Source organism: Azohydromonas caseinilytica (genome assembly GCF_012927045.1).
GTDB lineage: Bacteria > Pseudomonadota > Gammaproteobacteria > Burkholderiales > Burkholderiaceae_C > Azohydromonas > Azohydromonas caseinilytica.
Window position 1 is genome coordinate 218,909 of sequence record NZ_JABBFW010000001.1, and the last position, 55,602, is coordinate 274,510.

The 55,602-nt window shown below is 72.1% G+C and carries 49 protein-coding genes and 2 pseudogenes (2 of these 51 only partly in view); 17 read left to right on the top strand and 34 right to left on the bottom strand.

What is annotated here, in order from left to right; genetic code table 11:
* Positions 1–88 carry the 3' end of a DUF4126 domain-containing protein gene (locus tag HHL10_RS01075; RefSeq protein WP_169158487.1) on the top strand. 524 nt of this gene lie to the left of the window's left edge, so the window shows 88 of its 612 coding nt (coding positions 525–612); the start codon falls outside the window, past its left edge; the stop codon is at positions 86–88.
* A gap of 159 nt (positions 89–247) precedes the next feature.
* Here the strand turns inward: HHL10_RS01075 and HHL10_RS01080 are convergent, their stop codons facing one another.
* The 3 genes from HHL10_RS01080 to HHL10_RS01090 are packed head-to-tail and all read right to left on the bottom strand — an operon-like array spanning position 248 to position 1,886.
* Positions 248–964 carry an LrgB family protein gene (locus tag HHL10_RS01080; protein ID WP_169158488.1) on the bottom strand — a complete coding sequence of 239 codons (717 nt, stop codon included), beginning with the start codon at positions 962–964 and terminating at the stop codon, positions 248–250.
* Entirely contained in the window at positions 957–1,382 is a 426-nt protein-coding gene (locus HHL10_RS01085) for a CidA/LrgA family protein (RefSeq protein WP_169158489.1), read from the bottom strand. The genes HHL10_RS01080 and HHL10_RS01085 overlap by 8 nt, the downstream gene beginning before the upstream one ends.
* A gap of 6 nt (positions 1,383–1,388) precedes the next feature.
* A complete protein-coding gene (locus HHL10_RS01090) occupies positions 1,389–1,886 on the bottom strand; it encodes a glycerophosphodiester phosphodiesterase family protein (RefSeq protein ID WP_235970965.1) in 498 nt (165 codons plus the stop codon).
* A 311-nt stretch (positions 1,887–2,197) separates the two neighbouring features.
* Between HHL10_RS01090 and HHL10_RS01095 the strand changes: the two genes are divergently transcribed.
* On the top strand, positions 2,198–5,251 hold the full coding sequence (locus HHL10_RS01095; RefSeq protein WP_310734501.1) for a transglycosylase domain-containing protein: 3,054 nt from the start codon (positions 2,198–2,200) through the stop codon (positions 5,249–5,251).
* A gap of 95 nt (positions 5,252–5,346) precedes the next feature.
* Here HHL10_RS01095 and HHL10_RS01100 read toward each other — a convergent pair whose 3' ends face one another.
* Positions 5,347–6,432, bottom strand: a complete 1,086-nt coding sequence (locus HHL10_RS01100) for a PEP-CTERM sorting domain-containing protein (RefSeq protein WP_169158492.1) — start codon at positions 6,430–6,432, stop codon at positions 5,347–5,349.
* A gap of 128 nt (positions 6,433–6,560) precedes the next feature.
* Positions 6,561–7,832: an O-acetylhomoserine aminocarboxypropyltransferase/cysteine synthase family protein gene (locus HHL10_RS01105; RefSeq protein ID WP_169158493.1), complete on the bottom strand. Its 1,272-nt coding sequence runs from the start codon at positions 7,830–7,832 to the stop codon at positions 6,561–6,563.
* A gap of 172 nt (positions 7,833–8,004) precedes the next feature.
* On the opposite strand from HHL10_RS01105, the gene HHL10_RS01110 reads away from it, so the two are divergent.
* Entirely contained in the window at positions 8,005–8,157 is a 153-nt protein-coding gene (locus tag HHL10_RS01110; RefSeq protein WP_169158494.1) for a DUF3149 domain-containing protein, read from the top strand.
* Positions 8,158–8,241: 84 nt separating this feature from the next.
* Here the strand turns inward: HHL10_RS01110 and HHL10_RS01115 are convergent, their stop codons facing one another.
* Both HHL10_RS01115 and HHL10_RS01120 read right to left on the bottom strand, forming a co-directional pair.
* A complete protein-coding gene (locus HHL10_RS01115) occupies positions 8,242–9,285 on the bottom strand; it encodes a TerC family protein (RefSeq protein WP_169158495.1) in 1,044 nt (347 codons plus the stop codon).
* A gap of 93 nt (positions 9,286–9,378) precedes the next feature.
* Positions 9,379–9,807 carry a TerB family tellurite resistance protein gene (locus HHL10_RS01120; protein ID WP_169158496.1) on the bottom strand — a complete coding sequence of 143 codons (429 nt, stop codon included), beginning with the start codon at positions 9,805–9,807 and terminating at the stop codon, positions 9,379–9,381.
* A 150-nt stretch (positions 9,808–9,957) separates the two neighbouring features.
* Here HHL10_RS01120 and HHL10_RS01125 point away from each other — a divergent pair, with 150 nt between their 5' ends.
* The 3 genes from HHL10_RS01125 to HHL10_RS01135 all read left to right on the top strand — a co-directional run bounded on the left by HHL10_RS01125 (position 9,958) and on the right by HHL10_RS01135 (position 12,790).
* Positions 9,958–10,845: a LysR family transcriptional regulator gene (locus HHL10_RS01125; protein WP_169158497.1), complete on the top strand. Its 888-nt coding sequence runs from the start codon at positions 9,958–9,960 to the stop codon at positions 10,843–10,845.
* A gap of 239 nt (positions 10,846–11,084) precedes the next feature.
* Entirely contained in the window at positions 11,085–11,525 is a 441-nt protein-coding gene (locus HHL10_RS01130; protein ID WP_169158498.1) for a hypothetical protein, read from the top strand.
* Between the two features lie 143 nt (positions 11,526–11,668).
* The gene (locus HHL10_RS01135; RefSeq protein WP_169158499.1) at positions 11,669–12,790 is read left to right on the top strand and encodes a PEP-CTERM sorting domain-containing protein; all 1,122 of its coding nucleotides are present in this window, start codon (positions 11,669–11,671) and stop codon (positions 12,788–12,790) included.
* A gap of 75 nt (positions 12,791–12,865) precedes the next feature.
* Here the strand turns inward: HHL10_RS01135 and glmS are convergent, their stop codons facing one another.
* Positions 12,866–14,695 carry a glutamine--fructose-6-phosphate transaminase (isomerizing) gene (glmS, locus tag HHL10_RS01140; protein ID WP_169158500.1) on the bottom strand — a complete coding sequence of 610 codons (1,830 nt, stop codon included), beginning with the start codon at positions 14,693–14,695 and terminating at the stop codon, positions 12,866–12,868.
* A gap of 153 nt (positions 14,696–14,848) precedes the next feature.
* Here glmS and HHL10_RS01145 point away from each other — a divergent pair, with 153 nt between their 5' ends.
* Positions 14,849–15,313, top strand: coding sequence for an Lrp/AsnC family transcriptional regulator (locus HHL10_RS01145; protein WP_169158501.1), 465 nt, complete (start codon positions 14,849–14,851; stop codon positions 15,311–15,313).
* A gap of 291 nt (positions 15,314–15,604) precedes the next feature.
* Here HHL10_RS01145 and HHL10_RS01150 read toward each other — a convergent pair whose 3' ends face one another.
* Positions 15,605–16,786 (bottom strand): class I SAM-dependent rRNA methyltransferase, encoded by a 1,182-nt coding sequence (locus tag HHL10_RS01150; RefSeq protein ID WP_169158502.1) that lies wholly within the window; start codon positions 16,784–16,786, stop codon positions 15,605–15,607.
* Between the two features lie 145 nt (positions 16,787–16,931).
* Between HHL10_RS01150 and HHL10_RS01155 the strand changes: the two genes are divergently transcribed.
* On the top strand, positions 16,932–20,552 hold the full coding sequence (locus tag HHL10_RS01155) for a CHASE domain-containing protein (protein ID WP_169158503.1): 3,621 nt from the start codon (positions 16,932–16,934) through the stop codon (positions 20,550–20,552).
* Positions 20,553–20,611: 59 nt separating this feature from the next.
* Here HHL10_RS01155 and HHL10_RS01160 read toward each other — a convergent pair whose 3' ends face one another.
* The 5 genes from HHL10_RS01160 to HHL10_RS01180 all read right to left on the bottom strand — a co-directional run bounded on the left by HHL10_RS01160 (position 20,612) and on the right by HHL10_RS01180 (position 23,784).
* A complete protein-coding gene (locus HHL10_RS01160; protein ID WP_169158504.1) occupies positions 20,612–21,598 on the bottom strand; it encodes a tyrosine recombinase XerC in 987 nt (328 codons plus the stop codon).
* A 2-nt stretch (positions 21,599–21,600) separates the two neighbouring features.
* Entirely contained in the window at positions 21,601–22,284 is a 684-nt protein-coding gene (locus HHL10_RS01165; RefSeq protein ID WP_169158505.1) for a DUF484 family protein, read from the bottom strand.
* The gene (dapF, locus tag HHL10_RS01170) at positions 22,281–23,138 is read right to left on the bottom strand and encodes a diaminopimelate epimerase (RefSeq protein ID WP_169158506.1); all 858 of its coding nucleotides are present in this window, start codon (positions 23,136–23,138) and stop codon (positions 22,281–22,283) included. Before dapF ends, HHL10_RS01165 begins: the two co-directional genes overlap by 4 nt.
* 73 nt (positions 23,139–23,211) lie before the next feature.
* Positions 23,212–23,469, bottom strand: a complete 258-nt coding sequence (locus HHL10_RS01175) for a hypothetical protein (protein WP_169158507.1) — start codon at positions 23,467–23,469, stop codon at positions 23,212–23,214.
* 12 nt (positions 23,470–23,481) lie between these two features.
* On the bottom strand, positions 23,482–23,784 hold the full coding sequence (locus HHL10_RS01180) for a hypothetical protein (RefSeq protein ID WP_169158508.1): 303 nt from the start codon (positions 23,782–23,784) through the stop codon (positions 23,482–23,484).
* 231 nt (positions 23,785–24,015) lie between these two features.
* On the opposite strand from HHL10_RS01180, the gene HHL10_RS01185 reads away from it, so the two are divergent.
* Complete coding sequence (locus HHL10_RS01185; protein ID WP_169158509.1) at positions 24,016–24,582, top strand: DUF2846 domain-containing protein; 567 nt, start codon at positions 24,016–24,018, stop codon at positions 24,580–24,582.
* A 205-nt stretch (positions 24,583–24,787) separates the two neighbouring features.
* Here the strand turns inward: HHL10_RS01185 and HHL10_RS01190 are convergent, their stop codons facing one another.
* Together HHL10_RS01190 and HHL10_RS01195 are read right to left on the bottom strand one after the other, a co-directional pair.
* Complete coding sequence (locus HHL10_RS01190; protein WP_169158510.1) at positions 24,788–25,672, bottom strand: LpxL/LpxP family acyltransferase; 885 nt, start codon at positions 25,670–25,672, stop codon at positions 24,788–24,790.
* A complete protein-coding gene (locus HHL10_RS01195) occupies positions 25,669–26,565 on the bottom strand; it encodes a lysophospholipid acyltransferase family protein (protein ID WP_169158511.1) in 897 nt (298 codons plus the stop codon). Before HHL10_RS01195 ends, HHL10_RS01190 begins: the two co-directional genes overlap by 4 nt.
* 165 nt (positions 26,566–26,730) lie before the next feature.
* Here HHL10_RS01195 and metK point away from each other — a divergent pair, with 165 nt between their 5' ends.
* From metK to HHL10_RS01235, 8 genes are all read left to right on the top strand, one after another.
* Positions 26,731–27,918, top strand: coding sequence for a methionine adenosyltransferase (gene metK, locus HHL10_RS01200; RefSeq protein ID WP_169158512.1), 1,188 nt, complete (start codon positions 26,731–26,733; stop codon positions 27,916–27,918).
* A 258-nt stretch (positions 27,919–28,176) separates the two neighbouring features.
* Positions 28,177–28,809 (top strand): DUF2760 domain-containing protein, encoded by a 633-nt coding sequence (locus tag HHL10_RS01205; protein WP_169158513.1) that lies wholly within the window; start codon positions 28,177–28,179, stop codon positions 28,807–28,809.
* Positions 28,806–30,713, top strand: coding sequence for an Hsp70 family protein (locus tag HHL10_RS01210; RefSeq protein ID WP_169158514.1), 1,908 nt, complete (start codon positions 28,806–28,808; stop codon positions 30,711–30,713). Before HHL10_RS01205 ends, HHL10_RS01210 begins: the two co-directional genes overlap by 4 nt.
* Complete coding sequence (locus HHL10_RS01215) at positions 30,710–33,487, top strand: Hsp70 family protein (RefSeq protein ID WP_169158515.1); 2,778 nt, start codon at positions 30,710–30,712, stop codon at positions 33,485–33,487. The genes HHL10_RS01210 and HHL10_RS01215 overlap by 4 nt, the downstream gene beginning before the upstream one ends.
* 197 nt (positions 33,488–33,684) lie before the next feature.
* Positions 33,685–35,022, top strand: a complete 1,338-nt coding sequence (locus tag HHL10_RS01220; RefSeq protein WP_169158516.1) for a dicarboxylate/amino acid:cation symporter — start codon at positions 33,685–33,687, stop codon at positions 35,020–35,022.
* A 79-nt stretch (positions 35,023–35,101) separates the two neighbouring features.
* Positions 35,102–36,973, top strand: a complete 1,872-nt coding sequence (locus tag HHL10_RS01225) for a sensor histidine kinase (protein ID WP_310734502.1) — start codon at positions 35,102–35,104, stop codon at positions 36,971–36,973.
* Positions 36,974–37,340: 367 nt separating this feature from the next.
* Positions 37,341–38,786, top strand: coding sequence for a sigma-54-dependent transcriptional regulator (locus HHL10_RS01230; RefSeq protein WP_169158518.1), 1,446 nt, complete (start codon positions 37,341–37,343; stop codon positions 38,784–38,786).
* A 487-nt stretch (positions 38,787–39,273) separates the two neighbouring features.
* Positions 39,274–40,248: a transglycosylase SLT domain-containing protein gene (locus tag HHL10_RS01235; RefSeq protein ID WP_169158519.1), complete on the top strand. Its 975-nt coding sequence runs from the start codon at positions 39,274–39,276 to the stop codon at positions 40,246–40,248.
* A 25-nt stretch (positions 40,249–40,273) separates the two neighbouring features.
* On the opposite strand, the gene HHL10_RS01240 is transcribed toward HHL10_RS01235, so the two are convergent.
* The 18 genes and pseudogenes from HHL10_RS01240 to tagF all read right to left on the bottom strand — a co-directional run.
* Positions 40,274–40,675 carry a type II toxin-antitoxin system MqsA family antitoxin gene (locus HHL10_RS01240; protein ID WP_205832859.1) on the bottom strand — a complete coding sequence of 134 codons (402 nt, stop codon included), beginning with the start codon at positions 40,673–40,675 and terminating at the stop codon, positions 40,274–40,276.
* 6 nt (positions 40,676–40,681) lie between these two features.
* Positions 40,682–40,777: pseudogene (locus tag HHL10_RS31305) on the bottom strand (hypothetical protein); the annotation flags it as partial.
* Positions 40,744–40,941 (bottom strand): annotated as a pseudogene (locus tag HHL10_RS01245) (type II toxin-antitoxin system MqsR family toxin); the annotation flags it as partial. The pseudogenes HHL10_RS01245 and HHL10_RS31305, both read right to left, overlap by 34 nt.
* 127 nt (positions 40,942–41,068) lie before the next feature.
* Positions 41,069–42,160 (bottom strand): hypothetical protein, encoded by a 1,092-nt coding sequence (locus HHL10_RS01250; protein ID WP_169158522.1) that lies wholly within the window; start codon positions 42,158–42,160, stop codon positions 41,069–41,071.
* 75 nt (positions 42,161–42,235) lie between these two features.
* Positions 42,236–43,444 (bottom strand): YbfB/YjiJ family MFS transporter, encoded by a 1,209-nt coding sequence (locus HHL10_RS01255; RefSeq protein ID WP_169158523.1) that lies wholly within the window; start codon positions 43,442–43,444, stop codon positions 42,236–42,238.
* 88 nt (positions 43,445–43,532) lie between these two features.
* A complete protein-coding gene (locus HHL10_RS01260; protein WP_169158524.1) occupies positions 43,533–43,925 on the bottom strand; it encodes a protealysin inhibitor emfourin in 393 nt (130 codons plus the stop codon).
* The gene (locus HHL10_RS01265; RefSeq protein ID WP_169158525.1) at positions 43,922–44,992 is read right to left on the bottom strand and encodes a M4 family metallopeptidase; all 1,071 of its coding nucleotides are present in this window, start codon (positions 44,990–44,992) and stop codon (positions 43,922–43,924) included. The genes HHL10_RS01260 and HHL10_RS01265 overlap by 4 nt, the downstream gene beginning before the upstream one ends.
* A gap of 189 nt (positions 44,993–45,181) precedes the next feature.
* Complete coding sequence (locus HHL10_RS01270) at positions 45,182–45,694, bottom strand: STAS domain-containing protein (RefSeq protein WP_169158526.1); 513 nt, start codon at positions 45,692–45,694, stop codon at positions 45,182–45,184.
* Positions 45,687–46,859, bottom strand: a complete 1,173-nt coding sequence (locus HHL10_RS01275) for a SpoIIE family protein phosphatase (RefSeq protein ID WP_169158527.1) — start codon at positions 46,857–46,859, stop codon at positions 45,687–45,689. Before HHL10_RS01275 ends, HHL10_RS01270 begins: the two co-directional genes overlap by 8 nt.
* A gap of 30 nt (positions 46,860–46,889) precedes the next feature.
* Positions 46,890–47,264 (bottom strand): response regulator, encoded by a 375-nt coding sequence (locus tag HHL10_RS01280; protein ID WP_169158528.1) that lies wholly within the window; start codon positions 47,262–47,264, stop codon positions 46,890–46,892.
* Positions 47,261–49,321, bottom strand: coding sequence for a PAS domain S-box protein (locus HHL10_RS01285; RefSeq protein ID WP_169158529.1), 2,061 nt, complete (start codon positions 49,319–49,321; stop codon positions 47,261–47,263). The genes HHL10_RS01280 and HHL10_RS01285 overlap by 4 nt, the downstream gene beginning before the upstream one ends.
* Positions 49,322–49,446: 125 nt before the next feature.
* Complete coding sequence (locus HHL10_RS01290; RefSeq protein WP_235970966.1) at positions 49,447–49,674, bottom strand: hypothetical protein; 228 nt, start codon at positions 49,672–49,674, stop codon at positions 49,447–49,449.
* A 570-nt stretch (positions 49,675–50,244) separates the two neighbouring features.
* Complete coding sequence (locus HHL10_RS01295) at positions 50,245–51,072, bottom strand: caspase family protein (protein ID WP_169158530.1); 828 nt, start codon at positions 51,070–51,072, stop codon at positions 50,245–50,247.
* Between the two features lie 203 nt (positions 51,073–51,275).
* Positions 51,276–51,938 carry an anti-sigma factor family protein gene (locus HHL10_RS01300; protein ID WP_169158531.1) on the bottom strand — a complete coding sequence of 221 codons (663 nt, stop codon included), beginning with the start codon at positions 51,936–51,938 and terminating at the stop codon, positions 51,276–51,278.
* Complete coding sequence (locus HHL10_RS01305) at positions 51,935–52,525, bottom strand: RNA polymerase sigma factor (protein ID WP_169158532.1); 591 nt, start codon at positions 52,523–52,525, stop codon at positions 51,935–51,937. The genes HHL10_RS01300 and HHL10_RS01305 overlap by 4 nt, the downstream gene beginning before the upstream one ends.
* 88 nt (positions 52,526–52,613) lie before the next feature.
* Positions 52,614–53,189, bottom strand: a complete 576-nt coding sequence (locus tag HHL10_RS01310) for an OmpA family protein (protein WP_169158533.1) — start codon at positions 53,187–53,189, stop codon at positions 52,614–52,616.
* Positions 53,190–53,465: 276 nt separating this feature from the next.
* Positions 53,466–55,079: a caspase family protein gene (locus HHL10_RS01315; protein WP_169158534.1), complete on the bottom strand. Its 1,614-nt coding sequence runs from the start codon at positions 55,077–55,079 to the stop codon at positions 53,466–53,468.
* On the bottom strand, positions 55,076–55,602 hold the 3' portion of the coding sequence (gene tagF, locus HHL10_RS01320; protein WP_169158535.1) for a type VI secretion system-associated protein TagF. Its footprint extends 79 nt past the window's final position; the window shows 527 of its 606 coding nt (coding positions 80–606); its start codon lies beyond the right edge, outside the window; the stop codon is at positions 55,076–55,078. Before tagF ends, HHL10_RS01315 begins: the two co-directional genes overlap by 4 nt.

Here is a 55,602-nt window from a genome sequence, read left to right on the forward strand (position 1 = left end):
GCTGGCGCTGGCCGTCGCGGCGGCACTGGGACTGAGCTTCACCTTGTGGCGCTTCGTGCGGCGGCGGCTGGGGCGGCTGCGGCAGTGAAGACAAGGCGGGTCGCCTGCCCTTGCTGCCGGTCCTGCCGTTTCCCGCGGGTTCACAGTCATGACACCCAGGTTCACTGGGTGACGCAGTCGTCCCCTGCTTGTTGACAGTGCAACCCGGCTGCCGGGCCGCCTCAACCTGCAGCCGTCTTGTCCGCGCTCAGCCCACCAGCCGTGCCGCCAGCGGCATCAATACCGCGGCCAGCAGCACCTGCAGTCCCAGCGCCATGCCGGCGTAGGCGCCGGCGTCGGGGTGCACCTGCAGCGCCCGCGCCGCGCCGATGCCGTGCGCGGCGGTGCCCAGCGCGAAGCCGCGCACGGCCCAGTCGTGCACGCCCAGGCCGTCGAACAGGTACTTGGCCGACAGCGCGCCCACCATGCCGGTGAGCACCGCGAACAGCGCGGCCAACGCCGGGATGCCGTTGAGACGCTCGGCGATGCCCATGGCCACCGGCGCGGTGACGGATTTCGGCGCCAGCGAGCGCAGCACGTCCGCGGGCAGGTCCAGCGCCCAGCCGATGAGCAGCGCGCTCAGCGCCGCCGCGGTGCCGCCGGCCAGCGCCGCCAGCACCAGGGCCACGCCGCGCCGGCGCAGCGCCTGGCGCCGCTGCCACAGCGGCCAGCCCAGTGCCACCACCGCCGGCCCCAGCAGCGCGTGCACGAACTGCGCGCCCGCGAAATAGGCCGGATAGGGCGTGCGCGTGGCCAGCAGCAGCGCGCCCAGCATCACCACCGACCACAGCACCGGGTTGGCCCAGGGCGCGTGGTCCACGCGCGCGTACAGCGCCTGCGCCGCCACGTAGGTCACCAGCGTGGCCGTCAGCCCGAACAGCGGCGTCGAGGCCATGTAGACCCAGAGCTGGACGAAGTCAGCCATCCGTCTCTCCCTTGTCGATGCGCCCGACGCCGCCCGGCGACGTGCCGTCCGTCGCGTCGCCCTCGGCGGGCTGTGGCGCCGTGCGCTTGAGCAGCGCGCGCAGCACCAGCGCCGTCACGGCCATGCCGATCCAGGTGGACAGCACGATGGCCACCAGCAGCTTCAGCCCGTACTGCGACAGCAGCCCCAGGTGCGTGATGACGCCCACGCCCACCGGCACGAACAGCAGCGACAGGTGCGTGAGCAGCATGTCGGCCGCCGCGGCCACGGGCTCGCGCACCGGCGGCAGCCGCAGCGCCGGCAGCAGCAGCGCCAAGCCCAGCACCGGGCCGGGCAGCGGCAGCGCGAAGGCGCGTGCCAGGATCTCGCCCAGGGCCTGCAACAGCAGCAGCAGGGCCAGTCCGCGCAGGGCCTGCATGGCGCCTCAGCCCCGGCAGGCCGCGCGGGCCGTCACGGCCTGCCGCCCCAGCGCCGGGTGGTCCGTCAAGAAGCCGTTCTGGCCGGGGGCCAGGTCGCCGTGCGCGTCCGGGTCGATCCAGCGCCTGAACCGCGCCGGCAGGGACGGGTTTTCCGCCCGGAAGGCCCAGGCATGCGCCCGCAGGCCCGCGTCATGGGCCTGTGCCGCCAGCGGCGCGAAGGTGGGCACGCTGGAGCGGTCGTCGAAGGCCGTGCCGCGCAGCGCCGGCAGCCGCTCGCGCACGCGCAGCTCGGCCCCGCCGGTGGCGGCTTCGAGCAGCAAGCCGTCGGAGTCGGGCAGCGCCAGCGCGTTCTCGTGCCGCGCCACCAGCACGCCCGCGCGGGTGTCGGCCCGGTCGGGCTCGATGAAGTCGATCCCCTGCTCGATGGCCAGCGCATGGGCGGCCCGGGTGTGCTCGGGGCGGCAGCCGCTGGCGCCGCGATGGGCAATGACAAGTGGCCTCATGGCCGCAGCATCGCATGGGCGCGCAGCATTCCGTGCATCGGTGCGACCGCCCGTTTTGGCCTGTCCAGCAGCGAAAAACCGCAGTCGTGGCAGTGGCGTGCGCAAGCAAGCCACGCCTTCGGCAAGCCCCATTCCCAGCCCCGTTTTCCTAGCGCACTCCAACCCGCGTTGGTACGTTCCCACACACCCCATAGGACAACCCGAATGGGCGTGGAAGTGGGCGTGGTTCGCAGTATCGTGAGTGCCAACCTCATACAAGTTGTGCTGCCTTGAAGCCCTCCCTCACGTGGCGAATGCTTGGCCGCCTGGTGGTGCCAAGCGTAGGGATCGCGGCCGTAGCGGCGGCCGCCTATGCGCTGGTCAAGGAAGCCCAAAGCTCCCGATGGCAGGCGCAGCAGCTCAGCGAGCTCAACCAGGAGCTGGGTTTCGAGCTTCAGCCCGGTCCCACCGACCAAGTGCGCTATCCCGGCGACGGCCCCTACGACCTGCGGCTGGGCTACACGCAGCTGCCCATGTTCATCGACCGGCTGCGGCGCCAGGGCTACGAGGTGCAGGCGCAGGCGCGCATGTCGCCCCGCATGGTCAGCCTGGCCGAGCAGGGACTGTTCCCCACCTACCACGAGAAGAACCAGGGCGGCCTGGAACTGCTGGACTGCCGCGGGCAGCCCATGTTCTGGACGCGCTACCCGGAGCGCGTGTACGCGGACTTCGAGGCGGTGCCGCCGCTGCTGGTGCAGGCGCTGCTGTTCATCGAGAACCGCGAGCTGCTCGACGTCGACGCGCCGCAGCGCAATCCGGCGGTGGAGTGGGACCGGCTGGGCAAGGCGGCGATGTCGCTGGGGCTGCGGCTGGTGGGCCAATCGGGCCGCTCGCCGGGCGGCAGCACGCTGGCCACGCAGATCGAGAAGTACCGCCACTCCCCCGAGGGCCGCACCGAGGGCGTCAAGGACAAGCTGCGCCAGATGGCCTCGGCCTCGCTGCGCGCCTACATGGACGGCCCCAACACGCTGGAGCGGCGCAAGCAGATCGTCACCGACTACCTCAACACCGTGCCGCTGGCGGCCAAGCCCGGCTTCGGCGAGGTCAACGGCCTGGGCGACGGGATGTGGGCCTGGTACGGGCGCGACTTCGACGAGCTCAACCGCCTGCTCACCGACACCGGCGAAGATCCGCGCCCGGAGCTGCTGGCGCAGCAGGCGCTGGCCTTCAAGCAGGCGCTGTCGCTGATGATCTCGCAGCGCCGGCCCTCGCATTACCTGGCCGAGGCCGATCCGGGCCTCAACGAGCTCACCAACAGCTACCTGCGGCTCATGGGCGATGCCGGGCTCGTCAGCCCGGCGCTGCGCGACGCGGCGCTGCCGCTGACGCTGGAGCTGCAGCCCCAGGTCGCGGCACGCGCGCAGCAGAGCTTCATCGAGCGCAAGGCCGCCACGGCCGTGCGCACGCGGCTGTCAGCCATGCTGGACGTGCCGCGCGCCTACGACCTCGACCGCATCGACCTGCGCGCCAGCGCCACGCTCGACACCCCGGTGCAGCGCACCGCCACCGAGCTGCTGCGCGGGCTGCGCACCCCCGAAGGCGCGCGCGCCGCGGGCCTTTACGGCTTCCACCTGCTCAAGGACGGCGACGACCCGAGCAAGCTGGTGTTCAGCTTCACGCTCTTCGAGCGCGGCGAGGGCGTGAACCGGCTGCGCGTGCAGACCGACAACTGGGACCAGCCCTTCGACATCAACGAGGGTGCGCGGCTGGACCTGGGCTCCACTTCCAAGCTGCGCACGCTGGTCACTTACCTGGAGATCGTGGCCGAGCTGCACGAGCGCTGGAGCAAGCTCGACGGCATCGCCCTGGCCGCGCAGGAGGTGCCCGAGCGCGACAACATCGGGCGCTGGGCGCGCGACTACCTGATAAAGGCAAGCGACCGCAGCCTGCAGGCCATGCTCGACGCCGCCATGCTGCGCAAGTACTCGGCCAGTCCCGGCGAAGGCTTCTTCACCGGCGGCGGGCTGCATTACTTCGCCAACTTCGAGCCCGACGACAACGGCCGCATCATGACCGTGGCCGAGGCGATCCGGCACTCGGTCAACCTGCCCTTCATCCGGCTCATGCGCGACGTGGTGCAGCACGTCATGTACAACGCGCCCGACGCCAACCCGGCCCTGTTCACCGACCCCACCGATCCCCAGCGCCGCCAGTACCTCGAACGCTTCGCCGACAAGGAAGGGCGCGCCTACCTGCTGCGCTTCTGGCGCAAGTACCAGGGCAAGGACTGGGCACAGGTGCGCGAGACGCTGCTGCAGGGCGTGCGCGAGACGCCGCCCAAGCTCACGGCGGTGTTCCGCACCATCCAGCCCCAGGCCAGCATGCAGGACCTCAGCGACTTCCTGGTGCAGCGCCTGGAAGGCGAGATGCCCGACTACACCGACAAGGCCCTGCGCGTGCTCTACGACACCTACGATCCGCAGCGCATGTCGCTGGCCGACCGCGGCTACGTGGCCAGCGTGCACCCGCTGGAGCTGTGGCTGGTCGGATGGTTGCGCGAGCACCCCAACGGCACCTTCAGCCAGGCCGCCGAGGCCAGCACCAAGGAGCGCCAGGAGGTCTACGCCTGGCTGTTCAAGACCAAGTACAAGGGTGCGCAGGACGTGCGCATCAAGAACCTGCTGGAGATCGAGGCCTTCCTCGAAATCCACCGCCGCTGGAAGCGCCTGGGCTACCCCTTCGAATCGCTCACGCCCTCCTACGCTTCGGCATTGGGCGCCTCGGGCGACCGGCCGGCGGCGCTGGCGGAATTCATGGGCATCCTGGCCAACGACGGCGTGCGCCAGCCCGCAGCGCGCATCGACGAGTTGCGCTTCGCCACGGGCACGCCCTACGAGGCCAGGCTGGTGTTGCGGGGCAACCCGCCCGAGCGCGTGCTGCCGCCCGAAGTCGCCGCCACGGCGCGGCGCGCCGCCTTCGACGTGGTGGCCAACGGCACGGCACGGCGCCTGAAGGACGCGCTCAAGCTGCACGACGGCACCATCGTGCCCATCGGCGGCAAGACGGGCACCGGCGACCACCGCAAGGACAGCTTCGGCCGCTACGGCCAGGTGCTGTCCTCGCGCGTGATCAGCCGCTCGGCCACCTTCATGTTCGTCATCGGCGACCGCTACTTCGGCACCATGATGGCCTACGTGCAGGAGCCCTACGCCGCCAGGTACAAGTTCACCAGCGCGTTGCCCTCGCAGCTGATGAAGTCGCTGGTGCCGGCGCTGGTGCCGCTGCTGGAAAAGGGCTCGTGCGAGGCGCCCAAGCCCGAGCCGGTGCCCGCCGCGCTGCAAAGCGTGCAGGTGCGCGCCGAGGTTCAGCAGCAGGCCGCGCGCTGAGCCCGGCAACACCGGCCCGGCGGCACGCCGCCGCGCACTGAAAAAGAGACCTGGGCCGGCACCAGGCCGCGCGCGGCGCGCCGAGATACAAAGCCTCAGCGGCAGGCCGTGTCCTGCAGCCGGGCGCGGCGCCGTGCCGCCGCGCCCACCACCCCCAGGCCGGCGAGCCACATTGCCCAGGCCTGCGCTTCGGGCACCGGCGTGGCGACGAAGCCGCGCAGGTAGCCATGGAACAGGCCATAGCCGACGATCTGGCCGCGCTCGTTGATGCTCTGCGCCGACAGCAGCTGCCAGCGGCCGGCCTGGTCACTGGCCACCAGCTCGTCGAGCTTCCAGCGCGTGCCGCCATGCCAGAGCGCGGCGCTGAGGTCCAGGCTGCCCACGATCCAGCCCTGGTCGTTGATGTCCAGCGCCTCGCCGAAGCCTGCGGGCGCCAGCGCGGTCATGGCGCCGCCGCTGTAGAGAAAAGGCAGCAGCTCCCCGCCGGCGGTGTAGCTGTAGCCCACCACCTGCCCGGCGTTGTTGACGGCCCAGGCCTGGCCGAAGGTGCCGCCCAGCGAGGGCAGCAGCGTGGTCTTGCCCTCGGCGTACAGGAAGGGCCGGCGCACCACGTCGCCAGCCATCACCGCGCCGCCCACCACCACACCGTGGTCGTTGATGTCCAGGCCTTCGCTGGTGTTGCCCACGCGCAGCTCCCGGCTGCGCGTGCCGTCGTAGACGAAGGCATGGGCGCCGATCTGCCCTGCGGCCTGCCCCGCGGCGTTGACGGCGTTGGCCACGCCTTCAGTGAAGGTGTCGGCGGGGTCGGCCAGGTCCCGCCAGCGCCCGCCGCTGTAGAGCGCCGGGCGGCGCACGCCGTCGGCGTTGAGCGACCAGCCCGCCACGTCGCCGCGGTCGTTGAGGCCCATGGCGACGCTGAGGCTGCCGCCCAGCGTGCCCAGCAGCCGCAGGTCGCTGCGGCCGGTGCCCAGGAAGGCCTCCCGGGTGCCGTCGCCGCCGTTGTTCATCGTGCCGGCGATCAGCCCGGACTCGTTGATCGCCGCGGCCGTGCTGCTGCTGCGCGGCGCCAGCGTGCCCAGGTTGTGCACCCGGTAGCGTGGCGCCTCGGCCGCCTGCGCCACGCCGCCGAGGGCGGCCGCGGCCCACACCAGCCCCTGCAGATAGCCCTTGCGTTGCTTCATGCCGTACCTCCGTGCCCGCGCCTGGGCACGGCCGATGCCTGAGCAACTTCCCGGCAAGGCTGGAAGCGTTTCTTACCCGCCTGCAATACAGCCGTCGCGATCGGGCGCCACGGTGCGGCGCCCCGGGCTCACACCGCGGCCAGGGCCTGGTCGATGTCGGCCCTGAGATCGTCGATGTGCTCGATGCCGATGGACAGCCGCACCGTGTCCACCGTCACGCCGGCCTTGGCCAGCTCCTCGGGCGAGAGCTGGCGGTGCGTGGTGGAGGCCGGGTGGCAGGCCAGCGACTTGGCGTCGCCGATGTTGACCAGCCGCGTGACGAGCTTGAGCGCATCCTGGAAGCGCGCCCCGCCTTCGAGCCCGCCTTCCACGCCGAAGGTCAGGATGCCCGAGGCGCGGCCGCTCATGTAGCGCTGCACCAGTTCGTGATCGGGATGGTCGGGCAGCCCCGCGTAGTTGACCCACTTGACCTTGGGATGCGCGCGCAGGTGCTGCGCCAGCGCCAGGGTGTTGTCGCAGATGCGCTCCATGCGCAGCGACACGGTCTCGATGCCCTGCAGGATCAGGAAGGCGTTGAAGGGGCTCAGCGCCGCGCCCGTGTTGCGCAGCGGCACCACGCGCGCGCGGCCGATGTAGGCCGCCTCGCCCAGCGCCTGCGTGTAGACCACGCCGTGGTAGCTCACGTCGGGCTCGTTGAGGCGCTTGAAGCGCTGCGCGTGCTGGGCCCACGGGAAGCGGCCCGAATCGACGATCACGCCGCCGATGGAGTTGCCATGGCCGCCCAGGTACTTGGTGAGCGAGTGCACCACGATGTCGGCGCCATGCTCGAAGGGGCGGCACAGGAAGGGCGTAGGCACGGTGTTGTCCACGATCAGCGGCACGCCGTGGCGGTGCGCGATGTCGGCCAGCGCCTTGAAGTCGGTGACGTTGCCCAGCGGGTTGCCGATGGACTCGCAGAAGATGGCCTTGGTGCGTTCGTCGATCAGCGGCTCGAAGGAGGCGGGGTCGCGCGGGTCGGCGAAGCGCACCCGGATGCCCGACAGCGGCAGCGTGTGGGCGAACAGGTTGTAAGTGCCGCCGTAGAGCGTGGAAGAGGAAACGATGTTGTCGCCGGCCTCGGCGATGGTCTGGATGGCGTAGCTGATGGCCGCCATGCCCGAGGCCACCGCCAGCGCGCCGATGCCGCCCTCCAGCGCCGCCAGGCGCTGCTCCAGCACCGAGGTGGTCGGATTCATGATCCGCGTGTAGATGTTGCCCGTGACCTTCAGGTCGAACAGGTCGGCGCCATGCTGCGTGTCGTCGAAGGCATAGGCGGTGGTCTGGTAGATGGGCACCGCCACGGCCTTGGTGGTGGGATCGGGGCTGTAGCCGCCGTGCACGGCCAGGGTTTCGAATTTCATGGAAAGCTCCTCCAAACGATGGGGACACGCAGTGTAGGCAGGGCGTGCCAGGGTGCGGCCGCACCGGGTGTTGCGTTGGCTCAAACCGCTGCCGCACCGCGTTTTGAGCCTGCGCAAAGGGCTTTTTCATATGCAGGAGTCAGATAAGCGCACCCATTACAAGGAGGACACCATGCATGCGCTGAAGGACCTGCTGACCACCGACTACGGCCTCATGAGCATCGCCGTGATCGTCCTCGTGCTGGGCATGGGCGGCTGGTACGTCCGCTACTTCCTGCGGCACATCCAGGAAGACACGGCCCGCCACGCCGCCGCCAAGCACTGAAGCCGCCGCCGCGGTTGCCTGATGTGGGCGCCGTGCCGGTGGCGCCCCCTTCGCCGCGGCGGGACCGCGTGTTTCCGCGCGGACTCAGCGGGCTTTCAGGGCGGATGCCGGCCTGCCCTCGCGCGCCTCCCCGCGCGCCTCTTCCACCTGCCGCGCTTCCCCCGTGTCGCGCGTGTCCCGGGTCTTCCACAGCGACACCAGCACGCCGGCGGCGATCAGCGCGCCCGTCACCGACAGGCTGATCGTGGGCGGGATCTTGCCGACGATGTTGACCAGGAAGATCTTGCCGCCGATGAACACCAGTACCAGCGCCAGCGCGTACTTGAGGTAGGCGAAGCGGTGAATCATCGCCGCCAGCGCGAAGTACAGCGCGCGCAGGCCCAGGATCGCGAAGATGTTGCTGGTGTAGACGATGAAGGGGTCGGTGGTGATGGCGAAGATCGCCGGCACCGAGTCCACCGCGAACACCAGGTCGGCGAACTCCACCATGCACAGCGCCAGGAACAGCGGCGTGGCCCACAGCACCGTCTTGCCGCTCACCGGATGCGGCTGGCGCACGAAGAAGTCATGGCCGTGCAGCCCGTCGGTCACGCGCATGCGCCGGCGCAGGAACTTCAGCAGCGGGTTGCCCGCCAGGTCGGTCTGGTGGCCGCTCATCCACAACATCTTCAGGCCGGTGAGCACCAGGAAGGCGCCGAACAGGTACAGCACCCAGCTGAACTGCGACACCAGCGCCGCGCCCAGGCCGATCATGAGCGCGCGCAGCACGATCACGCCCAGGATGCCCCAGAACAGCACGCGATGCTGGTACTGCCGCGGCACGGCGAAGTAGCCAAAGATCAGCGCGATGACGAAGACGTTGTCCATCGACAGCGACTTCTCGATCAGGTAGCCCGTGAAGTACTCCAGGCCCGGCTGCGGGCCCAGGTGGTGCCAGACCCAGGCGCCGAAGAGCACCGCCACCCCGATGTAGCCCGCCGACAGCCACAGGCTCTCGCGCACGCCGATCTCGCGGTCGTCCCGGTGCAGCACGCCCAGGTCCAGGGCCAGCAGCAGCGCCACGATGGCCAGGAAGCTCAGCCACAGCCACAGCGGCTGGGTCAGGAAGGGGGTATGAAGGAATTCCATGGTTCTGCCGGCGGCAGCGGTTGTGGAGGGGGTCGGTGTGCGATGGGGCCGGCTGGCCGCCCGGCGCACCGGTCCGGGCGGCGCCGTGATGCGTCAGGCGGCGGCGCGCGGCGCCTCCCGCAGGGACGGCAGGGGATCGGGCAGCTGCCACCACGCCGCCACGGTGGCCAGCATCACCGCCTCGCCCTCGGCGATGTGCCGGTCGGCCTGGGCCAGCGTGCGGCAGCACTGCAGCACCTGGCGGCGCAGCGCGGGGTCGCTCACCTCGTCGAGCAGGGTGCTCAGGGTGGCCTGGTCGACGCGGCAGGCCTCGTCCCAGGCCAGTTGCGGATGCGACTGCAGGTCCTCGCAGCAGTCGTGCAGCACTTCCATGAGCTCGGACGGCAGCAGCCCCAGGCCCTGCGCGGCCTGCATGCGCTCCAGCGCCTGGAACTCGTCGTGGGAGAAGTGCCCGTCGGCCAGCATGGTCAGCGCCACGATGCGGGCGGCGGCCTGGGGACTGTTGTGCGGATAGCTGCGCATGAACGCTCCTCGCAAGGGAAGGACGGTTGAACGGAAGTGCCTCGCCGCCGTCCGCGAACCGCGCTGCGGCGGCGGGCACGGCTGGAAGTTAGGGGCAACGAAACTTCCAAAAAAGCAGCGAATCCAAGAGCGACACTTCGCTGAAACCTGATGAACCCCGACTTCAGCTACCGCCACCTTCACTACTTCTGGGTCGTGGCCCAGGAAGGCGGCATGGCGCGCGCGGCGGCGCGGCTGGGCGTGGCGGTGCAGACCGTCAGCGCCCAGGTGCGCGAGCTGGAGCGCGCGCTGGGCCACACGCTGCTGCGCCCGGCCGGGCGCGGGCTGGCGCTCACCGAGGCCGGCCGGGCGGCGCTGCGCCAGGCGGACCAGATCTTTGCCCTGGGCACGCAGCTGCCGGCCGTGGTGCGCGAGGCCGCCGGCACGCCGGTGGTGCGGCTGCACGTGGGCCTGTGCGACGGGCTGCCCAAGCTCGCGGTGCACCGCCTGCTGCAGCCGGTGCTGCAGCAGCCCGACCTGCGGCTGCTGTGCCATGACGACGAGTTCGAGGACCTGCTCGCGGCGCTGGCGCTGCACCGGCTGGACCTGGTGCTGGCCGACCACCCCGCGCCGCCGCATCCGGGCCTGCGCATCCATGGCCATGAGGTGGGCCGCTCCGCCCTGGCCTGGTACGCCGCGCCGGCCCTGCAGGCCGCCGCGCAGGAGGACTTTCCCCGCTCGCTGGCGCGGCTGCCGGTGCTGCTGCCCACCGGCCATGCCGCGATGCGCGCCACGCTGGACCGCTGGTTCGAGCAGATCGGCGTGCAGCCGCGCGTGGCCGGGGAGTTCGAGGACAGCGCGCTGCTCAAGACCTTCGGCGCCGGCGGCCTGGGCGTGTTCCCGGCGGTGGAGATGGTGGACGAGGAGCTGCGCCGCCACTACGGCGTGGCCTGCGTGGGCCGCAGCGCCGGGGTCGAGCAGCGCTTCTTCGCCTACTGCAGCGAGCGCAAGGTGCAGCACCCGCTGGTGCAGCGCGTGCTGGCCGGCGCCGCCGACTGACAGCGCCCCGTCCGGCGGCAGGCCGGGCCCTGGACGGGCCGCCCACGACAGTGAAGCCCGCCGGCTGCGGCACGGCTCTGCTCCCGGACAAGGACGCTGTGCGGCCGCAGTGACCTTTTGCGCACGAATGCCCAACTTTTGCGCCCGCCGTCGCGCCGCGGCGCGACAGCGCGTTTCGATCTCCTAGAGTGTGGGGCCCTTCGGCGGCGGAACCGCTTCCGCACCGGCCGTCCACGACCATGACGCACAAGAAAGACCCCCCTGCCGCCTCTTTCACCGGCCTGCTCACGCGGCTGCCCTGGTGGGTGGGCGTGGCCCTGGCGCTGGCGGCCTTCACCGGGCTGGACCGCCTGACCCAGCCGCCGGCCAGTGCCACGGCGCAACTGCTGGCCAGCGTGGGCCGGGTGCTGCTGCCGCTGCTGTGCCTGCTGGCCGCCGCCGTCTCGGCCTGGCAGCGCCGCCTGGGGGCCGACGCGTCGCTGCACGCCGCGGCGCAGGACACCACCGCGCCGCTGTTCGCGCCGGCGCAGCCGCCGGACTTCGAGGACACCGTGCCGCCCTGCCCCATGTGCAACGGCGCCATGGTGCGCCGCATCAGCCGCCGCGACGGCGAGGCCGGCCGCGTCGTCTGGCGCTGCATGAGCCACCCCGGCTGTGCGGGCAAGCGCGAGGCGGAGTGAGCCTCGCCCGGGCGCCGCGCCGACACGCCGCGTTGCCGCCTGAACGAGCCGTTTCCTCGCGGCCTCCAGCCATGTGATGCCGCAGCGCCAGGCGCGGGCGCACCCTGCCCGACGCAGCCCCTCGGCTGTGCAGGAGTCTGGACATGCGCACTTCGAGCTTCACCACGCCCAGGTCCGGTCCATGGAGGGCGGCGCTGCTGGCGCTGCTGGTGGCCGCCGGCACGGCCCAGGCCGCGCCGCGCTACCGGGTGCTGGACCTGGGCCTGCTGAAGGATTTCCACTCCTCCAGCAACGCGCTGGACATCAACAACCGCGGCGAGATCGTCGGCTGGTCGCTCGACGGCGTGCCCGACGGCGAGCTTGTCGGCTTCCTGTGGCGCAACGGCACGATGCAGGCGCTCAAGGCGCCGGAGTACGGCAACAGCATCGCCAACAGCATCAATGACCGCGGCCAGGCGGCCTTCACCGCGCTGGAGCGCGACGACAGCATGCCTCCCACGCCCTACGTCTACGACAGCGCCGGCGGCCGCCTGCAGCGCATCCCCACGCCCTCCGGCCTGGGCGGCACGGCCATCGCCATCAACGACGCGGGCCAGGTCGTCGGCCTCGACGCCAATGGCGGGCCGGCCCTGGTGTACCTCTACGACGGCGGCACCAGCCGCCTCATCCCGCCGGACAACCCTTTCAGCTCCGCCGAGGACCTCAACGACGCCGGTGCGGTGGTCGGCCGCGCCAACACCGGGCAGCCCTACAGGTACCGGGACGGCACGCTCACGCTGCTGAGCGAGCGCCGCGGCCTGGGCCTGGCCGTCAACGACCGCGGCCAGGTAGTGGGCGAGCTGGACGCCACCGGCACGCAGCCCGGCGAGCTCTTCCTCTACAGCGACGACCGTCTCCTGCTCCTGGACACCGGCGGACGCGGCGCCACGCCCACGGACATCAACGAGCGCGGCTGGGTGGTGGGCACCCTGCAGGACGACAGCGGTGGCGCCGGCCGGCTGCCCTTCGTGTACCGCGACGGCGCGCTGCAGGACCTCAACACCCTGCTCACGCCCGAAGCCGACGCGGCGTGGACCCTGTTCGAGGCCAACGCCATCAACGACCGCGGCTGGATCGTCGGCATGGGCGAGCGGGTCGGCGGCGCCGACAACAACGCCTTCCTGGCCATCCCGGTGCCCGAGCCCGGTACGGTGGCGCTGATGCTGGCCGGGCTGGGCGTGGTCGGCGCGGCGGCGCGGGCGCGGGCCCACTCAACGGCGCCGTGAAAAGCAGAACGCCGCGGCCGCCTCCCGGCGCTGCGGCGTCGTGCGCGAGCCCGGCGCAGGCCGGGCCGGGTTGGATCACTCCACCGTCACGCTCTTGGCTAGGTTGCGCGGCTTGTCCACGTCCGTGCCGCGCGCGCAGGCCGTGTGGTAGGCCAGCAGCTGCAGCGGCACCACGTGCAGGATCGGGCTCAGCGCCCCGTAGTGCTCGGGCATGCGGATGACATGCGTGCCCGGCGCGCTCTCGATGCGGGTGTCGGCATCGGCGAACACGAACAGCTCGCCGCCGCGCGCGCGCACTTCCTGCATGTTGCTCTTGAGCTTCTCCAGCAGCTGGTCGTTGGGCGCCACCGTCACCACCGGCATCGCCGCCGTCACCAGCGCCAGCGGCCCGTGCTTGAGCTCGCCGGCCGGATAGGCCTCGGCGTGGATGTAGCTGATCTCCTTGAGCTTCAAGGCCCCTTCCAGCGCCACCGGGTAGTGCAGGCCGCGGCCCAGGAACAGCGCGTTCTCCTTGGCGGCGAAGTCCTCGCTCCAGGCGATGACCTGCGGCTCCAGCGCCAGCACGGCCTGCACCGCGGCGGGCAGGTGGCGCAGGTTGCGCAGCTGCGCGTCCTCCTGCTCGGCCGTCAGGCGCCCGCGCACCTGCGCCAGCGCCAGCGTCAGCAGGAACAGGCCCACCAGCTGCGTGGTGAAGGCCTTGGTCGAGGCCACGCCGATCTCCACGCCGGCGTGCGTGAGGAAGCTGAAGCGGCACTCGCGCACCATGGCGCTGGTGGCGACGTTGCAGATGGTCAGCGTGTGCTCCATGCCCAGCGAGCGCGCATGCTTGAGCGCGGCGATGGTGTCGGCCGTCTCGCCGCTCTGGCTGATGGTGACCACCAGCGTCTTCGGGTCGGGCACGCTGTCGCGGTAGCGGTACTCGCTGGCGATCTCCACGCTGGTGGGGATGCCGGCGATGGACTCCAGCCAGTACTTGGCGGTGCTGCCGGCGTAGTAGCTGGTGCCGCAGGCCAGGATCAGCACCTGGCGCACGTCCTTGAACACCGCCGTGGCGCCCTTGCCGAAGAGCTCGGGCGTGATGCCCTTGACGCCTTCGAGCGTGTCGGCGATGGCGCGCGGCTGCTCGAAGATCTCCTTCTGCATGTAGTGGCGGTAGGGGCCCAGCTCGGCGGCGCCGCTGTGGGCGTGCACGGTGCGCACCTCGCGCTGCACCGGGCGGTAGCCGCCGTCGGCCTGGCGCGCGCTGATCCAGCACTTGCCGGGCTGCAGGTCCACCACGTCGCCCTCTTCCAGGTAGACGATCTGGTCGGTCACGCCGGCCAGCGCCATGGCGTCGGAGGCCAGGAAGCTCTCGCCCTCGCCCAGGCCCAGCACCAGCGGCGAGCCCTCGCGCGCCCCGACCACGCGCTGCGGCTCGTCGCGGCAGAACACGGCGATGGCGTAGGCGCCGCGCAGCCGCGAGGTGGCGCGCTGCACGGCCTCGAACAGGTCGCCGTCGTAGAGCTGGTGCACCAGGTGCGCGATCACCTCGGTGTCGGTCTGGCTGGCGAACACGTAGCCGCGGCCCTGCAGCTCGGCGCGCAGCTCCTCGTGGTTCTCGATGATCCCGTTGTGGACCAGCGCGATGCGGTCGTTGGAGAAGTGCGGATGCGCGTTGTGCTCGGCCGGCGCGCCATGCGTGGCCCAGCGCGTGTGGGCGATGCCCGTGCCGCCGGCCACGCCGTCCTGCGCCACCTGCGCCGCCAGTTCCGCCACGCGCGCGGTGCTGCGCGTGCGCCGCAGCCCGCCGCCCTGGTGCACGGCCACGCCGCAGGAGTCGTAGCCGCGGTATTCCAGGCGCTTCAGGCCTTCCAGCAGGACAGGAACGATGTCACGCCCGGCGACGCCGGCAACGATGCCACACATATGAGGACTCCCCTCTTATTAGGAGCCGGCATCTTAGGAAGGGAGCGCCGCAAGGTGCTTGCGAATTTCGGCACCAATTGACGCTTTCTTTCATGTTAGCAATTGAACAAATATTCCTTTCAGCGTGTTAGGCAACGATGAAATAATATTTCAATGACTCCCCTGGATGAAGTAGACCACCGGCTGCTGGCGTTGCTGCAGGACGACGCCAGCCGGTCCAATCAGGCGCTGGCCGAGGCGGCGGGCATCTCGCCGGCCACGGCGCTGCGCCGCGTGCGGCGCCTGGTGGACGAGGGCGTGATCGAGCGCCAGGTGGCGCTGGTGTCGCCGGCGGTGCTGCCTGACAGCCTCACCGCCATCGTCGAGATCACGCTGGACCGCCAGGGCGCGGAGCACCAGGCGGCCTTCGAGGCGCGCGTGCGGGGCGAGCCGGCGGTGCAGCAGTGCTACCGCGTCGCCTCGGGGCCGGACTTCGTGCTGGTGCTGTGGGTGCCGGGCATGACGGCCTACCAGGCGCTGGTGCAGCGCCTGTTCACCCAGGACGCCAACGTGCGCAACGTGCGCGCCTTCTTCAGCGTGCAGCGCACCAAGTTCGAGCCGAGGATCAGGGTCGGTTAGGGCCGTTCGCCAAGAGCTGACGCGCTCCGCACCCCACTTCGTCATCCCCGCGCAGGCGGGGACCCAGGCGGTCCCACGTCAGCGCGCGAGCCAAGACGCAGCGCCACAAGCCCAAGATTTACGGTGTGCCATCCAACCTGCTGACGGCTGGCTTGGGGACCGCCTGGGTTCCCGCCTGCGCGGGGATAACGAATCAGGGGGCGGACATCGCAGCGACGCGGCAGCGCCTTGCAGCCCAACAGTGCATTTCTGGCTGGCTTCCGCGCCCTGCCCTGCCTGCCCTGAATCCCATCACCGCTTCATCACGATCAACCCCTTGAGGTACTCCCCTTCCGGGTAGCTCAGCGTGGTGGGGTGGTCGCAGGCGGCTTCCAGGCGGGCGAGCAGGTAGCCGTCCACGCCGGCGTCGCTGCCGGCGCCGGCCACGATCTTGTGGAACAGGTCCAGGTCCACGCCGCCGGAGCAGGAGAAGGTCAGCAGCAGCCCGCCGGGGTTGAGCAGCTTGAGCGCCAGGCGGTTGATGTCCTTGTAGGCGCGCGCGGCGCGCTCGGCATGCGCGGCCGAGGGGGCGAACTTGGGCGGGTCCAGCACGATGGCGTCGAAGCGCTCCTCGCGCTGCAGGCAGCCGCGCAGGTACTGGTTGACGTCGGCATCGACGAACTCGGCGCGCGCCGCGTCGAAGCCGTTGAGCGCCACGTGCGCCTGCGCGCGCGCCAGCGCCGGGGCGGAGGAGTCCACGCTCACCACGTGCTGCGCGCCGCCGGCCAGCGCCGCGACGCTGAAGCCGCCCGTGTAGCAGTAGCAGTTGAGCACGCGCTGCGAGCCCAGGCGCTTGACCCACTCCATGAAGCGCAGCCGGTTGTCGCGCTGGTCCAGGTAGTAGCCGGTCTTGTGGCCCTCGGCCACGTCCAGCGTCAGGCGCCAACCGTGCTCGCGGATCGTCACCGCGGTGTCGCCCTCGCCGCGCAGCCAGCCGCTCACCGGCTCCAGGCCTTCCAGGCCGCGCACGCCGGAGTCGGAGCGCTCGTACAGCCGTGTCAGGCCCGTGGCGGCCAGCAGCGCGTCGGCGATGGTTGACTTCCAGCGCTCCACGCCGGCGCAGAGGAACTGCGCGCTGAGCACGTCGGCGTAGCGGTCCACGATCAGCCCGGGCAGCCCGTCGGCCTCGCCGTGGACCAGGCGCACGCCGTCGCTGTTGATGGGCAGCCGCGAGCGCAACTGCACGGCCTCCTGGATGCGGCGCTGGAAGAAGGCCGCGTCAATGCGCTCGGCCTCGTCGAAGCTCCAGGCGCGCACGCGGATGGAGGAAGTGGGGCTGAAGGCGCCCCAGGCCAGGAAGCGGCCGTCGTGGCTTTCCACGCGCACGGTCTCGCCGGGATCGGCCTTGCCCTTGGCGATGGAGCCTTCGAACACCCAGGGATGCTTGCGCAGCAGCGAGCGCTCTTTGCCCTCGCGGATTCGGATCGATTTCATGGGGCCGGATTGTCCATCCCCCGCCCGACCGCCCCGGAGCGCGGGACTTGCGCCACAGTCCGGGGCGGCGCGGCGCCTGCGTTGCGCTGGCTTGTGCCGGCCCCGGCGCCGGCCTTGCTCCATCCCTGGGCCGAATCAAGAAACCATGCCGACCTTCCGAAGCCGCTTGCATGAATGGCGCTGGCCGCTGCTGGTCCTGGCGCTGGGCCTGCTGGCCGCGCTGGCGGCGGCCTGGTCGCAGCAGCGCGACAACGAGCTCCACCTGCATGAGCAGCTCGACGCCGCCAGCGAGCGCGTGGCCGACCAGTTGGTCCGGCGCCTGCAGAGCTACGAGTTCGGGCTGATCGCCGACCGCGCCGCCGTGCTGGCCGCCGGCAGCGACGACCTGGCGCTGCAGCACCAGAGCTTCCAGCGCTTCGCCGACACCCTGCCGCTGCAGCAGCATTTCCCCGGCGCGCGCGGCATCGGTTTCACCCGCCGCGTGCCGCACGCGCAGGAGGCGGACTTCGTGGCGGCGGTGCGGCGCGCCACCGGGCAGCCCGGCTTCCGCATCCACGAGGTGACGCCGCAGCTCGACCGCCCGGCCGCGACGCCGCTGCCCGAGCGCTACGTGGTGAACTTCCTCGCGCCGCCCCGGGGCAACGAGGGTGCCCTGGGGCTGGACGTGGCCACCGGCGCGGTGCGCCGCGAGGTGCTGCAGGCGGCGATGCGCAGCGGCGAGGCCCGCCTGTCCGCCCCGCTCACCCTGCCGCAGGCCCTGGACCACCCGGGGCGCGGCCTGCTGCTGGTGCTGCCCGTGTACGCCCGGGGCGTGCCGAGCACCCAGGCCGAGCGGGAGGCCCTGGCCATCGGCTGGACCTTCATGCCGCTGGTCATCGACGAGGTGCTGCGGGACTTCGATCTGCAGGACGACAGCCTGGGCATGGCGCTGAGCGACGTGAGCGACCCCCGCGCGCCGCAGCGCTTCTTCGCGGCCGCGGGCTGGCGCGAGGCCGCGCCCGCGGCGCTGTCGCACCGGGTGGTGCTGCCCTTGTTCGGGCGCCGCTGGCAGGTGGACGTGCAGGCGCAGCCCGCCTTTGTGGCGCAGCTGCACCTGCGTCCCCCCGCCGCAGTGGCCGGGAGCATCGTGCCGCTGGCCGTGCTGCTGGCGCTGCTGCTCTACGCCGTGAGGCGCCTGTACCGCGAGCACGCCAGCCTGGCGGCGCTGGTGCAGGCCTCGCACGACGCCATCGTCGGCCACGACGCCGCCGGCCGCGTCACCAGCTGGAACCCGGCGGCCGAGCGCATCCTGGGCTGGACGGCGCGGCAGGCGCTGGGGCGCGACCTGTTCGGGCTGCTGGCCGCGCCCGGCATGGAGCCGCTGCTGCAGCGCACCCGGTCACAGGTGCTGGCCGGGCAGAGCGTGCCGCCCTTCGACGCCCGGGTGCGCGACGCCGGCGGCACGGTGGTGCCGGTGTCGATGTCGCTGGTGCCGATCCGCGACCGCGCCGGGCGCTGGCTTGCCGCGGCGGCGACGCTGCGCGACATGCGCGACATGCGCGAGCAGCGCGCGGCGCAGGCCCACATCCTGGAGCTCAATGCCCGGCTGGAGGAGCAGGTGCAGCGCGCGCGGCTGCTGCTGCTGCTGAGCGAGCAGCTGCGCGACCTGGGCGAGCCGCAGGCCATGGTCGACGCCGCCAGCGCCGCGCTGGCCGCCCACCTGCGCGTGGCCCAGGTCGGCTACGGCGAGGCCGATGCCGCCCAGACGCAGGTCACGGTGCACCGGGACTGGAACGACGGGCGCATCGCCTCGGCCGCCGGCACCTGGCGCATGGACAACTTTGGCGCGTCGCTGCTGGCCGAGCTGCGCGCCGGGCGCAGCATCGCCGTGCCCGATGTGCGCCAGGACCCGCGCATCAACACGCCCGCCCGGCTGCCCGCCTATGAGCGCGTGGGCATCCGCAGCCTGCTGCTGGTGCCGCTGGTCAAGCAGGGGGGGCTGGTGGCGCTGCTCTTCATCCAGGACGCGCAGCCGCGCCAGTGGTCGCCGGCGGAAGTGACGCTGGCCGAGCAGGCCTGCGAGCGGCTGTGGGGCGCCGTCGAGCGCGCTCGCGCCGAGCGCGCGCTGGCGGCCCAGGAAGCGCACCTGAGCGCGGTGCTCGAAGCGCTGCCGGTGGGCGTGCTCATCGCCGATGTCCAGGGCCGCGTCACCCGCGACAACGCGGCGCACCGCGCGCTGTGGGGAATGGGGCCCGAGACGCCGAGCTGGGAGCGCTACGGCGAGTGGGTGGGCTTCTGGCCCGACAGCGGCGCGCGCATCGCCGCCCCCGAGTGGGCCATGGCGCGCGCGCTGCGGCACGGCGAGCTGGTGCGCGACGAGCTGGTCGAGTGCCAGCCCTTCGGCGGCGGCCCGCGCCGCTTCTACCTCGCCAACGCCGCGCCGATCCGCGATGCCTCGGGCGCCATCGTCGGCGGCGTGCTGGCCGAGCTCGACATCACCGAGCGGCGCCAGGCCCAGGAGCAGCTGCGGCTGTCGCAGGAGATGTTCGCCGCCGCCTTCGCCAACAACCCCGCGGCCATCCTGCTGACCCGGCTGGAGGACGGCGTGGTGCTGGACCTCAACGACACCTGCCTGCGCCTGATGGGCGAGTCCGATCGCGCGGCCGTGATCGGCCGGCGCAGGGTGCGCGAGCTGTGGCTGCAGCCCGAGGACAGCCGCCGCTTCGTGGATCAGCTGCGCAGCCAGGGCACGGTGCGCGACTGGGAGCAGGCCTTCCACAACGCCACGGACGAGGTCTTCCACGTGCAGCTCTCGGCGCAGCTGCTGACCCTGCACGGCGAGGCGGTGGTGCTGACCACGGTGGTGGACATCACGGCGCGCAAGCAGGTCGAGGCGCAGCTGCAGGCGCTCAACGCCACGCTGGAGCAGCGCGTGGCGCGGCGCACCGCCGAGCTGGCCGCGGCGCGCGACGCGGCCGAGGCTGCCAACCGCGCCAAGAGCGCCTTCCTGGCCACCATGAGCCACGAGTTCCGCACCCCGCTCAATGCCGTCATCGGCCTGAGCCAGCTGCTGGTGCGCATGGCGCTGCCGGAGCGGGCGCTGGGCTTCGTTCGCCACATCGAGCAGGCCGGCGAGCAGCTGCTGGGCCTGACCAACGACGTGCTGGACCTCTCGCGCATCGAGGCCGGCGAGATGCGGCTGGAGTGCGTGCCCTTCGAGCTGGTGCCGCTGCTGGACGCGGTGCACGCCCTGCTGCAGCCGCAGGCCATGGCCAAGGGGCTGGACTTCGAGTTCGAGTTCGCGCCCACGCTGCCCTGGGCCTTGTGCGGCGACCCGCTGCGGCTGCGGCAGGTGCTGATCAACCTGCTGGGTAACGCCATCAAGTTCACCGCGGCCGGCAGCGTGCGGCTGCAGGTGCGCCCGCTCGCGCGCGAGCCCGGGCGCGTCACGCTGCGCATGGACGTGGTGGACACAGGCATCGGCATCCCGGCCGAGGCGCAGCAGCGCATCTTCGAGCCCTTCACCCAGGCCGACAGCTCCACCACGCGGCGCTTCGGCGGCACGGGTCTGGGCTTGTCCATCGTGCGCCGGCTGGTGGCGATGATGGGCGGCACGCTGGAGCTGCGCAGCACGCCCGGAGCCGGCAGCGTCTTTTCCGTGACGCTGACGCTGGAGGTGGCGGAGGCGGGAAGGGAGGAGCGCCGGGACGCGCCCTCGCCCTCGCTGGAAACCGCCTCGTCGGCAGCGCCCGCGGCCGGGGCGGGAGGGATTGGTCAGGAAAGCTGAATGATGAGCCCGCTGGGTGGGCGGACTGTTCAGTCTTTCCGGACAATCTCCAGCCCCCCTCACTCCTTCTTCTTCGCCCTCGGATGCGCCGCGTCGTACACCTTGGCGAGGTGCTGGAAGTCCAGCCGCGTGTAGATCTGGGTGGTGGTGATGCTGGCGTGGCCCAGCAGCTCCTGCACGGCGCGCAGGTCGCCGCTGGACTGCAGCAGGTGCGAGGCGTAGCTGTGGCGCAGCATGTGCGGATGCACCGAGGTCGGCAGCCCGGCCTGCAGCGCCTGGCGGCGCAGGCGCGAGCGCACCTGCGAATCCGTCAGCCGCGTGCCGCGCTTGCTCACGAACAGCGCCCGCTCGCCCGGCGCGGCCAGCAGCGCTCGCTGCGCCAGCCAGCGCCGCAGCGCCGCCAGCGCAGCGGTGCCCACCGGCCCGCTGCGGCGCTTGGAGCCCTTGCCCAGCACGTGCACGGTGGCGTCGGCAATGTCCACCCAGCCCGCGGCGCCCTCGCCGGCACCGACGTCCAGCCCGACCAGCTCGCCCACGCGCAGCCCGCAGCCGTAGAGCAGCTCGACGATGCAGTGGTCGCGCGCGGCCAGCGCCGGATCGGCGTCCGAGGGCTCGTGCTCGGCCAGCGCCACCGCCTGCTCCACCGACAGCGCCTTGGGCAGCGGCTTGGGCGCCTTGGGCGGACGCAGCCCGGCCACGGGGTTCTGCGCCACCAGGCCGTTCTGGCCCCACCAGCGGTAGAGGCCGCGCCAGGCCGAGAGGATCAGCGCGATGCTGCGCGGCGCCAGGCCGCCGGCGTGCAGCGCCGCCATCCAGCCGCGCACATGGTGCGGCTGGGCCTGACGCAGCACCACACCGTCCTGGCCGGACAGCGCCACCAGCCGGCGCAGCGCGTCGCGGTACAGCTCCAGGCTGCGCGGCGCCAGGCGCCGCTCCACCTGCAGGTGCAGCAGCCACTGCTCCAGCTCCTCCGGCAGCACGATGGACGCGGCGTCCACCGGCGCCGCGGGCGCGGCAACGGCCGCCTTCTTCCCTGCGCGGGCCATGCTCAGCGCGGCAGCAGCCGCGACAGCGCCGCCGAGGCGATGTCGCCGATGCGCACCAGGAAGTCCACGCCCATGTCGCTCTGGAAGCGGGTGGCGTCGGGCGAGCCCAGCATCAGCAGCCCGAAGGCGCCCCGGGCGCTGTCGTGGCGCAGCGGGACGCAGGCAATGGACAGTGCCGGCGTGCCGTCGAACAGCCATTGCGCCGCCTCCACCTCGCCGGTGTTGAGGGCGCACAGCGGCAGCGCCAGCTCGTCGGCGAAGCCGCGCACGGTGCCGGGCTCGGCCAACACGAAGCCCTCGCTGGCGTAGGCAACGTCCACGTCCCACAGCCGCAGCGCGGCCTGCGGCACCAGGAACTGCTGCTTGAGCTCTTCCACCAGCAGCAGCGGCAGCGAGCGCGAGTCGCGCTGCAGCATCACGGCGCGGGTCCAGGCGTGCAGCCGCTCGGCGATGGCGGTGTTCTCCTGGCCGTGGCGGATCATCTCCATCAGCCGCTGCTCCAGCCCCTTGATGCGCTCGCGCAGCAGCGCGGCCTGGCGCTCCTGCAGCGACACGGCCCGCCCGCCATGCGGGCTGGCCAGCCGGATCTCGCCCAGCAGCTCGGCATGGCGCTCGAAGAAGCCGGGGTTGAGCGACAGGTACTGGGCGAGGTCGTCCTCGGTGATGCCGTCGATGCCGCCGCTCACAGCTCGACCTCCCCTTCGAACACCGTCTGCGCCGGGCCGGTCATCAGCACATGCGCGTCGCCGCCGGCCCACTCGATGGTCAGCCGCCCGCCGGGCGCGTCCACGTCCACGCGGTGGTCCAGCCAGCCCAGCCGGATGCCGGCCACCACCGCCGCGCAGGCGCCGGTGCCGCAGGCCAGCGTCTCGCCGGCGCCGCGCTCGTACACGCGCAGCCGGATGTGGCTGCGGCTGACCACCTCCATGAAGCCGGCGTTGACGCGGCGCGGGAAGCGGTCGTGGCCTTCGATCTGCGGGCCCTCGATGTCCACCGGCGCGCGCTTGACGTCGTCCACGCGCCGCACCGCGTGCGGGTTGCCCATCGAGACCACCGCCACCTCGATGTCGTCGCCGTCGCCCAGTGCCAGCGGCCAGAGCTGGAACCCGTTGAGCTCGCGCGGCGTCAGGCCGCTGGCGTCGAAGGGGATGCGCGCGTGCTCGAACACGGGCGCATTCATGTCCACGGTGACGCGGCCGTCGTCCTGCAGGCGCAGCTCCAGCAGCGTGTTCATGGTTTCCACGCGCACCGTGCGCTGGGTGGTCAGGCCCTTGTCGTGCACGAAGCGCACGAAGCAGCGCGCGCCGTTGCCGCACTGCTCGACCTCCTCGCCGCTGCCGCCGTTGAAGATGCGGTAGCGGAAATCGACGCCGGGCGTGGCGCTCTTCTCCACCACCAGGATCTGGTCGGCGCCGACGCCGAAGCGGCGGTCGCCCAGGCGGCGGTAATGCTCGGCCGTGAGTTGCAGCGGCTGCTGCGTCGCGTCGAGCACGACGAAGTCGTTGCCGGCGCCCTGCATCTTGGTGAAGCGGAGTTTCATGCGCCGGATTATCGGCCGCCGCCCGCGGGCCTCCGGCCGGGCCGGGGCCGCGCGGACGGCGCGGCGCCAGGGCTCAGGAATGCTCGGCCGCGGCAATGGCGGCGAGCAGTTCCTCGTCGGAGGCGCTTTCCTCCCAGCCGCGCGGCATGCGGATGCGCAGGCTGGAGGCGCCGCCGCTGGGCGTGCAGGCCACGGGCACGGTGCCGTCGCCGTTCTCCAGCTTGTCGGCGGCGGCCTCGGCGGAGGCGTCGCTGGCATCACCGACGCCGGAGAGGGCTTCCACGCAGGTCCAGCGCATGTTGTTGGCGTCCTGCACTTCGCGCTGCTTCATGGCCGGCCCCGCTCAGGCGTGGTCCTTGCGCGAGCTGCCGCCCTCGGGGCCCATCTGGCCGCCGCGGCTCTGTTCCTGGCTGGTGGCGCGCTGCGGGCTGCCCAGGCCGCCCTGCGAGTCGACGCGGCCGTCGGTCGAGCCCATGCCGCCCTGCTCGGCGCGGCTCTCGTCGGCGCTGCGCGCGCCCAGCTGCGTGCCGCTGGTCTGGCCGGCGGTGGTGCCGCCCTGCATCTGCTTGTGCGGCGCGGTCTTGTCGCCCTGGGCGTCGGAGCTGCCCTGCTGGTCTTGCTGGTCGGACTTTCTGCGGTTGGTCATGGCGGTCTCCTGTTCGATGTGCACGGCACACCCCGGCACAGGCGGCAACCGGGAGTCCCGCGCCCCGCGGCCTGCCCGCGGCACGGGCACCGCCGGCGCCTGGAAACCCTGCATTTCCCGGAAAGCTTGCACCGAGGGTTTTTTCCTCTCCAGACAGGACAAAGCTCCTATGGGGACCAGGCACACCGGAGCGTAAAAAACAATTTCCCAAAGCAAAGAGGGACCAGTTCCATGAACAAGCCTGCGGCAGCAAGAATATTGCTCTGTATTTCCACCTTGATTCTGGCGGGATGGCTGCAAGGCTGCGCGACCGCCACGGGCCCGGCATTTTCAAATGCCCAGGCACCCGAAAATGGAAAAGGCCTCGTCTATCTCTACCGCACCAGCGCCTTCTTCGCGATCGCGCAGTCGTTCCTGGTCCATGCCGACGGCAAGGAGGCCGGCCGGCTGCCCAACGCCTCCTACCTGGCGCTGCAACTGCCGCCCGGTGTGCACTCGCTCAAGGTGACGCCGGGCGGGCTCGGGCGCACCAGCGTTCTCGACATCGAGGTCCGTGCCGGAACCACGAGCTTCTACCAATACGACTTCGCGACCGGGGCGCTGGCGAACAGCTTCTTCATCGGTGCGTCCATCAAGCCGCGCGATCCCGCCATGGCACTCGTGAATTTGAAAAACCTCACGGCAGCCTCACCCCGGCCGGGCCCGGATTCCAATTCAACCAGCCTTTACGGGCGACTGGATGAGACCAATACCGTCTCCGCCGTGAGCGGCAGTATTCAGGCCGGATACAGGAAATAATATTTTCAGCGAAGAGCCGATTTTCACGCACGGCAATGACGGGCCATGAATTCAGCCCGATCCTTGAGAATCGGTGATTCCATGATTTTTGGAGCCGGCGCAGGCAGGGTCTGTGCCATGGCCCGCGGCGCGCAAGCGCTCCCTGCAAGGTTTACGCAACCGATGCGCCGGCGGGCTGGCGGCCGTGACGGCCCCGCCCCAGCGCTCAGCCGTACAGCGACGGCTGCCCCGGCGGCCGCGTCTTGAAGCGCTTGTGCACCCACAGGTACTGCGCCGGGCAGTGGCGGATTTCCTCTTCGATCCAGCGGTTCATGCTGGCGGCGTCGGCTTCGAGGTCGCCGGTGGGCCAGTCGTCCCAGGGCGGCAGGAACTTCACCTTGTAGCCCTGGCCGCCGGGCAGCATCTCCACCACCACCGGCTGCACCACCATGTCCAGCGAGCGCGCCATCCGCGCCGGCGCCAGCAGCGTGGCCGCGGGCACGTCGAAGAAGGGCACGAAGGCGGCGTCCTTGATGCCGAAGTCCATGTCGGGCAGGTTGAAGAAGGCCCAGCCGCGCATGATGGCGCGCACCAGCGGCAGCGCGCGCTCGCTGCGCGCAAACACGTCGCCCTGCCCGAAGCGCAGCCGGCCCTTGCGGATCTCGGCGTCCCACACCGGGTTGCTCTGCGCCTGGTAGATCGAGCCCACCTTCTGCTTCTGGAACAGCTGCGTGGCCACGCCGGCCACGTCCAGCCCCACGAAGTGCGGCACCAGCCACATCACCGGCCGCGGGCTGCGCTCGGCCAGCCCCACGTCGCCCTCGACGTGGATGAGCTTCCTGAGCCGCTGCGCCGGCGCATACCACAGCAGGCCGCGCTCGATCAGGCTGCGGAACAGCCAGCCGAAATGCTCGCGCACCAGGCGCCGGCGCTCCTGGGCATCGAGGTGCGGGAAGCACAGCGCCACGTTGCGCAGCGCGATGCGGCGGCGGCTGCCGGCCAGCGCGTAACCCAGCGCCCCCAGCCCCCGCCCCAGCGCTGCCTGCACGCCCAGCGGCAGGCGGTACACCAGGCGCAGCAGCCCGATGCCCAGCTTGGCGCCGACACTCACGACGCCGACCCTTGCGCGGCGGCGGCGTCGGGCGCCTCGGCCGGGCGCGGCGTCTTGTAGCGGTGGTAGCCCCAGAGGTACTGGGCGGGGTTGAGCATGATCAGGCGTTCCATTTCTTCGTTGATGCGGCGGGCACAGGCGCGCTGCAGCGCCTCGCTGTCGGGCTCCCCGGCGCCGGGCAGCGGCTGCCGCGGCGCGCTCACGTGCAGGATGTAGCCGCGGCCCTGGGGCAGGCGCTCGGCCCACATCAGCAGCCAGTCGGCGCCGGTCTGGCGCACCAGCTTGGCCGCCAGCGTCATGGTGTAGGCCTCGCGGCCGAAGAACGGCGCCCACACGCCCATGCCCTCGGGCGGCACCTGGTCGGGCAGCAGGCCGATGGTCTCGCCGCGCTTGAGCGCGCGCAGCATCTGGCGCACGCCGGAGAGCGTGGCCGGCGCGGTGGCCATGCCGGGGCGCCCGCGCGCCGTCTCCTCCAGTTCGCGCAGCGCGGCCTTGCGCGAGGGGCGGTAGAGCACGGTCAGCGGCTTCGAATCGCCCCAGCGCTCGGCAAAGGCACGGGCGGTGATCTCGAAGCAGCCCAGGTGCGGCGTGAGGATCACCAGCCCCTTGCCGCGCGCGAAGGCCTGCTCGATGAGCTCGGCCCCCTCCCAGCGGCAGTAGGGCGAGACGGTGCCGTCGCGCAGCCACAGCCACGGCGCCTCGGCGGCCATCTTGCCGGCCTGCGTCACGGCCTCGCGACGCTGCGCCGGCGTCAGGCCCGCCAGGTCCGCATTGGCGCGCAGCCGGCGCCGGTAGGTGGGCGACAGCAGGTAGCTCAGCCAGCCCAGGCAACTGCCGGCAACGTGCAGCCAACCCAGCGGCCAAGTGGCCATCCAGCGCAGAAGTGCGTTCATCGTTGAATAGAATCGAAGCGTCGCCGGTTTAAAGGACAACTTGCGGGGCGACGTGGGTGTGAACCCCACCGGGCCGGAAAGCCTGACAAGTACCGCTAAAGCGTTCGCCGCCTCACTCCCGAGCAGGGCCGGCAACGCAGCCAGCAAACCCAGGAGTGTAGAAAAGTGGCGAACGACTTCCTCTTCACCTCGGAGTCCGTCTCCGAAGGCCATCCCGACAAGGTCGCGGACCAGATCTCGGACGCGATCCTCGACGCGATCTTCACGCAGGACCCGCGCAGCCGCGTGGCGGCCGAGACGCTGTGCAACACCGGCCTCGTGGTGCTCGCCGGCGAGATCACGACCAACGCGCACGTGGACTACATCCAGGTCGCGCGCGACACCATCAAGCGCATCGGCTACGACAACACCGAGTACGGCATCGACTACAAGGGCTGCGCCGTGCTCGTGGCCTACGACAAGCAGAGCAACGACATCGCCCAGGGCGTGGACCACGCCAGCGACGACTACCTCAACATCGGCGCCGGCGACCAGGGCCTGATGTTCGGCTACGCCTGCGACGAGACGCCCGAGCTCATGCCCGCGCCGATCTACTACGCGCACCGCCTCGTCGAGCGCCAGGCCCAGCTGCGCAAGGACGGCCGCCTGCCCTTCCTGCGCCCGGACGCCAAGAGCCAGGTCACGATGCGCTACGTGGACGGCAAGCCCCACAGCATCGACACCGTGGTGCTCTCCAGCCAGCACGCGCCCGAGATGAGCGACGGCAAGCACATGAAGCCCGAGTTCGTCGAGGCGGTGATCGAGGAGATCATCAAGCCGGTGCTGCCCACCGAGTGGCTCAAGGAAACGAAGTACCTGGTCAACCCAACCGGCCGCTTCGTCATCGGCGGCCCGCAGGGCGACTGCGGCCTGACCGGGCGCAAGATCATCGTGGACACCTACGGCGGCGCCTGCCCCCACGGCGGCGGCGCCTTCTCGGGCAAGGACCCGACGAAGGTGGACCGCTCCGCCGCCTACGCCGCGCGCTACGTGGCCAAGAACATCGTCGCCGCCGGCCTGGCGCGCCAGTGCCAGATCCAGGTCGCCTACGCCATCGGCGTGGCCCAGCCGATGAACGTCACGGTCTACACCGAGGGCACCGGCAAGATTCCCGACGCGCGCATCGCCGAGATCGTGCGCGAGGTCTTCGACCTGCGCCCGAAGGGCATCATCCAGATGCTCGACCTGCTGCGCCCCATCTACGGCAAGACCGCCGCCTACGGCCACTTCGGCCGCGACGAGCCGGAGTTCTCCTGGGAGCGCACCGACAAGGTCGCCGTGCTGCGCGACCTCGCCGGCCTGTCGGGCAAGTAAGCCCTGCGCCGGCGGCCGCAGCGCGCGCCGCCGGCTGAAAGCGCCCTTCCGACGCCCGGCCCGGGCTGCCCCGCGCAGCGCGGGCCGGGCGTTTCGTTTGCGGCACGCACGGCCGCCGCGCCCGTCACGCGGCCGACTCCGGGACTTCCCTAGAATCGCCCGCATTCCTCGCGGCCGCGGCCGGGCTCCCGGGCCCGCGGCTCCGCCTGACCTGCCGTCCTCCGGCGCCCGTGCCGGACCACCACGGAGAACCCACCGATGCCCACCCCCAGCCAGGATCAAAAACCTTCGTTCCTGCGCCGCATTCCGATGGCCTTCGGGGCCTTCTTCAGCCTGCTGGGCAATGCCGACAAGGCCGCGCGCTACGAGCGGCTGGACGAGCCGCCCGCGCCCGCGCCCACGCCCGTCGCCCCGCCGCCCCCGGCTCCCGTCGCCGCGCCCAAGCCGGCGCCGGCGCCCGTGCCGAAGCCCGCCCCCGTGCCCGCCCCGGCCCCCGTGGTGCTGCGCGAATCCGGCCCCGACGCCGCGCTGCAGCTGCTGGCGCTGCTGCAGCGCGAGGCGCGCTTCATCGACTTCATGCAGGAAGACCTCGCCGGCCATGCCGACGCCGACATCGGCGCCGCCGTGCGCGTGGTGCACGCGGGCTGCCGCAAGGTGCTGCAGGAGCACTTCCGCATCGAGCCGGTGCGCAGCGAGAACGAAGGCAGCCGCGTCACGCTGCAGCCGGGCTTCGATGCCTCGCTGGTGAAGCTCACCGGCAACGTGGTGGGGCAGCCGCCCTTCACCGGCACGCTCAGCCACCGCGGCTGGCGCGTGAGCGAGGTGAAGCTGCCCAAGCTGGCCGAGAAACATGACGCGCGCGTGCTGGCGCAAGCGGAGGTGGAGCTGTGAGCGACGAAACGAATTTCGCCCCCGAGGGCACCGAAACCCCGGCCCAGGCCGGCCCGCGCTACGCCATCGGCATCGACCTGGGCACCACGCACTGCGCGCTGTCCTGGGTCGATCTGCAGGCCAGCGACGGCGAGAACACGGTGCAGGGCTCGATGGACATCCCGCAGCTCACCGCGCCCGGCAGCGTCGAGGAGCGCTCGCTGCTGCCCTCGTTCCTGTACCTGCCGCATGCCGACGAGCTGGCGCCGGGCGACATGGCCCTGCCCTGGACCGCGGACCAGGACTTCATCGCCGGCGAGCTGGCGCGCAGCCGCGGCGCCACCACGCCGATCCGCCAGGTGTCGAGTGCCAAGAGCTGGCTGGGCCACACCGGCGTGGACCGCCGCGCCGCCATCCTGCCCGCCGGCGCCCCGGCCGAGGTCAGCAAGATCTCGCCGGTGACGGCCTCCATCCGCTACCTGGAACACCTGCGCAACGCCTGGAACCATGCGCACCCGGAGGCGCCGCTGGATCAGCAGAGCCTCACGGTCACCATCCCCGCCTCCTTCGACCCGGCCGCGCGCGAGCTGACGGCCGAGGCCGCCACCGCCACCTTCGGCACCCAGTTCACGCTGCTGGAGGAGCCGCAGGCCGCGCTCTACAGCTGGATTCAGGGCAGCCACGGCGCCTGGCGCAAGCAGGTCAAGCCGGGCGACGTGATCCTGGTGGTGGACGTGGGCGGCGGCACCAGCGACTTCAGCCTCATCGCCGTGGTCGAGCGCGAGGGCAACCTGGAGCTGCACCGCGTCGCCGTGGGCGAGCACATCCTGCTCGGCGGCGACAACATGGACCTGGCGCTGGCCCACGTGGTGGCGCGCAAGCTGGCAGCCTCCGGCACCACGCTGGACCCCTGGCAAATGCGCTCGCTGACCCAGGGCTGCCGCGTCGCCAAGGAGACGCTGCTGGCCGACCCCGAGGCGCCGGCGCAGCCGATCGTGGTGCCCAGCCGCGGCTCCAAGCTCATCGGCGGCACGATCCGCACCGAGCTCACGCGCGAGGAAGTGGCCGCCACGCTGGTGGAAGGCTTCTTCCCGCAGGTCGGCGCCGAGGCCCGGCCCATCACGCGCACCCGCGCCGGCCTGACGCAGGTGGGCCTGCCCTACGCGCAGGACGCCGCCGTCACCCGCCACCTCGCCGCCTTCCTGGGCCGCCAGGCCGGCGCCACCGCCGAGCTGGAGGGTTTCGGCAACGCCGCCCCCGAGGGTGCGTCGTTCCTGCACCCGACGGCGCTGCTGTTCAACGGCGGCGTGTTCAAGTCGCAACTGCTGGCGCAGCGCGTGCTGGACGTGCTCAACGGCTGGCTGGCCTCCGAGAACGCGCCGCCGGCGCGGCTGCTCGAAGGCGCGGACCTGGACCGCGCCGTGGCGCAGGGCGCCTCCTACTACGGCTACGTGCGGCGCGGACGCGGCGTGCGCATCCGCGGCGGCACGGCGCAGGCCTACTACGTGGCGGTCGAGTCGGCCATGCCGGCCGTGCCGGGCATGGAGCCGCCGATCTCGGCGCTGTGCCTGGCGCCTTTCGGCATGGAGGAAGGCACCGAGGCCGACGTGCCGGAAATGGAGTTCGGCCTGGTGGTGGGCGAGCCGGTGCATTTCCGCTTCTTCGGCTCCACGGTGCGGCGCCAGGACCAGGTCGGCACGCTGCTGGACTTCTGGGCCGAGGACGAGCTGCATGAGCTGGAGGAAATCCAGGCCACGCTGCCCGCGGAAGGGCGCACCCCCGGCGAGGTGGTGCCGGTGAGCCTGCAGGCGCGCGTCACCGAGACCGGCACGCTGGAGCTGTACGCCCTGCCGCGCGACGGCAGCGCGCTGTGGAAGGTGGAGTTCGACATGCGCGGCACCGAAGGGCAGCTCGCGGCGGCATGAGGAAGAGCGGCGCCGCGGCCTCGCCCTGCCTGGTCGGCATCGACCTGGGCACCACGCACACCGTGGTGGCCTGGGCCGAGCCCGGCGCCACCGAGATCCGGCTGTTCGAGGTCGATCAGCTGATCGGCCCCGGCGAGATCGGCCGCCCGCCGCTGCTGCCCTCGCTGCGCTACCACCCCGCGCCGGGCGAGCTGCCGCCACAGGCGCTGCAACTGCCCTGGCCCTCGGACGAGCCCGCCGTCATCGGCGCGCTGGCACGGCGCCTGGGCGCGCAGGTGCCGGGGCGGCTGGTGGCCAGCGCCAAGAGCTGGCTGTCGCACGCGGCGGTGGACCGGCTCGCGCCCATCCTCCCCTGGGGCGCCGAAGCGGAGGTGCCCAAGGTCTCACCCCTGCAGGCCAGCGCCAGCACCCTGGCGCATGTGCGCGCCTCCTGGAACACGCGCTTCCCGGACCGGCCGCTGGAGCGGCAGGACATCGTGCTGACCGTCCCGGCCAGCTTCGACGACAGCGCGCGCCAGCTCACCGTCGAGGCCGCGCGCGAGGCCGGCCTGCCGCAGCTGAAACTGCTGGAGGAGCCGCAGGCCGCGTTCCAGGACTGGGCCTTCAAGCACCGCGCCGACCTGGCCGCGGCCCTGGGCGGCGCGCGGCTGGTGCTGGTGTGCGACGTGGGCGGCGGCACCACTGACCTGAGCCTGATCCGTGTCGCCGAGGGCGGCCGGAAGCTGGACCGCATCGCCGTGGGCCAGCACCTGATGCTGGGCGGCGACAACGTCGATCTGGCACTGGCGCATGTGGCGGAGCGGCGCCTCGGCGGCGAGCGGCTGTCGGCCGGGCGGCTGACGCAGCTCGTCGAGCGCTGCCGCGTCGCCAAGGAGACGCTGTTGGCGGCCAACGCGCCGGACAGCGCCAACGTCACGCTGCTGGGCGGCGGCAGCAAGTTGATTGGCGGGTCGAAGACCGTCACCTTCACGCGCGAGGAGGTGCACGCCCTGGCGCTGGACGGCTTCTTCCCGCATGTCGCGCCGGACGAGCCCGTAAAACGCAGCCGCGCCGGGCTGGTCGAATTCGGGTTGCCCTACGCCGCCGACAGCGCCGTCACGCGCCACATCGCCGCCTTCCTGCGCCAGCACGCCGCGGTGGCGCGGCAGGCGCTGGGCAGCGACGCGGCTTTCCCGGTGCCGGACGCGCTGCTGCTCAACGGCGGCGTGTTCAAGGCCGAGGCCATCGTGCGCCGGCTGCTGGAGGTGCTGTCGGCCTGGCGCGGCGGCCCGGTGACGCTGCTGGCCAATGCCGACCCCGACCTGGCGGTGGCGCGCGGCGCCGTCGCCCATGGCCTGGCGCGGCGCGGCGCGGCGCCCAAGCTCGGCGGCGGGTCGGCGCGCGACTACTGGCTCAAGCTCGACGAGCACCGCGCCGTGTGCGTGCTGCCACGCGGCACCGAGCCCGGCGTGGAGCTGCCGCTGGCGGAGCGCCGTTTCGCCTTGCGCGTGGGACAGCCGGTGAATTTCACGCTGCTGTCCAGCGTGGGCGGCGCGCTGCCCGCGCCGGGCGCGCTGACCAACCCGGCCGAAGGCGAATTCACGCCGCTGCCGCCCGTCTCCACCGTGGTGCAGGTGGCGGACCAGCGCCGCGAGTTGCCGGTGCAGCTCTCCGCCTCCCTGACCGAGGTCGGCACGCTGGCGCTGCAGGCGACGGACGAGGCCGGGCAGCGGCATGCGCTGGAGTTCCGGCTGCGCGGATTGGGGGCGTCCGGAACTTCGGACGCCGGGCTGCACCCTCGGCTGAACGAAGCGCTGGAGCGCATCGACCGGGTGTTCGGACCGCGTGCCAAGGACGTCACGCCCAAGGAGGTGCGCCAGCTGCGCACGGCGCTGGAGCAGCTGCTGGGCGCGCGCGAGCGCTGGAGCCTGCTGCTGCTGCGCCGCCTGTTCGATGCGCTGCTGCAGCGCGCGCGCGGCCGGCGCCGCAGCGCGGACCACGAGCGGCTGTGGCTGAACCTGGCGGGCTGGTGCCTGCGCCCCGGCTTCGGCTTCGCGGCCGACGACTGGCGGGTGCAGCAGCTGTTCGCCAGCTACGACGCCGGCGTGCAGCACCGCGCCGATGCGCAGGTCATGGCCGAGTGGTGGACGCTGTGGCGCCGCGTGGCCGGCGGGCTGGACGAGGCGGCCCAGGGCCGGCTGCTGCAGGACTTTGCCTTCAACCTGCAGGGCGAAGGCGAGCGCCCGCCGGGGCTGGTGCCGGGCGGGCGCGAGGACATGCTGCGGCTGGTCGCAGCGCTGGAGCGCATCCCGGCCGAGCACAAGGCCGAGATCGGCGACTGGCTGCTGGGGCAGCTGCCCGGCGCCGTCGCGGCGGCGGGCGGCGCGAAGCCGGCCCGGGGCAAGGGCGGCAAGGCGGTGGCCAAGGGCGCGTCGCCGGCCGCGCTGGAGCTGTGGACGCTGGGCCGGCTGGGCGCGCGCGCGCCGCTGTACGGCAGCGCCCACACCGTGGTGGCGCCGGCAGCGGCGGCGCGCTGGATCGACGCCCTGCTGGCGCTGGACTGGCGCGCCGTGCCGGCCGCGCCGCTGGCGGCGGTGCACCTGGCGCGCCGCACCGGCGACCGCTCGCGCGACATTGACGAGGCCTTGCGCGCGCGGCTGCTGCAGCGCCTGGAAGAGGCCGGCGCCGCGGCCCACTGGATCGGGCTGGTGCGCGAGGTGCGCGCGCTGGACGAGGCCGACGAACAGCAGGCTTTCGGCGAGGCGCTGCCGCCGGGGTTGCGGCTGCTGGCGTAGCTCCTGCGCCACCGTCCGGAATCCCGGACCACTCCTCGCGGAGCCGTCCGGCCGGACGGCCCGCCTCAGCGGCTCCAAGCAGCCCCATCCGTGACGAATCAACGGGTTAGCGCGCACCCCGCCGCTGGCATTCGGCTTGCACAGCAAGGAGGCTCGGCCACCCTTCCCTCCACCAACGGCCGTCCGAGGAGACATTCATGGACGCTGTCCAGAAAAAGCCCATCTACCGATCGCTGTACTTCCAGGTGCTGGTCGCCATCGCCATCGGCGTGCTGCTGGGCCACTTCTATCCCGAGACCGGCGCCGCGATGAAGCCGCTGGGCGACGGCTTCATCAAGCTGATCAAGATGATCATCGCCCCGATCATCTTCTGCACCGTGGTGGTGGGCATCGCCGGCATGGAAGACATGAAGAAGGTCGGCAAGACCGGCGGCTTGGCGCTGCTGTACTTCGAGATCGTCTCCACCGTCGCGCTGCTGGTGGGCCTGCTCATCATCAACCTGGTGCGGCCCGGCGCGGGCATGAACGTGGACGTGAGCCAGCTCGACACCAAGAGCCTGGCCGCCTACACCAAGCCCGGCGCGATGCAGAGCACCACCGACTTCCTGCTCAACGTCATCCCGAGCACGGTGGTCGATGCCTTCGCCAAGGGCGAGATCCTGCAGGTGCTGCTGTTCGCCGTGATGTTCGGCTTCGCGCTGCACAAGTTCGGCGGGCGCGGCACGCTGGTGTTCGACTTCATCGAGAAGTTCTCGCACGTGCTCTTCAGCATCGTGGGCTACATCATGAAGGTCGCCCCGATCGGCGCCTTCGGCGCGATGGCCTTCACCATCGGCAAGTACGGCGTGGGCTCGCTGGTGCAGCTGGGCCAGCTCATGGCCACCTTCTACGCCACCTGCCTGCTGTTCATCTTCGTGGTGCTGGGCGCCATCGCCAAGGCCACCGGCTTCTCGATCCTGAAGTTCATCAAGTACATCAAGGAAGAGCTGCTGATCGTGCTGGGCACCTCGTCCAGCGAGTCGGTGCTGCCGCGCATGATGGCCAAGATGGAGAACCTGGGCGCGCGCAAGAGCGTGGTCGGCCTGGTGATCCCCACGGGCTACTCCTTCAACCTGGACGGCACCTCGATCTACCTGACGATGGCGGCAGTGTTCATCGCCCAGGCCACCAACACCGACATGACGCTGACCCAGCAGCTCACGCTGCTGGCGGTGCTGCTGCTGACCTCCAAGGGCGCCGCCGGCGTGACGGGCAGCGGCTTCATCGTGCTGGCGGCCACGCTCTCCGCCGTGGGCCACGTGCCGGTGGCGGGCCTGGCGCTGATCCTGGGCATCGACCGCTTCATGTCCGAGGCGCGCGCGCTCACCAACCTGATCGGCAACGGCGTGGCCACGCTGGTGGTGGCCAAGTGGACCGGTGACCTGGACTCGGCGCACATGAAGCGCGTGCTCGACGGCGAGACCGTGGCCGAGGCCGAGGAACCGGAGCAAGTGCTCGACACCCAGGAAGTGCACATGCCCGCGACGGCACGCTGACGCGAGGCCTGCGCTTATGCTGCGCGCCGCCGCGGCCGGCCTTTGCAGTCGGCTGCCGCGGCGCTTTATGTTGCTTGCCGTGAAGTTCCGCACCCTGCTGGCCTGGAGCGGCGCCTGCCTGGCGCTGGTGGCCGCCGCCGCCTGGAGCGGCCACCGCCTGGCCTGGCGCAACGGCCTGGAGGCCTTGCAGGTGGAGGCGCAGCACCGGCTGGAGCTGGTGACCACGGGGCTGGACGCGCAGCTGGCGCGTTTCGACTACCTGCCCTCGCTGCTGGAGACCACGCCGCAGGTGATGCAGCTGCTGCGCGCACCCGGCGACGAGGCGCTGCGCCACGACGTCAACGCCACGCTGCGCGGCATCAACGCCACCGCCGGCGCCGACATGCTGTACGTGATCGGCAGCAGCGGGCGGGTGCTGGCCGCGGGCGACGCCGGCCAGCCCGGCTCGCCGCTGGGGCTGGACCTCTCCTTCCGCCCCTACGTGCGCGACGCGCTGGCGCAGCGGCGCGGGCGCTTCTTCGGCGTGGGCGTCTCCAGCGGCCGTCCCGGCTACTACCTCTCCTTCGCGCTGGCGCCGAAACCCGCCTTCGAGGCGCCGCCGCCGCAGCCGCTGGGCGTGGCCACGGTGAAGGTCAGCCTGGAGACCACCGAGCAGGCCTGGCGCAAGCTGCCGGGCGAGGTGCTGGCGCTGGACGAGCACGGCGTCGTGATCCTGGGCACGCGCGAGGGCTGGAAGTACCGCCCGCTGCAGCCCCTGCCCGCCGCCGTGCTGCAGGAGGCCGCGCGCACGCGCTCCTACGGCGGCGCGGCGCTCAAGCCGCTGGACTGGCGCGTGCGCGAGACCCTGCCCGACCCGGCCGCGCGGCTGCTGACGCTGGAGGGCCGGCGCTACCTGGCCTCGGAGCGGCTGCTGCAGCGCACGCCCTGGCGCCTGGTGGTGCTGGACGACCTGGCGCCGCTGCAGGCCGAGGCGCGGCGCATGGCGCTCACCGGCGCGCTGGCCGGGCTGCTGCTGCCGCTGCTGGGCTTTGCCTGGCTGCAGCGCCGCCGCGCCCTGGCGCAGCAGCGCGCCGGCCGCCTGGCGCTGCAGATGGCCTACGACAGCCTGGAGGCGCGCGTGGTCGAGCGCACCGCCGAGCTGCGCGCGGCGCAGAACGAGCTCGTCCATGCCGGGAAGATGGCGCTGCTGGGGCGCATGTCCGCCGGCATGGTCCATGAGCTGAACCAGCCGCTGGCGGCCATGCGCACCCTGGCCGACAACGCCTGCGTGCTGCTGCAGCACGGCCGCACCGCGGACGTGGAAGGCAACCTGCAGCGCATCGCCAAGCTGGTGGACCGGCTGGGCGCGCTGACGCAGCGGCTGAAGAGCTTTGCCCACAAGTCGCAGCAGCCCGCCGCGCCGGTGGCGCTGGCGCCGGTGGTGGCCAATGCGCAGTTCCTGCTGTCGCGCCGGCTGCGCGAGGCCGGCGTGGAGCTGGAGGTGGACATCGACCCGCCCAAGCTGCAGGTGCTGGCCGACGAGGCGCGGCTGGAGCAGGTGCTGGTCAACCTGATGGCCAATGCCATCGATGCGCTGGAGACCCCCGCCGCCCCGGCCGAGGCTGGCGGCACCCCTGCGCCGCCGCGGCGGCTGTGCGTGCGCGCCCGCGTCGAGGGCGCCTGCGCCCGCATCGACGTGGAGGACAGCGGCCCGGGCATCCGCGAGGACATCCTGCCGCGCCTTTTCGAACCCTTCGTCACCAGCAAGCCGGCCGGGAGCGGCCTGGGGCTGGGGCTGATGATCTCGGCGCACATCGCGCGCGAATCGGGCGGGACGCTGCGCGCGGAGAACCGCAGCGAGGGCGGGGCGCGCTTCATCTTCACCTTGCCGCTGGCGCAGGCGGGCGGGGCGGCGGCGGTTGCGGCGCCGGGGGAAGCGGCCTCGGCGGCTTCCGGGGCACGGCTGCCGTGACGCTGCGGGTCCGACACTTGGTACGCCGGTACGCAGGCCAACGACGAAACGTCGTCATGCCCGCGACAACACATGGTGGGCCGGAGAAAGTTGTCGGATGTCGGCCGTCAGCGAGCCCGCTTCGCCTGCTACTTCGTCATCCCCGCGCAGGCGGTCCCACGGCAAAACGAAGCGAAGACGCAGCGAACCGAGCCCGAAGTCATCGGCGTGCGGGCCCATCGACTCGCGGCTGGCTTGGGGACCGCCTGGGTTCCCGCCTTCGCGGGAATGACGGAGTAGAGGGCGCAACGCTTGAGCCTCCGGGCCAACCTGCCCCTGCTCCACGTCTCTCACACCCCTGCCTTTCACCTCCTCCCCCACACCCCCGATGACCCCCACCGCCTCCCCGCTCCCCCCCGCCGCCGACACCCCCATCCGCGTCCTGCTGGTGGAAGACGACGAGGACGTGCGCCTGGGCAGCGCGCAGGCGCTGCAGCTCGCCGGCTTCGAGGTGGTGGAGTGCGGCAGCGTCGAGGAGGCCCGGCCGCAGCTGCAGGCCGGCGCGGCGCTGGTGGTGCTGTGCGACGTGCGCCTGCCCGGTATCAGCGGGCTGCAGTGGCTGCCGGAGCTGCAGGCGCTGGACGCGCAGCTGCCGGTGATCCTGGTCACCGGCCACGGCGACATCGCCATGGCCGTGCGCGCCATGCGCGAGGGCGCCTGGGATTTCATCGCCAAGCCCTGCAGCGCCGACACCCTGGTGGCGGCCGTGCGCCGCGCCGCCGACAAGCGCCGGCTGAGCCTGCAGGTGGAGCAGCTGCGCGCGCAGCTGGAGGGCCGCCGCGGCGTGGAGGCCACGCTGCTGGGCGGCTCGCTGCTGATGGAGCGCGTGCGCGCCAAGGTCGCGGCGCTGGCCGCCACCTCGGCCGACGTGGTGATCTACGGCGAGACCGGCACCGGCAAGGAGCTGGTGGCCCGCTGCCTGCACGAGCAAGGGCCGCGGCGCAAGGGCAATTTCGTCGCGCTCAACTGCGGCGGCCTGCCCGAGAACCTGGCCGAGACCGAGCTGTTCGGCCACGAGCCCGGCGCCTTCACCGGCGCGACCAAGGTCCGCGTGGGGAAACTGGAGCACGCCAAGGGCGGCACGCTGTTCCTCGACGAGATCGAGAGCATGCCCATGGGGCTGCAGGTGAAGCTGCTGCGGGCGCTGCAGGAGCGGAGCATCGAGCGGCTGGGCTCCAACGTGCCGCGGCCCATCGACTGCCGCGTGGTGGCCGCGGCCAAGGAGGACCTGCAGCGCGCCAGCGAACGGGGCGCTTTCCGCGCCGACCTGTACTACCGCATCGGCGTGGCCTTCATCGAGCTGCCGCCGCTGCGCGCGCGGCGCGAGGACATCCCGCTGCTGTTCGAGCATTTCACGCTGGAGGCCGCACGCCGCCACCAGCGCCCGGCGCCGATGGTGGCGCCGGCCCAGCTGGCGGCGCTGATGGCGCATCCCTGGCCCGGCAACGTGCGCGAGCTGCGCAACGTGGCCGACCGCTTCGTGCTGGGCCTGCTCGACGACAGCCTGCTGCCCGGGGGCGGCGGCGTCGCGCCAGCGGCACTCGGCATGGCGCCGCCGCCGGGCATGGCGGCCGTGCCGGCGGAAGGCGCCGCGGCGCGGACGCTGCCCGAGCAGATGGAGGAGTTCGAGCGCGCCGTGATCACGCAGGCGCTGCGCCAGCAGGGCGGCGAGGTCGCCGCCGCGGCGCGCGCGCTGGGCGTGCCCAAGCAGACGCTGCACGACAAGCTCAAGCGCCTCAACCTCTCGGCGGCGGCGTTCAGGGCCGAGGGCTGAGCCACGGTCGTCCACCCCGTGTGGACATTCCAGGCATCGAGCGGCACTCAGTGCCCCGGCTGTTGAGCCCCGGTGCACGGTCCGGCGCGTCTACCCGGCGCCCTTGGCCGGTGCGGCCCGCCCACCTGGAGGCTCCCTTTCTCCCGGGCCGGGCACGGTCGCTTTTGGGTTGATTTCCCGGCCCCCAGCGCCTAGAGATCCACCTTTTGGGGGATGGCGCGCAGGGGAAGAGGCGGTCGGAGCCCGCTGCGCCGGCGCTTCCTGTCGCGCCCGGGCCGCGCTGGCTATCGTTCGCTCCGGGGGTTGTCCATGGCTGCGGGGATGCCGAACCTGCCCACCTCTGCCGCGCGGCGCCTTGCGGCGCCGTCGGCGGCTGACCAAGGGCATCTTGTCAATCACCCCGAATACGGATTTGCTGCGTACCGTCCACGGCCCTTTGCCCCTGCCCGCCGCTTCGACCGTCTCAAGCCTGAGGAGCCTGCCGTCCATGCATCACCCTGTGCTGAAACGCTGTGCCGCCGCCGTCGTGCTGTTGCTCTCCGGTGCCGCGGCGCTGGCCGCCGTGCCCCGGGAAGACGCCGAAGCGCGCCTGAAGATGGCGCTGATGCTGCGCGCCGATGCCGAGCGCTACGAGAAGGGCGATGGCGTGCCGCGCGACGAGCCCTTTGCCGCGGCCATGTACTGCCGCGCCGCGCGCGCGGGCGACGCGGAGTCGCAGTTCCGCCTGGGCTGGATCTACGCCTACGGCCGCGGCGTGCCGCGCAACGACGCCTGGGCCGCGCACCTGTTCAAGCTCGCCGCCGCCAAGGGCATCCCGCAGGGCACCGAGATGCTGAGGATGATGGGCGGCGTGGCGCCCGAGGAGCCCGACTGCATGGTGCCGCCGGCGCCGCCGCCGGCCGTGATCACCATGATCAACGGTGTGCCCTCGCGGCCGGGGCTGGTGGCCGATCCGACCAAGCGCGCGCGGCTGCTCAAGGTGGCGCCGAAGCAGGTGGTCGCGATGGTCAACAAGCTCGCACCGCAGTACCAGATCAAGCCCGAGCTGGCGCTGGCGATCATGCAGGCCGAGTCCGGCTTCAACCCGGCAGCCGTCTCGCCCAAGAACGCGCAGGGGCTGATGCAGCTCATTCCCGCCACGGCCGAGCGCTTCAACGTGCGCGACCCGTTCGACCCGGTGCAGAACGTGCGCGGCGGGCTGGCCTACCTGCGCTGGCTGCTGGCCTACTTCGAGGGCGACCTGCAGCTGGTGGCCGCCGCCTACAACGCCGGCGAGGGCACGGTGGACCGCCACCTGGGCGTGCCGCCCTACGAGGAGACGCGCGGCTACGTCGCCAAGGTGCTGGAGGCCGCGGGCATCACCGACCACCCCTACGACGCCAAGGTGACACGGCCTTCGCCGCGGCTGGAGCAGATCCGCAAGCCGCGCGTGGAAGCAGTGAACTACCGGCGCGGGCGGTAGACGCGGCGCGAAGCGTCCGGGCTGCTTACGCCGCCCGTACCTCGGCCAGCAGATCGGGGTGCCGGTCCAGCACCTTCAGCAACTTCACCAAAGCCAGTGGCGGCTTCGTCTTGCCGTTCTCGTAGCGCGAGAACGCATTGACGCCGCCGCCAAAAATCTCACCGGCTTCACGCTGGTCCAGCTTGAGCTTCTTGCGCACCCGGGCAATGAATTCCGGGTCTACGTTCGACGCGTTGACCTGCTTGTGGAAAGCCAACATCAAGTCCATGGTGCGCCGGGACTCGGCCGCATCAAGCACGGACTCGCCACAGGCCGTGCAAAAGTCGCCCGTGACCCTTGGCAGCAATGTCGATTCGCCTTTGTACGTGTAGGGCACATCGCGGGTGTCATGCACCAGCGTCGTCTGTCCGCAGTTCGGGCAGCGCATGGTCACAGCTCCTTGAAAGAAACGATGAGCACGTCGTTGACGACGGTGAGCTTCAGATACACCGCGCCCACAGGCGTCATGGGCCGGTAGACGTCCTGCCACACGCGGTGGTCGGCATGAGTCGTCATGCTCTTGTAGAAGTCGGCCCGGGTGAGCGCCAGCACCACGGCCAGCATGGCGTCGAAGTCCAAGCCCAGCGCCACGGCGCCCTCACGCGCTGACCTCGTCGTCCGCACCTTGCCAGCCTGCACCAGCGCCTTCACCACAACAGCTGGCAGTGTGGCGTGCCCTTTTCCATGGTTCCAATTTAACCTAATAGGTTAATCGAGTCGGTTCATGGGCTGGTGAAAAACCGGGCCTGCGGCCATGGCGAAGGGCGTGTCCGGCCCTCTTTCAAGGATTCCCCCTCACCCGCTGCGGCTCGATGTGGAACACCTCGGGCGTGTTGGGCAGCACGCGCACCTTGACCCAGTGCAGGCGCGGGCTGCCGTAGCCCTGCACGCGCGTCACGTTGGCCAGGCGCGGCTCCTCGCCCTTGTCGCGGTACCAGGGCTGGTCGATGAAGAACTCGTGGTCGTCGCCGTGCACCAGCAGCACCGGGCGGCCGAAGGCCTGCGCCCGGCCGTGCAGCCGCGCCAGCACGGCGTCGAAGCCGTTGCGCGTGAGGCTGCCGGGCTCGGCCTCGATGCGCGGATTGGCCTGCATCGCCACCACCACGCCCGCGGCGTTGCGGCGCTGCGCCTCGTCGAAGAGCCGGTCCAGCCACGCCAGGTTCGCCGCCTGCCGCGCCTCGAACTCGGCGTTGCGCTCGGGGTTGTTGCCGGTCACGCCGTCCTTGGGATCGACGCCCATCCACGGCGCCAGGCCGTTGCGGCTGCCCACCACGTGCAGCGTGGCGAAGAGCACGCCCTGGCGCTCGGCCATCACGTTCTCGACGAAGGCCGCGTGCGCGCCGCCCTCCTGCGCCTGCGAGCGCAGCGCCACGGGCTCGCGGCCCAGGCTGCGGCCGGGCTCGGGGAAGAAGACGCGGCGCAGCAGCGCCAGGCGCTCGGTGGGTACGTAGGCGCCGTTGCTGGGGCGGTGGCAGTCGGTCCACTCGTTGTCGCCGGGCGTGTACAGCAGCGGCCGCGCCACCTGCTGCAGCTGCCGCAGCCGCTCGCGGTACAGCGGCTCGTCGCAGCGCTCGCCCCCGCCCTTGACGTCGCCCACGTGCAGCACCAGCCCCACCTCGGCGTCGGCATTGACCGACTGGATCAGCGCGTCCACCTGCGCCATCTCGCGCGGGCTGTAGGGCATGTCGCCCATGAGCGCGAAGGCGAAGCCGCCCAGCTGCGGCGGGGCCTGGCGCAGCGGCGCGGCCACGGGCTGCGCGCAGCCGCCCAGCACGGCCGCCGCCGCCAGCAGCAGCCCGGCCAGGCGCCGGCCTCGGCGCGGCATGGCGCGGATCAGTGAACGACGGGACGACTCGGGACAGTCGTGGTGCATGCGGGCTCCCAGGAATTCGAGCCGCCTATGCTGCCAGCGCCGGCCGGCACGCCCGCGGCAAGCACGGGCCCGCGCTCAGCCCTTGTGGGCCAGCGGACGCTGCCCCAGCGCCAGCACGCTGCCCAGCGCCAGCGCCGCGGCCGAGCACAGGAAACCGCTGGTCAGCCCGCCGGGCCCGTCGGCGAGCCAGCCCACCAGCGTGGGCCCGGCGATCTGGCCGGCGGCGAAGACGATGGTGAAGGCCGCGATCCCGGCCGGCCACTGCGCCGGCGGCAGGTTGCGCCGCACCAGCGCCGTGGTCGAGGCCACCACCGACAGGAACACCGCGCCGAACAGCGCCCCGGACACGAACACCGGCAGCGGATGGGCGCTGAGCACCGGCAGCAGCGTCGCCAGCGCCAGCAGCCCGTTGAGCAGCGCCAGCGCCCCGCCCGCCCTGGCCCGCTGCAGCAGCGCCGCCCACAGCCACGACGAGGCCACCACGCCCACGCCCAGCAGCACGTAGAAGCCCGTGCGCAGGGTTTCGGACAGCCCCTGCTCGCGCAGCAGGGCAATCACAAAACTCATGTAGCCGATGTAGCCCAGGCCGAACATCAGGTAGCCGGCCAGCGCGAAGGCCAGCGGCGCCCAGCGCAGGCGCTCGCGCGGGGTGCCGGGCGCGGCGGCCGGGTCGGCATGCAGCGCCCGCGTGGCGCGGGCCGTGAGCAGCGTCGCCCCCAGCGCCGCGCCGCCCAGGGCCAGCCAAGCCCACGGCCAGTCCGGCGCCTGCCGCACCGCCAGCGGCACCAGCAGCGCCGAGGCAACGATGCCCAGCCCGGTGCCGCCGTAGTACAGGCCCAGCAGCAGCCCGGCGTGTCCGGCCTGGGCCGCCAGCCGCGCCGCCAGCAACCCGCCGGAGATGAAGCTGGCCGCGCTGGCCACGCCGGTGAGCAGCCGCAGCGCCGCCAGCAGGGCGTCGTGCCGCACCGCGCCGTGCAGCGCCAGCAGCAGCGCCGCCGCGAAGCCGCCGCCCAGCAGCAGCGCGCGGGCGTCATGGCGGGCCAGCGCGCGCGGCGCCAGCAGCGCGCCCAGCAGGTAGCCCGCGGCGTTGGCGGTGTTCATGGCCCCGCCGGTGAACCAGTTCCAGCCCAGGTCCGCCGCCATGGGCGGCAGCAGCAGCGCATAGGAAAAGCGCGACAGGCCCAGCGACACCGCGGCGGCCAGGGCCAGGCCGGCGGCGGCGACGAGCGAGGTGAAGGGGGTGGCGGAAGCAGCGGCAGGCGGGGACGGCAGGGGGCGGCTCATGCGCAGGCATTGTGGATGCCGCAGCGGGCAGCCCCCCTGTGCTGCGTGCAGCCCGGCCGCCTCCCGTTCGGCCGGGCACACGCACGGATCAGCCGCCTGCGGGTGGAGCGGGCGGCTTGCGCTGGCGCAGCCGCTGGGCTTTGACATGCGCCTGCACCCAGTCCAGCAGCGCCCGCAGCGCGTCATCGGCAACGGGGCGCAGCACGCTGACGGTGTGGCGGCGCCCGTCCAGGGCGATGGTGAGCACGCTGCGCTGCTGGTCGGCCGCGCCGCGCATCGCCGCACCCACCCTGGGAGGCTGCGCAAAAAAGCCGGCAGCCTCGACCATCCGCCGCAGCTCGGCCTGCTCGGCGGCATCAAGTTGCGCCAGGTCCAGCGCCTGCGGCTTGCTCAGGCCGGGAAAGTAGGCCAAGCCGCCCTCCTGGTGGATTTCCACCAGGGCGTCGGGTTGCGCCGTACCGGAGGAGGCTGGAGCGCTCACACCGCGATACCCACTTCGGCCCAGCCCTCGTGCACGGCCTGGCGCTGCGGACTGTTGAAGCCGTAGAGCCGGCTGGCCACGTCTCGCGTCACGCGGGCGAAGGCGCGGAAACCGGAATAGGGGCGCACCCGCGGGTCGCGCAGCGCCTCGTACCAGATGCGCCCGGCATGCTCCCAGGCGTGGCCGCCCAGGCGCGAGGCGACCTGGAAGAAGGCGTGGTTGGGAATGCCGGAGTTGATGTGCACGCCGCCGTAGTCCTCGAAGGTATGGACGAAATCGCGCATGTGCGCGGGCTGCGGGTCCTCGCCCAGCAGGGGGTCGGCAAAGGCGGTCCCCGGCGCCTTCATCGACCGCAGCGCCACGCCCTGGATGCCCGGCGCCAGCAGGCCCGCGCCGATCAGCCAGTCCGCCTGGTCGGCCGTCTGCCGCAGGGCGTACTGCTTGACCAGCGAGCCGAAGACATCGGACATCGACTCGTTGAGGGCCCCGGCCTGGTTGAGGTACTGCAGCCGCGCCTCGTCCTCGGTGACGCCATGCGCCAGCTCGTGGCCGATCACGTCCAGTGCGATCGTGAAGCGGTTGAACAACTCGCCGTCGCCATCGCCGAACACCATCTGCTGCGAATTCCAGAACGCGTTGTTGTAGTCCTGGCCGAAGTGGACCGTGGCATCGAGCGCCATGCCCGCATCGTCGATCGAGTTGCGCTCGAAGACATCCGCGAACAGGTCGAAGGTGGCCCCCAGCCCGTCATAGGCCTCGTCCACGGCCGGGTCCCCGCTGGGAGCCTGGCCCTCGCCGCGGACCAGCGTGCCGGGCAGGCTTTCGCTGTGGGCGGCGGTGTAGATGGTGCGGCGCTTTTGCGCCTCCGTCGCCAGGCTGGGCATGCGGCGCTGGGCCGCCGCGCGCGAGGCCTGCCCGGACAGGCGCATGGCGCGGAAGGTGTTGTCCACCGACTTGGTGCGCAGGGCCGCGGCCCGCTGCGAGGGCGAACCTCGCTGCGCAATCTGGTCCAGGACGTAGGGCGGGATGATGCAGAAGATCGAATGGCGGTGCGGCAGACGGCACATGACCTGCTCCTCGGATGCCGGCGCTGCCATGACCGGATGCGGCATGCGGGACGGCAGCAGCCCGGCACGCCACAGGGCTCGGCCGGCTCCATCCGGCACGGCCGCGAGGAGAGCAAGGTACGCCCGCGCACCGCGGCGAAACATCTGACCAAAGGCACGGCGGCGCTGCGCCCGAGGCCGGCGGCGGGATCAGGACCGGCCCGCGCCCTGCTCCCGTTCGAGTTGCGCCACCACGTCGGCGAAGGCCTCGCGGTTGCGTTCGCTGAGCTCGATCAGTGCGCGGTGCGCGTCCAGCAGCGTGCGGTTGAGCGCCGCCTCGTCCGGCTCGCCCTCGCCGGCCGGCACCGCCTCGGCGCCGGCCGCCGGCCCGATCCGCCCGTCCTCGCCCACCAACTGGAATTCCTCGTCGAAGCCCATGCTCAGCAGCACCTCGGTGATGTCGGGCCGGGTGCTGACGATGGTCGCGCGCGGCGCGCCGGCCTGGCGCAGCCGCGTGCTCAGGCGCGCCAGCAGGCCCAGGTGCGTGCTGTCGATGGCGTCCGTCGCGCTCAGGTCGATGACGAAGCCCGCCGGCGCCGGGCCGTCGAACAGCCGGCGCAGGTACGCGTCCAGCGCCGGCGCCAGCGGGTAGCGCACCTCGCCGAGCAGGCGCAGCACGTGGATGCCGTCGCGGCAGGCGTGCAGGATCAGGGCTTCAGCCATGGCGGTCGATCTCCAGCAGGGCGATGTCGTCGATGCGCTCGGCCTGCTGCTCCAGCCCCAGGCGTTGCATGAAGTTCTCCAGGCTGCCGTCCACGTCGTCCAGGTGCGGCAGCAGCCCTTCGGCGCGCCCGGCGCGCGGCTGCGGCGGCAGCAGCTCCAGCAGGCCGTCGGAGGCGATCAGCAGCCGGCAGCGCTGCGGCAGGTGCAGGCAATGCTCCTGGTAGCGCGCGTTCTCGAACAGGCCGATGGGCCGCCCCGGGTGTGCCAGGAAGCGCGCGCCCACGCCGTCGTGCAGCAGCGGATAGGGAAAGTGCCCGGCGTTGCCCCAGCACAGCAGGTCCTCGCGCTGGTCGATCACGCCGTAGAGCATGGTGGCGTGCTTGTCCAGGCCCTCGGCGCAGAAGTCGCGGTTGAGCTGCGCCAGCGTCTGCGCCGGGTGCAGGATGGTGGCGTCGCCCTGGCGCACATGCGCGCGCAGGTAGCGCCCCACCAGCGTCTTGAGGATCACCGCCACGAAGGCCGAGGCCGCGCCGTGGCCGGCCACGTCGGCCAGGTAGAAGCCGATGCGCTGCCCGTCCAGCGCGAAGTAGTCGATGAAGTCGCCCGAGAGGTAGGCCGAGGGCAGCAGCCGGCGCGTGAAGCGGTAGGCGCCGAAGCCCAGGCCGTCGGGCGGCAGCAGCCGCTGCTGCAGCGTGCGCGCGGCCTCCTCGTCCTCCTGGAGCTGGCGCAGGGTGTGGGCGAGCTGGCGGTTCATCGCCTCCAGCCGCGCCTGCTGCTCGCGGTTCTGGCGTATCAGCCCGGCGCGCTCCAGCGCGTGGGTGATGGCGGTGTCGAGCACACCGAAGTCGGCGATGGGCTTGGTGATGTAGTCCCAGGCGCCGCGCTTGAGCGCCTGCACCGCGTCGCCCACCGCCGCCATGCCGGAGATGACGATCAGCGGCGTGTCGGGCGAGCGCGCGTGCAGCGCCGCCACCACCTCCAGCCCGCTCATGTCGGGCAGGCCCAAGTCGCACAGCACCAGCTCGGGCTGCCCGCGCTCGAAGGCCTCCAGCCCGGAGCGGCCATCGGCGGCCTCGATCACCTCGTGGCCGCAGTCCTCCAGGTACGCGCCCAGGCTGCGGCGGATGCCGGCGTCGTCGTCGATGCTCAGGATGCGGCTGGACATGGCGCGTGACGAAACAAATGGCGGCTGCGCTCAGCCCCCGCCCGCCAGGCGCCGCACCGTGGCCGCCAGCGGCGTCATGTCGCGCAGCGGCTTGTTCAGCAGCGGGATCTCGCCCAGCGCCGTCAGCTCGTCGGGCAGCTCGTACTCGGCCGAGCCGGTGTGCATGGCGAAGCGCAGCGCCGGGCACAGTGCCGCCAGCCGCGCCACGGTGGTGGCGCCGTCGATGCCGGGCAGCCGCACGTCCATGATGCAGACGTCGAAGCAGTCTCCCGCCCCCACGCGCGCCAGCGCCTCCTCGCCCGAGGACACGGTGGTGACCTCCATGCCGTCGTCCTCCAGGAAGGCCTGCACGCACAGCGCGATCACCGGCTCGTCGTCCACCACCAGCACCCGCAGCGCCGTCATGTGAGGCTCCCTGCCTGGCGCAGCGGCAGACGCAGCGTGAAGCGCGTGCCCTCGCCGGGCGTGGATTCCAGCTCGATGGCGCCCTTGTGGTGGTCGGTGACGATGAAGTACGACACCGACAGCCCCAGCCCCGTGCCGATGCCCACCGGCTTGGTCGTGTAGAAGGGCTCGAAGATGCGCCGCTGCGCCGCGGGCTCGATGCCGGGGCCGTTGTCCTCGATGTCGATGCGCGCGTGCTCGCCCTCGCGCGCGGTGCGCAGCACCAGCCGCGGCGCGCGCCCGCGCACCCCGGCCATGGCCTGAGCGGCGTTCTTGACCAGGTTGAGCAGCACCTGCTCGATCTCGGTGCGCACGCAGGGCACGCCGGGCAGCGCCGGGTCGTAGCGGCGCTCGATCTCGATCTGCTTGAAGTCGTACTGCTTCTTGAGGTCGTAGTCGCTGGCGGCCAGGCGCAGCACGGCGTCGAGCATGGCGTCCACGCGCTCGGGGGCGAAGGCGCTGTCGGCGCGGCGGCTGAAGGCCAGCATGTCGGCCACGATGCGCCCGGCGCGCTCGCCGGCCTCCTGGATCGCCTCGACGAAGCTGACCAGCCCGCGCGCGCCCAGGTAGCGCTGCAGCGCGTCCAGGTCCAGCCCCACCTCCTGGGCGACGCGGTGGTTGGCCGGCAGCTCGGTGCCCAGTCGCCGGCGCAGGTTCTGGCAGCTCTGCAGGATCACGCCCAGCGGGTTGTTGATCTCGTGCGCCATGCCCGCGGCCAGCCCGCCCACGGACATCATCTTCTCGGTCTGCACCATCATCTGCTCGATGCGCACGCGCTCGGTGACGTCATCGACGCGGATCACGGCGCCCACGGCGCCGTTGGCGGCCAGCGGGTAGGTCACGACGTCGGCGAAGCGCATGTCGCCCTCGCGCTCGAAGGCCTGGCGCGGCGCGCGCACGGGCTGGCCCTCGGCGATGGCGCGGCGCACGCTGTCCATCAGCCCCGCGTACTGCGGCAGCACCTGCTCGAAGCGCCGGCCCACCGCCTGCGCCGCCGCCAGCCCGGTGGCGCGCTCGGCCGAGGCGTTCCAGGTGCTGACGCGGCCCTCGCCGTCCACGCCCACCAGCACCGAGGGCATGGAGTCGATGATGTTCTGCAGGTACGCGCGCATGCGCTGCAGCTCGTGCGCGCTGCGCCGGTGCTGCGTCAGGTCGTGCATGGCGCCGACGATGCGCAGCGGCTGCCCGGCGCCGTCGCGGATGACGTAGCCGCGGTCGTCGATGTGGGCCCAGTCGCCGTCGGCGCGCTGGAAGCGGTATTCGGCATGCCAGGCGCTGCCGCCGCCGTCGATGACGCCCAGGAAGCTCGCCAGCACGCGCTCGCGGTCTTCCGGGTGGATGCGCTCGGCCCACCACTCCAGCGTCGGCACCACGCTCTCGGGCGGATGGCCGAACAGCACCGTGACGGCCTCGTTCCACCACATCGCGCTGCGGGCAATGTCCCAGTCCCACACCGCATCGACGGTGGAGCGCGCCACGACGCGGAAGCGCTCGTCGCTGGCCGAGGCGGAGGCCTCGGCGCGCGCCAGGTCGTCCAGGCGCCGCTCCAGCTCGAACTGCACCCCGGCCAGCCGGCCCAGCGTGCCCAATGCCTGGCGCTGCGCGGCGCTGAGCTCGCGCGGGCGGTGATCGGCCACCAGCAGCAGCCCCGCCGCCGTGCCGCCCAGGCACAGCGGCACGGCGGCGCAGAAGCGCGGCACCTCGTCGCCGGCGTTCAGCACATCGGCCAGGCGCGGGTCGGTACGGGGGTCGGTGACCAGGACTTCCTCGTCCTGGCCCAGCGCCTGCAGCGCCTGCGCCAACGCCAGGGCCGGCTGCGCCGGGCCCGGCCCGGCGTGGCCGCTCAGGCGCCGGCCCCGGGCATCGCACAGGCTGATGGCGGCCATGGGCACGCCGCACAGCTGCGCGGCCAGGGCCGCCAGCTCATCGAGCGAGGCCCCGGTCGGGGTGGCAGGACAGGAAAAGCCCGGCGCCGCGGGGTCTGGGCGGGCCGGTGAGGGGGGCTGCAGCACGGTCATGGGAACGGGGCATTCTTCTCCGCCCGGGGTTCCGCGCCAAACCGCCCCAGGAAAGCAACCGGTGCCAGTCCGGTTACAGGTTGTCAGCCAGCGCCGGCGGGCGTGGCGGTGCAGGCACCCTGGGTTCAGTGCAGCGCCACCGGCGCCACCGTCGGCCGGGCGAACTCGCGGCCGATGACGGTGCGGGCGTAGAAGTAGTTCAGCCGCGTGCCGTCGTCCAGGGCGTCGATGTCCACGAGGCCGGCCGCGTCGCAGGGGAAGGCGAAGACGCGGCCCTGCTCCAGCAGCGAGCGGTAGCGCAGCTCGAAGGCGGCGGCTTCGGCGTTCTGGCGGGACATCGTCGTGGCGCTCATGGAAGGCTCCTGAAGGCGGTGGATCGATGTCCTTGCGTTGCGCCGCCGCGGCCGGCTGTTCACTCCCGGACGGGGGTGGCACGCATGCGGCGCGGGTTGACGTGACAAGCATCACGGCTGGCCCGCGGTGGTCGCGGCACCCATGAGGACGTTCCTGTCCTGGCTGGCGTCAGGCGCCCGCGCCCCAGCCGCCAAGCCCGCCGCGACGCCCGCCGCGACGATGCACCTGACCAAGCCGGTGGGTCTGATGTGGCCAAGGGGGTGGTGGTGGGGCGGAAGGGGGGCGGGAGTTGAACGTTGGCCGGGAGCTGACGCGCCCCGCACCCCACTTCGTCATCCCCGCGCAGGCTGGGGACCCAGGCGGCCCTCAAGCAGCCGCGAGCTACTTGAGCGGCACGCCGAGGAACTGGATGTCGTGATGCCTGCGCTGGCTCTTGCGCTCCGATGTGGGACCGCCTAGGTTCCCGCCTGCGCGGGAATGACGAAGCAGGGAGCATGGCACCTGAGCCTACGGGCTGATGTCTTCAGCCCACTTCCCTTTGCCTTCTCGCGTCTTTCGCCTCACTGCCCTCACCGCACCACCGTGCACCCCCCGCCCGGCCCCGGCTTGAAGCAGAAGTCGCCGGTGAGGCTGGAACTCTCCCAGGGCACCTGCACGCGCCCCGTTTCGCGCGCCACGCTCAGGCGCACCTGCTTGAACAGCAGCTCGATGGGCAGCCCCGGCGCCTGCAGCGCGCTCAGGAGGTGCTTGGTGTAGAGGCTGTTGGGTTCCCTGGGGTTGTCCAGCGCCACGCCGCCGGGGGCGGTGGAGAAGGCCACCATCGAGCCCAGCGGCGCCTCCACCGGCGCCAGCCCCGCTGGCGTGGCGCCGCGGAACTTCAGGCGCCGCCCGTCCGGGCCCAGGATCTCCGCGCCGGAGAACGGGTTGTTGCGGCAGGCATCGAGGATGACGATGTTGATGCCCTGCTGCAGCGTGCCCAACCGGTCCAGCAGCTCGTTGAGGTCGGCGCTCTTGGCCGGCACCTCGTCCTCGGCGCGGATCTCGGTGTCCACCGGCAGCAGGTAGTTGCGGCCCTTCACCTGCACGCCATGGCCGGCATAGAAGAGCAGCCGCACCGCCGCGCCGCGCGTGTCCAGCGAGAAGCGGCGGAAGGCCTCGATCAGATCGCGCAGGCTCGTGTCCTGCGCCAGCGTCACCTCGAAGCCCAGCCCGCGCAGCGCCGTGGCCATCGCGCCGGCATCCGCCACCGGGTTCTTCAGCGGCCCCACCCGGTAGGCGCTGTTGCCGATCACCAGTGCCACGCGGCGCTGGGCCGGGGCTGTCGATGGCGCGGCGGCGCGCACGCCGGCCGCGGCCAGCAGCGCGGCGGCGCACAGGGCACGTCGGAGCGGCTGCATGCTGTTTGACTCCTCTTGCATCTCGGGACCTCAACTCACCCGTTCGCCCTAAGGTATCGAAGGGCGAATCCGTCAGGCTGCGATGGCGGCCGCACAGCGGGGGCCGTTCATCCTTCGATACCTCAGGACGAACGGAATACTTCTTTCTGACAAGAGCGAAATGGAATCGGAACTGAAGAACCTGGTGGCTCGCGTACTGATTGCTACTGCCTGGCCGGCAGCCCGTCCACCACCTGCAGCCCGTCCACGATGGGGCTGGCCTTGAGCTGGGCGGTGACCTGGTCCAGCCGCTCGGCCGGCACGCGCACGTAGTAGTCGCCCAGCTGCCCCGGCCCGGCGGCCAGGCTGCCGTGGATGCCCACCAGCAGCATGCGGATGTCGGCCTCGCGCGCCTCGGCCTTGAAGTTGATGCGCACGTACGGCCCCTGCTCCGCCACGCTGCCGCGCAGCGCGCGCAGCTCGGTGCTGGCGTCCTCCTGCCGGTCCAGCAGCTGCAGGATCACCGCGCCCTGCACCGCCGCCAGCGCCAGGGCGCCGGCCAGCGCCGGGCGCACCACCGCCTGCGGCACCAGCGCCGCCAGCCAGCCGCGCAGCCGCTCGCCGAAGCCGGGCTGCGCCGCGGCGCGCGCGCCCTGCGGCGCCGGCCCCTCGGTGCGGATGCGCCGCAGCGCGCGCTCCAGGCCCACGTCCTCCGGCACCGGCGGCACCTCCTCGCGCACCTTGGCCTGCAGCGAGCGCAGCCACTGCAGCTCGGCCTGGGCCTGCGGATGCGCCTGCAGGTAAGCCTCGACCCGCGCCCGCTCGGGCTCGGACAGCGTGCCGTTGACGTAGAACGGCAGCAGCTCTTCAAGGTGTTCGTCGTTCATGGCGCTGCTCCGGTGAGCGATCCGCCGCCTTCGCGCTCCAGCAGCAGCTTCAGGCAGTTGCGCAGCTTCTGCCGCGCGTGGAAAAGCCGGGTCTTGACGGTGTTCTCGGGGCAGCCCTGCACCTGGGCCACCTCGGCCAGCGCCATCCCTTCGTAGAACACGAGGTGGATGCACTCGCGGTGGTCGTCGGAAAGCCGCTCCATGCAGTGCTGCACGCCCTCGCGGCGCTGCTGCCGGGCCAGCAGTTCGAAGGCGCCGGCATCCTCGCTGGCGACCACCTCGGCGATCTCCTGCAGGTCCTCGTACACCGCGTCGGGCTTGCGCGAGCGGAAGGCCATCAGCACCTTGTTGCGCGCGATGCCGATGAGCCAGGTGCTGAACTGCGATTCGCCGCGAAAGCGCGCGGGCGCCTTCCAGACTTCGTAGAGGGTGTCGGCCACGATCTCCTCCGCCTGCGCCTCATGGCCGATCTTCCTGATCACGTAGGCATAGAGCCGGCGTGAGAAGGCCCGGTAGAGCGTGCGGAAGGCCGCCTCGTCGCCCTGTCCGATGCGCCCGAGCAGGCGCAACACCTCGTCGTTGTCCATGGGGGGAGCGCGCCGGAGGCACGAGGAGGGAAGGAAGTCGCATGGTAGAGGCCCCCTGGCTGCAAGGAAAAGCGCGCGGCGGAAGCGCTCACTCGCCGCGGAACTGCACGCGCCGGTTCTGCGGCGCGGCGGGATCGAGCTCGGGCAGCGGCGCCAGCTCGCCCAGGCCCACGGCATGCAGCCGCACCGGGTCGATGCCGTGCTGCGCCACCAGGTACTGCCGCACCGCCTGGGCGCGGCGCTGCGACAGCCGCTCGTTGTAGTCCTCGCCGCCGACGGCGTCGGTATGGCCCTCGATGCGCACCGCGCGCTCTGGCGGCAGCAGCCGGATGCCCTGCGCCAGCGCATCGAGCTGGCGCCGCGCGGCGGGCTCGATCACGGCGGAGTTGAAGCCGAAGCGCACCGGCAGCGCCAGCGCAGCCGCGTCGGCGGCGGCTTCGGGCGCTTCGAGGGCCTGGCGCGAGGCGGAGCCGTCGTCGAGCAGGCGCAGCGAGCGGAATTTCGGTTTCTTCGGCGCGCCCAGGATGGCGGCCACGTCCCGCGGATCGACCGCCTCGTCGGCGCCATAGAGCCGCACCGGCTGCGCGCGCGCCTCAGCGGCCGCGAGCGTGACGGCCGCGGCCAGCGCCACGGCCAGCGTGGCGAGCGTGATGCGTTGCGTCATGGTGAGGGTCCTTGATGGGGGATGCCGCTGGGTTGCGAGGCGGCGCGAGGGGGTTCAAGGAATTGCTTGCCCGGATGGCCCTTCCCTAACGCAGCCCGTGAGCTGGCCCGCTTTGCCCACCACTTCGTCCTCCCCGCACAAGTGCAGTGCTGACAGGAGGAAGCTGCTGGCCGTTGGCCGTGAGCGGATGCGGTTCGACCACCACTTCGCTCACAGCTTCCTCACCCATCAGCCCCCATTGAGAAACCCGTCCCCTGGGCAGCAACAATCCCCACCTCAATGCAGCTGGTATTCCACCAGTTCAAAACTGGTTGCCTCGCGCACCGCGCCGCCCACGCTGGTCGAGACGGTGCTCTTGACCATGCGCTTGACCGCCGGCGCGTACCAGACCACCTGCTCCAGTCGCACCGCCTTGCCGCCGCGCGGCGTGGCCTGGCCGCGCAACACCAGCTTCACGGCGCGGAAGCGCCCGGCCGCCACCTGGATCTCCTCCTCGCCTTCCACGCTGGCTTTCAGCGGCACGCTCACCTGCTCCACGCGCCGCGCCAGCCCCGCCAGCCCCTGCCCCGGCTGCAGCCCGCCGGCGGCCTGCAGGTAGGGCGAGAACTCGGGCGGCGTCAGCGTCCAGCCCGGCAGCTCGTGGAAGCCCGGCGCCAGCGCCGCCACCGCCGTGCGCAGCTTGGCGTCTGAGGTGGTGCTCCAGCTCTCGGCCACGCCCTCCGGTGTCACGGCCTCGACCTGGGCGCTGACGAAAAGGTCGCCGATGCGGAACTGGTCCTGCACCCGGTAGCGCCAGCGGTCGCCCGGACGCGGCAGCGTGCCCGCCAGCGGCGCGGCGGGAGCGTTGCCCGGCCCGGGTACGGTCGCGGGCGCGATGGCCACCGTCTGTGGCGGCTCTCCAGCGGGCGACGCCGCAGCCGCAGGCGCAGGTGACGCGGCCGGCGCCGGTGTCAACGCCGCCACCCGCGCCTGCGCCAGCGGGCTGAAGCGCCCCTGCGGGTACTGGCGCAGGTAGGCGCGGTATTCCTCGGCGCGGTTGGAGGCCTGGATGCTGTTCCAGAAGGCGATCTCGCCGGCGGCGTCGATGTCCGGCGTCCCCGGCACCGTGCCCACGCCCGGCACGAAGGCGAACTCGCCCTGCAGCGAGGAGCTTTCCCAGGGCACCTGCTGCTGCTGCGTCTCGCGCACCACGCCCTCGCGCACGCGCTTGAACACCTGCTCCACCGGCAGCCCCGGCGTCAGCAGGTGCTTGGCCAGGTACGAGGCATAGACGCTGTTGGCGCCGGAGCCCGAGTCCGCCGCCAGCTTGCCGGGCGCGGTGGCGTAGGCCAGCAACGTGCCCACCGGCGCGTCCATCTGCGCCAGGCCCTGCGCCGCCACCGTCTTGCCCAGGAAGGGGTTGTTGCGGCAGGCGTCGAGGATCACCAGGTTGATGCGGCTGCGCGCATGCGCCATGCGGCCCAGGATGAAACCGATGTCGATGCCGGCAATGGGGATCTCGTCCTCGCTGCGGATCTCGGCGTCCACGGGAATGAGGTAGTTGCGGTCGCGCAGCTGCAGCCCGTGGCCGGCGTAGTACAGCAGCGCCACGGTGTTCTCGTCGAGCCGGCTGCCGAAGCCGCGCAGCGCCTCCAGCAGCCCGGCGCGGTCCAGGTCCTGGCGCAGCGTGACCTCGAAGCCCGCCTTCTTCAGCACGTCGGCCATCAGCCGCGCGTCGTTGACCGGGTTGTCCAGCGGGTCGCTGCGGTAGGCGGCGTTGCCGATCACCAGCGCCACGCGCGTTTCGGTGATCTCGCGGCCCTGCGCCGCGGCCACCGGCGCCAACACCGCCCAGGCCAGCAGGAGCAGCAGCACGGCCAGGCCGCGGCCGAGCAGCCGGCGCGGGCTCATCGACACGCCTCCAGGAAGCGGGTGAAGGCCGCCGCGGGCGGCAGCTTCTCGAAGCGGCCGCGCAGCTCGGCCCCGTCCTGGCTGAACCACCAGACGCTGCCTGTCTCGCCCTCGGGCTGCGCCGGCGCGGACTCCAGCCAGGGCAGCGCCCGCCCCTGCACCGCCTCGGCCAGCGCGCGCTCGAAATCGTCCACCGTGAAGTCCAGGTCCAGCACGCGGCGCGCGGCGGCGTCCAGCGCGTCGAACCAGCCCGGCGCCGCCTGCGCCTGGGCCAGCGTCGGCCCCGGCTGCGCCACGGTGAGCGGGAAATGGCGGCCGACGCGGTCCACGCTGGGCATGAGCAGCCCGGCCCAGGACGAGGCCCCCAGCAGCCCCGGCGCCACCCAGAAGCGCACGATCGGCGCCACCAGGTAGCCGTCGAGCCAGCGCGGGCCCAGCGCCTCGCGCGCGCTGGCCAGGCCGTGGCGCAGCCACTCGTCCCAGCCGGCGATGAAGCTGCCGGGCAGGCGCCGCGAGGCGAAGT

What these genes read in the sequence shown, in the direction of transcription:
- HHL10_RS01235 (WP_169158519.1), top strand. Translation starts at nt 39,274, where the DNA reads ATGCATCACCCTGTGCTGAAACGCTGTGCCGCCGCCGTCGTGCTGTTG.
- HHL10_RS01205 (WP_169158513.1), top strand. Translation starts at nt 28,177, where the DNA reads ATGCCCACCCCCAGCCAGGATCAAAAACCTTCGTTCCTGCGCCGCATT.
- HHL10_RS01100 (WP_169158492.1), bottom strand. Translation starts at nt 6,432, where the DNA reads ATGAAGCAACGCAAGGGCTATCTGCAGGGGCTGGTGTGGGCCGCGGCC.
- HHL10_RS01285 (WP_169158529.1), bottom strand. Translation starts at nt 49,321, where the DNA reads ATGACCGTGCTGCAGCCCCCCTCACCGGCCCGCCCAGACCCCGCGGCG.
- HHL10_RS01090 (WP_235970965.1), bottom strand. Translation starts at nt 1,886, where the DNA reads ATGAGGCCACTTGTCATTGCCCATCGCGGCGCCAGCGGCTGCCGCCCC.
- HHL10_RS01300 (WP_169158531.1), bottom strand. Translation starts at nt 51,938, where the DNA reads ATGAACGACGAACACCTTGAAGAGCTGCTGCCGTTCTACGTCAACGGC.
- HHL10_RS01265 (WP_169158525.1), bottom strand. Translation starts at nt 44,992, where the DNA reads ATGTGCCGTCTGCCGCACCGCCATTCGATCTTCTGCATCATCCCGCCC.
- HHL10_RS01135 (WP_169158499.1), top strand. Translation starts at nt 11,669, where the DNA reads ATGCGCACTTCGAGCTTCACCACGCCCAGGTCCGGTCCATGGAGGGCG.
- HHL10_RS01115 (WP_169158495.1), bottom strand. Translation starts at nt 9,285, where the DNA reads ATGGAATTCCTTCATACCCCCTTCCTGACCCAGCCGCTGTGGCTGTGG.
- HHL10_RS01270 (WP_169158526.1), bottom strand. Translation starts at nt 45,694, where the DNA reads ATGGCTGAAGCCCTGATCCTGCACGCCTGCCGCGACGGCATCCACGTG.
- HHL10_RS01305 (WP_169158532.1), bottom strand. Translation starts at nt 52,525, where the DNA reads ATGGACAACGACGAGGTGTTGCGCCTGCTCGGGCGCATCGGACAGGGC.
- HHL10_RS01105 (WP_169158493.1), bottom strand. Translation starts at nt 7,832, where the DNA reads ATGAAATTCGAAACCCTGGCCGTGCACGGCGGCTACAGCCCCGATCCC.
- HHL10_RS01160 (WP_169158504.1), bottom strand. Translation starts at nt 21,598, where the DNA reads ATGGCCCGCGCAGGGAAGAAGGCGGCCGTTGCCGCGCCCGCGGCGCCG.
- HHL10_RS01255 (WP_169158523.1), bottom strand. Translation starts at nt 43,444, where the DNA reads ATGAGCCGCCCCCTGCCGTCCCCGCCTGCCGCTGCTTCCGCCACCCCC.
- HHL10_RS01155 (WP_169158503.1), top strand. Translation starts at nt 16,932, where the DNA reads ATGCCGACCTTCCGAAGCCGCTTGCATGAATGGCGCTGGCCGCTGCTG.
- HHL10_RS01120 (WP_169158496.1), bottom strand. Translation starts at nt 9,807, where the DNA reads ATGCGCAGCTATCCGCACAACAGTCCCCAGGCCGCCGCCCGCATCGTG.
- HHL10_RS01230 (WP_169158518.1), top strand. Translation starts at nt 37,341, where the DNA reads ATGACCCCCACCGCCTCCCCGCTCCCCCCCGCCGCCGACACCCCCATC.
- dapF (WP_169158506.1), bottom strand. Translation starts at nt 23,138, where the DNA reads ATGAAACTCCGCTTCACCAAGATGCAGGGCGCCGGCAACGACTTCGTC.
- HHL10_RS01125 (WP_169158497.1), top strand. Translation starts at nt 9,958, where the DNA reads ATGAACCCCGACTTCAGCTACCGCCACCTTCACTACTTCTGGGTCGTG.
- HHL10_RS01215 (WP_169158515.1), top strand. Translation starts at nt 30,710, where the DNA reads ATGAGGAAGAGCGGCGCCGCGGCCTCGCCCTGCCTGGTCGGCATCGAC.
- HHL10_RS01280 (WP_169158528.1), bottom strand. Translation starts at nt 47,264, where the DNA reads ATGACGGCGCTGCGGGTGCTGGTGGTGGACGACGAGCCGGTGATCGCG.
- HHL10_RS01110 (WP_169158494.1), top strand. Translation starts at nt 8,005, where the DNA reads ATGCATGCGCTGAAGGACCTGCTGACCACCGACTACGGCCTCATGAGC.
- HHL10_RS01220 (WP_169158516.1), top strand. Translation starts at nt 33,685, where the DNA reads ATGGACGCTGTCCAGAAAAAGCCCATCTACCGATCGCTGTACTTCCAG.
- HHL10_RS01315 (WP_169158534.1), bottom strand. Translation starts at nt 55,079, where the DNA reads ATGAGCCCGCGCCGGCTGCTCGGCCGCGGCCTGGCCGTGCTGCTGCTC.
- HHL10_RS01145 (WP_169158501.1), top strand. Translation starts at nt 14,849, where the DNA reads ATGACTCCCCTGGATGAAGTAGACCACCGGCTGCTGGCGTTGCTGCAG.
- HHL10_RS01150 (WP_169158502.1), bottom strand. Translation starts at nt 16,786, where the DNA reads ATGAAATCGATCCGAATCCGCGAGGGCAAAGAGCGCTCGCTGCTGCGC.
- HHL10_RS01175 (WP_169158507.1), bottom strand. Translation starts at nt 23,469, where the DNA reads ATGAAGCAGCGCGAAGTGCAGGACGCCAACAACATGCGCTGGACCTGC.
- HHL10_RS01085 (WP_169158489.1), bottom strand. Translation starts at nt 1,382, where the DNA reads ATGCAGGCCCTGCGCGGACTGGCCCTGCTGCTGCTGTTGCAGGCCCTG.
- HHL10_RS01250 (WP_169158522.1), bottom strand. Translation starts at nt 42,160, where the DNA reads ATGCACCACGACTGTCCCGAGTCGTCCCGTCGTTCACTGATCCGCGCC.
- HHL10_RS01195 (WP_169158511.1), bottom strand. Translation starts at nt 26,565, where the DNA reads ATGAACGCACTTCTGCGCTGGATGGCCACTTGGCCGCTGGGTTGGCTG.
- HHL10_RS01310 (WP_169158533.1), bottom strand. Translation starts at nt 53,189, where the DNA reads ATGACGCAACGCATCACGCTCGCCACGCTGGCCGTGGCGCTGGCCGCG.
- HHL10_RS01290 (WP_235970966.1), bottom strand. Translation starts at nt 49,674, where the DNA reads ATGAGCGCCACGACGATGTCCCGCCAGAACGCCGAAGCCGCCGCCTTC.
- HHL10_RS01240 (WP_205832859.1), bottom strand. Translation starts at nt 40,675, where the DNA reads ATGCGCTGCCCGAACTGCGGACAGACGACGCTGGTGCATGACACCCGC.
- HHL10_RS01080 (WP_169158488.1), bottom strand. Translation starts at nt 964, where the DNA reads ATGGCTGACTTCGTCCAGCTCTGGGTCTACATGGCCTCGACGCCGCTG.
- HHL10_RS01185 (WP_169158509.1), top strand. Translation starts at nt 24,016, where the DNA reads ATGAACAAGCCTGCGGCAGCAAGAATATTGCTCTGTATTTCCACCTTG.
- HHL10_RS01295 (WP_169158530.1), bottom strand. Translation starts at nt 51,072, where the DNA reads ATGCAGCCGCTCCGACGTGCCCTGTGCGCCGCCGCGCTGCTGGCCGCG.
- HHL10_RS01180 (WP_169158508.1), bottom strand. Translation starts at nt 23,784, where the DNA reads ATGACCAACCGCAGAAAGTCCGACCAGCAAGACCAGCAGGGCAGCTCC.
- glmS (WP_169158500.1), bottom strand. Translation starts at nt 14,695, where the DNA reads ATGTGTGGCATCGTTGCCGGCGTCGCCGGGCGTGACATCGTTCCTGTC.
- HHL10_RS01130 (WP_169158498.1), top strand. Translation starts at nt 11,085, where the DNA reads ATGACGCACAAGAAAGACCCCCCTGCCGCCTCTTTCACCGGCCTGCTC.
- HHL10_RS01275 (WP_169158527.1), bottom strand. Translation starts at nt 46,859, where the DNA reads ATGTCCAGCCGCATCCTGAGCATCGACGACGACGCCGGCATCCGCCGC.